Source organism: Cytobacillus sp. (genome assembly GCF_964223445.1).
Lineage (GTDB): Bacteria > Bacillota > Bacilli > Bacillales > Cytobacillaceae > Cytobacillus.
Window position 1 is genome coordinate 1 of record NZ_CAXQGS010000091.1, and the last position, 47039, is coordinate 47039.

Genomic DNA, 47039 nt, shown 5'->3' on the forward strand with positions numbered 1-47039 from the left:
ATACGCATATCTTACCTGCACATTCTCGTCTATACTTCCACGTAATCTGGAAGCTGCCTGAATCGCTTTTTGATAATGCGCTCCTTCCATTTCCAGACCACATACATTCCAGGTAGAATCATGGAAACTAAGCCTGTCTTGATTCCAGGACCCACGACAAGGGGCTTAACATGGAAGTATTTCTGACACATTCTTTCAAGCGAAAACATGATTGGCGGCACTACAGAGGAAATGATAATGCCATCTATATCTGAAAAGGAAAGATTAACATGCTCAAACAGAGACTTCACAATCATTCCGTATTCATCTTCTGTTTTATTCCGGTTAGTTTCAATTCGCCAATGATGCTTTAATTCATCTTGGTCATAGACACCCAGAACGATATTCGTATTTCCCACGTCGAAAACAAAAATCAACATTCTCACCACTTTATGATTATTTAAAAAAGCTCAATAGCTTTATTTTTTCACTGAAAACATCATATCACAACTGTTATTGTTTCGTGTAATCGAAAATTCCAGCCGGTTTGGCAATTGATATTCTTTCCGCAAAAAAAGCGCCCATAAAGGCGCTTTTTGGTTATTTGTCTTTGCGTTCTTCATCGATGGCAGGAGGCACATCCGCTTCTGCAGGGCTTGAGCCTTCCCTGGTTTCAGGAATTTCGCCTGTTTCAGCAGGATCCTCTTTCTTGATGCTGATGTTCACTTTCACATCTTCATCAGTTGAAATGGAAGTCACTGAACGGTCAGGCAGTCTGCCATGTTCTGATAGATGCTTGATTTGCTCCGCATCAAGCGTTTCGACTTCAAGTAATGTATTGGCGATCAGATTCAGCTTATCGCGGTTTTCCGTTAAGAGCTTTCTTGCTCTTTCATAAGATTCTTTGATAATGCGCTGGATTTCAAGATCGATTTCATAAGCGATTGCATCCGAATAGTTCTGTTCATTATGGAAGTCACGTCCAAGGAAGACCTGGCCGCCCTGAGACTGTCCGAACTGCAATGGTCCAAGCTTGTCGCTCATTCCAAATTCAGTTACCATGCGGCGGGCAATACCTGTCGCACGCTGGAAGTCATTATGGGCACCTGTACTCACTTCGCCGAACACGATTTCCTCCGCAACACGGCCGCCAAGCAAGCCGACAATTTTGTCGAGAAGCTCAGGCTTCGTCTGGAAGTAGCGGTCTTCTTTCGGAAGCATGACTGCATATCCGCCAGCCTGGCCGCGCGGCACAATTGTCACTTTATGAACCATTTCAGCTTCATCGAGCACTAAACCGATGACTGTATGACCCGCTTCGTGGAAAGCAACAATGTTTCTTTCCTTTTGGGAAATAACACGGCTTTTCTTAGCTGGTCCTGCAATAACGCGGTCTGTTGCTTCATCGATATCTTCCATATCGACTTTTTTCTTATTTCGGCGTGCTGCTACAAGCGCTGCTTCATTCAATAGATTTTCAAGGTCTGCACCTGAAAATCCAGGTGTACGCATCGCAATGCTCTTTAAGTTAACCGACTCATCTAAAGGCTTATTGCGGGCATGTACTTTAAGCACTGCTTCACGGCCTTTGACATCTGGGCGGTCAACCGTAATCTGTCTGTCAAAACGTCCCGGACGCAATAATGCCGGGTCAAGAATATCCGGACGGTTTGTGGCAGCAATGATGATAATTCCTTCATTTGCTCCAAATCCATCCATTTCAACTAATAGCTGGTTAAGGGTCTGCTCGCGTTCATCGTGTCCGCCGCCAAGGCCGGCACCACGCTGGCGTCCTACAGCATCAATTTCATCGATAAAAATAATACATGGCGCGTTCTTTTTCGCATTTTCGAATAAGTCACGGACACGGGAAGCACCCACACCTACGAACATTTCGACGAAATCAGAACCGCTTATAGAGAAGAACGGAACGCCTGCTTCACCGGCTGCTGCCCGTGCAAGCAAGGTTTTACCTGTTCCCGGAGGTCCTACAAGAAGAACCCCTTTAGGAATTCTTGCTCCCAATTCAGCAAACTTGCGCGGATCTTTAAGGAACTCAACGACCTCTACAAGCTCCTGCTTTTCTTCATCGGCGCCTGCAACATCTTTAAAGCGCACTTTCTTTTTGCTTTCATCATATAGCTTGGCTTTGCTTTTGCCGAAGTTCATCACACGGCTTCCTCCGCCCTGCGCCTGATTCAGCAGGAAGAAGAATAGTATGAAGATGATGATGAAAGGAATGATTGACGTAAAGAATGTCACCCATCCGCTTGTTTCCTTAGCCGGCATGACTTCAACATCTGAAGACTGGGCTAATTGATCCACACGGTCAAGGATATTATCATTGTTCATGATATAAGTCAGGAAGTATTTTCCTTCTTCATATCCTTCTAGCTGACCCCTTACTTCAAATACACCTCTCTCAGGCTGAAGGGAAATGGACGTAATATCGCCGCTTTCCAAGTGATCAACAAATTTATTATAAGAGATGTGCTCCGTTGGTTCATTGTTGCCGTTAAAGAAGCTGACAACTCCAATAATGACTAAAAATATTAATAAATAAAAGATGGTATTCCGGAAGATCCGATTCATCCCTTACCTCCTCCCACGGTAAACAAACTATAGTGTATAGTATCATAGAAAATCGTGCCAATACAAGGAATTAGACTTCTTAAAACCGGGTGATTCATGTTGCAGTAAAGGGCTTTAATACAAGATCATTGCTTAGGATTTCCTTAATCTTTATTGCTGTATACTTCCGGCTTCAGGACCCCAATATATGGAAGATTACGGTATTTTTCCGCGTAATCCAGACCGTAGCCGACTACGAATTCATCAGGAACAATAAATCCTACATAATCAGCTTTGATATCAGCCTTTCTTCCTGTTGGCTTGTCAAGCAGTGTTACAATCTTAATGCTTTTCGCTTTTCTGTAACGGAACAGCTCAACAAGGTAGCTGAGTGTCAAGCCGCTGTCTATGATATCCTCGATGATTAGAATATCTCTGCCTTCCACAGAAGTATCAAGGTCTTTCAGAATTTTCACTTCTCCTGAAGAAACCATTGCATTTCCATAGCTTGATACATCCATGAAGTCCATCTCAAGATATGTATCCACGCGCTTTAGAAGGTCGCTCATGAAAGGCATGGCTCCTTTTAAAACCCCAATGGCAAGCGGGAATCGGTCCTGGTATTCTTCAGTAAGTTCAGCAGCAAGGGATTTAATCTTATCCTGCAGCTCCTCTTCCGAAATCAGTACTTTTTCAATATCATTTTTCATCATTTATTGTGCCCCCTAGAAGATCATTGCTTTATGTATTTTAAAATAATATAACTGGTACAAGATTGCTGCTGCCTATCATCATGTGATTTCTTCAAACCAGGCACCCACAGGATCCTGCCTTGTGCATCTGTCACAATCGGCCAGGTTTTCCGATCATGCAGCGATACTTTATGATCGATGAAAATGTCCTTAATCTTTCGGGACCCCTGCATTCCTTTTAGCGTCATGCGGTCTCCCTTTTCTCTTGTCCTGATAATGATTGGAAGAGAAGCATCCTCCCTGCCTAATACCAGGGTATCATTGTTTAGAATTCCTTCAGGACAGTCAGCATATTCAAGGATAATCGATCCGCCGTTTGGGAGTATAATGCTTGCAGGTTCGAAGACTTCATAACGATAGGATTGTACAGGTTCCTTCGGGAATAAGAAGTGGCATTGCCGGTAGGAGCGTACAATGTGTAAACCGCCTGGAAAATCTAAATTTCCCGATGGATGAGGACTTTTCATTAAGGAAAAAATGCTCTCTATATGAGATGCCGATAACGATGCCGGCCTTTCCTTATAAAGATAGTTTAATATTAGTTGAATCCCTCTCCTTTGTAAAGGCATTGGCATTGCCTCGAAAGCATCGATATCCATACTAATTTCCTCATTGGCATTCTTTTTCATTACTGTATTCATTTTATGGACAGTTAATTCCTGCAGATATGCTTCATCACTTTGCAAATCTTCACTGAATCTTTGAAAATGCTCATGCACCTGAGGATTTTCTTTTCTCAGGAATGGGAGCACTTCCTGCCTGAATCGGTTGCGGCTGTATACGCCTTTTTCATTGCTTGGATCCCGCCGGGGGTTCAGGCGTTCTTTCAGGCAGTAGCCTTCGATTTCTGCTCTATTCAAGCATAGGAAAGGTCGGATGATAAAATAATCGCCAAATGGGCGCATGAAGGGAATTCCTGCCCGTGCGCTGCCGGCGCTTCCCCTTGTAAGCCGCATTAATATGGTTTCAACCTGATCATCGCCATGATGTCCAAGCGCTATAAAGTCTGCCTCATACTTCGTGGCGGTTCTTTGATAGAAGCTGTAGCGGCAATCCCTTGCAGCTGTCTGGGAACTCTTCCCGGATTTCTCCATATATTCAGGTACATTCACTCTTTCCATTTCAAATGGAATGGCTTTCTCTTTGCAGTAACCCTTCACAAACAAGGCGTCCTGAAAGGATTCTTCGCCTCTGAACATATGATCAACATGTGCGGCGATTAGTTCGATTTGAAGCTGCTGTTTCCGGCTCCAAAAATAATGGAGCAGGGCGATTGAATCCGGACCTCCTGATACACCGACTACTATTTTCTTATTGTTTAAATCCAGTCCCTTTTTCTTAAGGAAAGCACTCACTTTCTCTTGGAGCATAGGCTTCTTCCTTATCCGTTTGAAATGTATTTATTGCTGACAATCAGAAAAAGATTATCCTCTAATTGAAGTTTCACTTTATCACTACCCCTGCAAAGGGCAGCATAATCCTTCATATAGAAAAGCATATCATTTTTAAAGGGTAAATATCAAAAGGGATTAAGCTTACTATACGGATCAGGGAGAAGAAAGTTTCATTTTTCACTAATTTAAAGCAGCTGCCCATAAATATAGAAGAAATAAAGAAGCGTCACGATAAGGGTAATCAGCAGGGTTTCAAAGATACTCCCTTTCTGCTTTTTTTGCCTGTACATTTGCCTGCTGGCGGGCAGAGGACCAGCTGATTGTCCGGCATTCCTGTTTCCCGTGCTCCTTTGCGGCGGGTTGGAACGGGTGAGCTGGAGCATATCATTTCTCATTTCACCTGCCGAGCTATAGTTTCCTTGCAGGGCATTTAGAATAACATCTTCGTATTTCAGCAGTTCTTTCTTTTGGCGGACCATCATTTTGAGCTGTTTGAGGTCACCTGTTGTCTTAGCAAATCTTTTCGGGTATGCTGTATTGATTAAAATCATGGCTGCAGCAAAAAGATCGTAGGCAGGGTCAGCCTTTCTGGTCCCCAATCCCCAATAGCCGCGATCATAAAACTCGGTAAATTCTTTTATCGCCCTGCCTTGAATAGTGGTTCCACCCACATCAATCGTACGTATTTTTGAGGGTGGGCCTGTTACGATCAAATTATCCGGCTTTAAATCACCGAAAACCCAGCCCGCTTTATGCAAGGAATCAAGATCATTCAGCATCTGTACGATTAAGACACCGGTCCAGGAGGATCCTTTTTGCTGGATAAAGGTCAGCAAATCAGGGCCCTGTATATATTCCATTGCATAGAACGAAACCTTTCCACTCCTTCTTTCCCAATCATCCACATCAAGCAAAGAAGGCCCGAGGGCAGAGCCTTGGACCTTTGCAAAGGATTTAAGGACGTTCACTTCAGACGTGATGGACATCCCGTTATCACTCATTTTCAAAGCAACCTGCTGATTTTGGTTTTTGGCGAGATACACAATCCCATTAGCACCATACCCCAATTCCTTAATAATGGTATATCGGTTTCGGTGCCACTTTCCTTCAATTACAGTACCAGGGTTTACTTTACACTGACTCTTCAAAGAATGATTCATCATCACGGGAAAGCAGACTCCTTAATGAACGTTTTTTCTTAAAATGGTTTAGTGCCTCATGAATGGCCGGACCTGTAGGCGTAATCCCGCCTGTTGTCAATTTCGAGAAAATACTGGTCAGAGATTCAAGATTCGGTGTCCAATCCAGCAGTTTTTCGACATCTTTCTTTTTCCCGGGAAATACGAATACGGAAAAACGGTTATCACCAGATCGGGCATTAAGACTTAGGGAGAGATCCAGCAAGGCTTCTTTTACGGTAGGAAGCTTATGCTTCATGCTTGCACTGGTATCCACGAGAATCAGCACTTCAAGTTCAACCGTTTCACCGAGTTCATCCACGACCTCCATCACTTCCCCCCGCTGATCAGGCGGAAGGTCTTCCATTGTTTTTGAGCCGCCCAGGATCTGCTGGAGCTCTTTATTCACAACTCCCTGAAGTGTCTGGGTCATGGCTTTTCTCGTCACCATCTGTACCGTCTGGGACAGCTGCTGAGAGTAGACAACCTGACTGACTCCGCCTCCTGACATTGCGATTCCTTCAATTTCATTCATTCCCTGTTCATCAATGACATCCTGCTCCATGACTCCGATTACATTCACAGTTATACCCTGCTCCTTGGCCAGTGCCGCCATGGCAACAGGATCTTCACCCTGATTTGAACAGCCATCCGTTATCAGTAAAATTTGTTTCAGTGTTCCTGTTTTCATTTGAAACTCCCCTCCACATTCTGAGTTGTTAGCATTTTCGACTGAAAGGAGGGGAAATATACCTAAGAAATGCGGAAGCACCTTGTTCACCCCAGACAAGCACAAGACTAGCCTCACGGGAAGGCGTACTTTGCCTTTCTGGGAAGCTTGGCTTGTGACCTCGAGGGGGTAGGTGCTGGAGCTGGACAATTACCTAACTTCAGAGACCTATTGAGTTATTTAACTATGAGCAAATTAATCAGTTGGCCTTTTGGCGGATGGCATGTACGGGGATGCTGGTCCATTTAGGAGTATTGTGTTTGACCTTTGACACCACCACCGTCATATCATCTTCAATATTTCCGGATCGTGACCTGATCACCTCTTCCATAATTAAATCGGCCACTTCTTGAGGATCGTCCGTCTTTAACTCGGATACCTTGCGCTTCATCCACAAATCAAAATTCTCAACATGTTTTGGCCCTTCAAAAACGCCATCACTCATCATAATCAGCAAATCTCCCGCTTTAAGCTGCTCACTGACAACATCTACATCAAATTCCTGGATAATGCCCATAGGGAGATTGCTGGCCTGAATTTTCATCACTTTATGGCCTCTCTTTACAAAGCTTGGAGTTGATCCAATTTTCAAAAATTTCGCGTCGGCATTCTGCAGATCAATCATTGCTAAATCCAAGGTGGAGAATATTTCGTCTGTGGTCCTTAATGAAAGAACGGAATTGACTGATTTAATGGCAACCTGCTCTTCAATGCCCGATTGAAGAATTTTTTGCAGTAGCTGAAGTGTTTCCTGGCTTTCCGCGTGAGCCCTTTCCCCATTGCCCATTCCATCACTGATGGCAATCGCATACTTTCCGCAGCCCAGCTCGATAGTGGAATAGCTGTCGCCTGATACTAAACCGCCGTCCTTCGCAGCATGTGCAACGCCTGTTTCCACCACGAATGCCTTGGCTGACCGGAATGTGACATGGCAGTATCCATTCGGGAACGCGGCGCATTCCTCTGAATTTACTAATATTGTTTCTCCCAAAATATCAGATAGCATCGGTGCAATTAGCTTTTCGCATTCTCCATGCCCCTGGCAATATGGGATGGTCATATCAATGTCGACATTTCCCTGCTCCAGGCTGTAGATTTCCACCTGCTCGATATGAATGCCAAACTCTTGAAGCGCTTCAAGTATCTGTTCTTCCTGTTTATGATGATTTTCCCGCTCCCGCTGGATTTCTTTAGCGAAATCACCCATCACCTCCGAAACACCCATCAGCTGATCAGCTACCAGCCTTCTGCTTTCCTGAACCTGCTTCTTGAGCTTTTGGTTCGCCTTAAAATATGTAAGCTCCTGCTGTACAGCTTCAGTCACTTTTTTCGATCTTGTGCAGTACTTTTCCCAATCTCTCGCAAGCTTTGGAGAAAGGGAACCTTCATTGTTATCCACATCATGCATAATATCCATCATATAGTCATAGGTTGTATTAAAGTTCTTTGACCAGCAATGATCTTTCTTAAAGCAGGTCTGGCATGTTTTTTCAGTTACATTGCTTAAGAAATAATCCACTTCCCTGTCACCGTCTTCTTCCCATTCAGAAGGCTCATCATGAGAGGAGAAGCTTTTAGAAAGGGCCTGGAAGACGCTTGAGAACTGGGCAACACGCTGTGCTGTCACATCGCGCATTTTTCTCATATATTGCTGCTGCTCAGCGGCATATTCAGGTGTTCCCGGGACTTGCTTGGCCAATTTCATCGTTAAAGCCTGCGGAGTTAATAAAAATAAGAGAATCGCTGCGCCTGTTTCGGACAGAGTTTTCATGAGGTTTCCGCTTCCTTCTCCATACATGCCCATCAGGAGTGTCGCAATCAGAAGGCCGAATGCCACACCGAACTTCCTGCCTTCTTTTAAAAGACCGCCTAATAGACCCGCGAAGGCTAGCAGACTCATATGATAAAAGCTCGATATATTCGCAAGGGAGAAGATCAGGCCGGTTACCACCCCTACTGTAGAACCGACTGTTGCTCCTGCCACAAAGGCAAAGAGAAGGACAAGATAGCGTGACATAATATGCTCGACTGAAAGATCATAGACAGTCCAGCCTATTGTTCCCGTCATAACAGAAGCCAGCATAATGATCAGACAGACGATTTCTTCGGTTTTCAGTGATTGTCTGCGTTTATTAATCGAAAGCAGCGGCAGCCCCTGCAGAAAAATTAGCGTTAGAATGAAGCCAAGACCTGACTCAACACCGGTCATCATTCCATCATATAAAGTCAGCTGGCCCTTCATAATGAATGCCTCCAGGAGCTTGCCTCCTAAAAGAGTGAAGAATACAAAAAAAGGCAGGGCCCTGATTTCATTATGCAGCCATTTTTTCGAGACCCGGAAGGCAAATAAAAAGATGAAAGTTATTCCAAAAGCGGATACAGCATTGGAGATGGACAATGTGGCAGCACCGGCCATTAATCCCACTAGTGCCAGGGGCGCCTTATCCCTACGTATGAAATAAACTGCGGCAAAAAACGGAAGGCTAAATGGGGTAAGCTTCGCCAATATCAAGGCTCTTCCAAGCAAAAAGCCAATGATCAGCAGAACATAGCCTTTTTTCAGAAAGAAATTCTCCAACCCTGAGTGGAGTTTTTTTAAGCCTTTGGCAAAATCCAGTTTCGGTTTGTTGAAGGGCACTTCCCCGATCGGCTCCATTACATTCCTTTCTACCTTTTCCATTAAACTACACTCCCCATATTTTTATCGTTGCTGACAATTATAAAATCCAGCGCTCCAGAAGTTTGTCAAAATAGCAGACAAGCCCAGGCTTTTCGTTCGACGGTTTTCCACTATATATGGGGATAGGTAACAAGATTTAAAATTGGACCTGCTGAAGTTGGACTGGATTCTTACAAAAAAAGTAAACAAACCCTTGGAATGATAGCTTTCATCGGAAAGAGAAGCATGGAAGAAATTGACGAAGAGGCAAGGGAGATTTACGACATATTTCTTTAAATATCTTATTGACTTCCTTTTTAAAAATTTGTATTATAAATCTTGTGCTTCAGAGCGCAGCTATAAATCTATTAAAACATGGCGGTGTAGCTCAGCTGGCTAGAGCGTACGGTTCATACCCGTGAGGTCGGGGGTTCGATCCCCTCCGCCGCTATCATGAAATGCGGAAGCGCGTTGCCCAGGGGCGACAAGCATAAGACAAAATGGCAGAAAGGTTGCATTTTACCTTTTTAACAGATTGGCTTATGACCTCGAGCCCCTACGCTCTTAAGCTGGACTATTGAAATGCGGAAGCGCCTCGGTCACCCCGACAAGCACAAGACGATCCGCACAGAAAGGTGTTCTTTACCTTTTTGGGAGGAGCGGCTTGTGACCTCGAGGGGGTAGGCGCTGAAGCTGGACAACTTAGAATGTTATCTTCCACGGCCCGTTGGTCAAGCGGTTAAGACACCGCCCTTTCACGGCGGTAACACGGGTTCGAATCCCGTACGGGTCATTTCAAAAGAGCGTCAGCCTTAGGCTGGCGTTTTTTTGATGGATTTTGAGGATTTTTTCTTCTTTCAGAACATAATTTTAGATTTTACCAAGCAATTGATTAAACTGTTTAATTCCCTTCCAGTTTATCGGTCGCTTTTTCAGGTTTATCGGCCAGATTTTCAATATATTGGCTACTTTTACCATATATCGGTCACTTCGCACTGTATCAAGGTTTCACTATTAATAAGCTGCCTGCAGAATTTACAGCGTTAAACAACACAAAAAAACAAGCCCCATCGGACTTGTTTTCCATCCTGCTATATAGATAGATCGATCAGCAGCAAGTTATCCCCGTTTAGCGCCTCTTCCTCCTCGTTTGGATTCAGTATGGCGCTTTAGCGACGACAGACGATCTTCGCTGTCCTTTAGGAAACGAGCCATTTTGGCTTCAAAGTTTTCTTTAGGGCGATGGTCGTTTGATCTGTTATGGCGAGGTCGGCCAGAGTTTGTATTAGGTCTGAATTCTTTTCTGTCGCCTCTTTCAGGTCTTTCAGAACGCTCAGGCCGGTCTTTTGCCTTTTTGATGGATAATCCAATCTTGCCGTCCTTTTCGACATTAATGACTTTCACTTCAACCATGTCACCCACTTTGAGGTGCTCATTAATATCTTTTACATACTTGTCAGCGACTTCACTTATGTGTACCAGACCCGTTGAGCCTTCCGGCAGCTCCACAAATGCTCCGAATTTTGTAATGCCTGTGACCTTTCCTTTTAACTTGCTGCCTACTTCGATTGACATTAAAAAAATTGCCTCCTTGAAATATTTAAATCAAACTTATTATATATTATACAGAAACCAAAAAAAGAGTGTCAATAAAGCGTCAGTCAGCCTTTTTTTCCTTTTTCTTTTCTTTTTCCGTCTCTTCTTCAGGGAGGTTAAAAATGATTTCGTTATTGTCAGATAGGAAGTAATCTTTGCGGGCAAGCTTCGCGATATACTCATCATCATTCAGCTTAACAATTTCTTCTTCGAGCATAACTTCCTTCTTCTCCAGGTCAGAAAGCTCCTGGTCCAGCCTGGTTTTCACTTCTACTTTTTCTTCCAGAGCAGCAGACTGCGAAACGAGTGTAGAGATCATAAAAAATGAAACGACGGCTGCCAGTGTGAAAAATGCCGCTAATCTGCGAAATAATAGCTTTTTCTTACGGCCCGCACTGATCTCTGCTGCTTCCTGCTGTTTGACATAGCTGGTTTCCATTTTGGCTACATTTTTCTTCTTGGTGACACTCATTTCCGCACTCCCTCCTTACTCTTTAGGTTTCTTCCACTTTGCAATCCATTTTAAAACATAATTCTTTATCAGCTGTAAATATCCTGCCAATTTATTATATAACTTCTCGACTGTTTTTTTAATCTTTTTCGGCAATAATTTCCACAAAAGTGACAAAATCCATTTGACAGGCAGAAAAATCATTTTTAAGATGAACCAAAAGACTCGAAGTATGACTTTTAAAAGGGAATAAAGTCCTTTTCCAAGCATAACGGCTATCGCAATTAACGCCATAATAAGACCCTGGATGGGCTTATAGATGAGCAAAGTAATGGTCTTCACGAAAAAGCGGTATATGGAGATCGCCATCCGGATGGATATCTCCAATACCCGCAGATACATTTTTTTAAATAGGCTTTGATAAGCGGCAAAACCGCACAGCAAAGCAATGAAAATATAAAACCTTAACTCGCCTTTATTCACCAGAAATAAAATATAGAAGATTGCCAGTCCCTGGACAAGCCAAAAAAGAATGTCATTAATAAATACAAGCCAGCTTTTCCGCTTGGTTCTTTGCAGGAAACGATTATACGTATCAAGGGCAGCCCCAAATACACTTCCCATGCCGACCATCGCCAGCATGGTCACAAATTGAGTGGTCAGCGTCATCGGAACAACTTGCTAAAGAATCCTTTAGCTTTATCTCCATTCTGATCGTCAATATAAACGAGGTCAAATACCTTCCCCTTGATGGAAACAATTCCCTTGTCCACATCCAGATTCTTCATCTGCAGGTTCTGCCCTCTAATCGCAAGAAATCCCATCACTGTCTCCAGCAAAAACTCTTCATTATCAAAGCTTTCGACCTGTTTAACGCCTGTAATATCGAGCAGTCTTCTGCCTCTCATAACGACATCATGTTCCTGAGTATTGGTTTTGTTTGAATTTGACTCATAATATTGACTCATTATTTATCCCCCGCAATCTGCATAGTACAACCTTTTTGTACATGTTTATGAAAAGCGGGATTAAAATAGAACAAGCCAATAGGAAAAGCGGAGGTCCTGCTGAATTTGGAACTATGAAACCGGACGAAATTCCGTTAAATTAAGATTTAACGGCCAATATGAAGATTCTATCGGCCTAAAACGGTAATTTAACGGCCAACTTTGCTCTTTTATCGGCCAATCTCCATAAGCACAGGCCTTATGCCTCCGATTCTACTTTCTCTTCCTTAACAATCGAGTACATTTCCGCTGCTTCCTCCTTGCGGGTCGTTTCCTGCAGGCGCTCTACTTTGACCGTTACCAGCTTCTGCCCGAAGCGGATTTGAAGTTCATCTCCCACTTTAACGGTTGAGCTTGCTTTGGCCTGCTGTCCATTTATTGAGATCCTTCCCTGATCAGAGACTTCTTTTGCCAGTGTTCTTCTCTTTATAAGCCTGGATACTTTTAAAAATTTATCTAATCTCATCTTTTTCCCACTCCCTCTATTAATAACCTTTGGCTTTTGCCTCATTCCAGAATTCATCGAGCTGTTCAAGCGTAAAGTCTTCAAATTTTCTGCCGCTCATTATTACCCGTCCTTCCACATATGTAAAACGTCGGATGAATTTTTCATTGGTTTTTCTCGCAGCTTCTTCGGCATCAATTTTATAGAAACGTGAAATATTCACAAGCGCAAACAGGATATCGCCAAATTCCGACTCCATTTCAGAGCTGAATTTTACCGCTTCCTTCTCGAATTCGGCAATCTCTTCTTTTACCTTCTCCCAGGCAGGCTCGACTTCCTTCCAGTCAAAGCCGACTTTTGCTGCTTTTTTCTGAATTTCAGCCGCTCTCATTAAGTTCGGGAATGATTTCGGGATAGAATCCATCATGGATTCCTGCTTTTCACCCTTTTCTTCCTGCTTAATGCTCTGCCAATTCTTCAGCACATCCTCTTCATCTTCAGCCTCGACATCACCAAAGACATGAGGGTGGCGGCGGACCATTTTTTCAGAAAGGCCCTCAATTACATCATCGATGGTAAAATAGCCCTCATCCTCGCCAATCTGTGCATGAAGCATCACCTGGAGAAGGACATCTCCCAATTCTTCTGTCATATGCCCGCTATCTTCATTATCAATTGCTTCAATCAGCTCATAGGCTTCTTCAATTAAATATTTCTTCAATGATTCATGAGTTTGCTTCTTATCCCATGGGCATCCGTTTGGCCCCCGCAGTTCTGCAATAATGCTCCGCAGTTTTGAAAAATCTTTATAGAGAACTGCATCATCTTTCACAGGAGGCACATATACAGAAGTTAAGTTATTCAGCTCCATATTATGATCCAGTTCATGCAGCTGCACTTGTTTAATAACCTCATCCTTGCTGCCGGCTGCTGTTACAATATAAACCTCGTAATCGTAAGGCAGTTTTTCCATCAGTGTCAGCTTGACGTCGCTCGCAGCAAACTGATCATAAACCTGTCCAATGATGACGTGGTGGGTCACCTGGATCTCATCTCTGTTTAAATCGGTTCCATCCAGAAGCTGAAATCCTTCGATCGGATCAATTTTCAAAGCCTGAAATAAAGGATCAAGGAAGCTTTGTCCTCCTTCAATCATAATCTCAATGCCTTTTTGCGGGGCACGCTCTATGAGAAGCTGCACCGTACGTTCCGCAACAAGCGGATGGCCTGGAACTCCATAAGTAACCTCTTTGGCAATGGCTTCTTCCAAGAGAAACTCACAAATTTCCTCATACACTTCTTCAAATTGCTCATGCTTTTCGTAGATATGATCAAAAGACTGATAAGTCAGCCCTTCTTGTTCGAGATCGCGCAGAACCGGATGCTCCTTTGTCCGCAGGTATAAGACCTTTGCCTGTTTAAGTTTTCGATATACACCAAAAGGAAGCTGATCCAAGTCTCCTGCTCCAAGCCCGAGAATGGTTATTTTTTTCATAAAGTGATTCATCTCCTAGTCTTTTTGGGAAGCAAGAACATGAGTTTGCTTCCAAGCGGAAGCAGAGCAAGCTCTTCCTCTTTAAAAGTATTGCCTTTAAACACGATATACAAATACGTAAAGCCTCCCAGCGCTACGCCGCTTAATGCCTGGAATCCGGCAAACATTCTGCCCGGTTCAGATATTGGCAGCATGGCTGTGGCCTGAAGGTACAGCTGCAAAACAATCGACATCATTAAAACAGCAAAACCGGCCACCACTAAAAAGCGAAGAGAAAGCAATGATATTTTCAAATATACCCGCAGCTTTACGATAAGAAGAATTAAGACGGCAGCAAGTGCCAGGCATGATGCGGCCGCTGCGCCAGCTGTGCCGTAATTAGGCACCAATAGGATGTTCAGGCTAAGTTTTGCCGCAAATCCCATCAGAATGGCCGCTGCCGGAAAAAAGATAAATCCCAGTCCTTGCAGGATTCCTGTGATTGTGATGATCAGGCTGCTCAGCAATATCAGCAGACTAAGAATCGCCAGGACATCTGATCCTGATGGGTTTTCGAACAGCATAATATTTGCAGGCCTTATGATATTCCAGAGGCCCACCGTTGCTGCAGCCCCAACGAGAATGCCGATTTGAAGGGCAAGTCTGATTTTATTATGAAGGAATGCAGGCTGATTTCTCATTTTTTCTTTGGAAATGAGCGGCACCAGCGACAGGGACATGGATGTTGCCACAACAATGCCCAGCTGAACAATCGGCTGACCGCGGTCATACACACCTTTCAGCGCTTTCGCTTCCTCCCCTTCAATTCCGGATGTTAATAAAAGCGAGTATAAATTGAACGAATCTGCCAGCTGAATAAAAATAAGCACGAGGCTGCTGATGCAGATGGCAAATCCCTGTATGATAATTGTTTTGGCCAGCTTGCCGCTTTTTTTTAAATCGATGGCAATGGCGGACGGCAGGTTTTTTCTTTCTTTTATATAAAAGAAGGTGATTAAAATCAGGATGGCAATAAGTCCGCCGGTTATGGCCCCAAAAAGGGCCCCGCCCCCCACCATGTATAAAGAATTTCCACCCTTAACAAGCAAATATGCGGCCATCAGGATGGTAATGACTCTGACAAGCTGTTCACCCACCTGGGAAACTGCGGTCGGAACCATGTCTCCTTTGCCTTGAAAATAGCCCCGGAAAAGGGACAGAATAGGAAAAAGAAGAAACATGGCCGCCACCACTCTGAGTAAAATCGCCAGCTGCGGATCGCCCATCCTGACAGCAAGCCAGTCCGAACCCCAATACAGAATGGAGAACCCGATAAAACCTATTATGGACAGTACAAAAGCAGAAACGGCAAATAAGTTCTGAATATCCTTCTCTTTCTTTAGAGCGGCATGCTCGGCATAAAGCTTTGAAATAATGACAGGAAATCCATATGTAGATAACACGATAATAATTCCATAGAACGGATAGACCTGCTGATATATATAAAAACCTACATCCCCGACAATATTTTGAAAGGGGACCCGGTAAACAGCACTTAAAATTTTGGTAATCAGGGCAGCGATCGTCAGAATAAACGCACCTCTAAACAAATCGCCAGATGTCTGAACGGGCTTCAATTGCCCATCTCCTTCCAATTGAATTCGAAAGTATTATAGCATATTGAAGCTTTATGCGCGGGAACGCTTGGGTTGGATGCGGATAATTTTGATTGTGCACGGATTTAACGGGATTGCGCACGTTGTTTTTTGGGTACACGCGGCTTTCGTGTTTTTACGCGGGAATATCCTTCGATTGTGTACGCTCATTAACCATTTGCGCTGGAAATCTTTGTTTTCGCACGTTATATTTTCTTTTACGAGCGGGTCGGGGTTTTGCGCGCGGATATCCTTGGGTTGAGTGCTCACTAACCTTGCGCGCGTTAAATTTTTGTTTACGCGCCAGTCCGGGACTTTTGTGCGCGAATTTCCTTCAATTGCGGGCGCTCTCTTACTTTGTGCACGGAATTCCTTTGTTTACGCGCGCTCCTTTTACGATTACGCGCTGATTCGAGACTTTGACGCGCACTTCAACCCAGTTTACGCGCGGCACCTCCTACCCCAAAGAAAAAAGGCAGCATTCCGCTACCCCTTTCATTAAGTATCCATTTTTATGATTCCATTTGTCTGGCCAGGAAGCCTGCTGCAGTTTCAACTGCCTTTTGTTCTACGTCGCCAAGTGAATCTTCTTTTGCAAAAATGATAACTGCTCCAATTGGGTCGCCGTTTGCAATGATTGGGCCAATTGTATAAGCGGAGGAAGATTCTGTGTTCCCGTCAACAAGCGAGATGTCGCCTGACTGGTTAACCAGGACTGAACTGCGCTCTTCCATTGTTTTTTCAACAAGATCGCTTATGTTTTTGTTTAAGTAATCCTTTTTAGAACCTCCTGCAACAGCAATGTAAGTATCTCTGTCACAGATTAACACTGGATTTCCCAGGCTGTCATATAATGCTTCTGCATATTCTTTTGCAAAATCGCTCAGTTCACTGATTGGTGAATATTTCTTTAAGATGACTTCTCCATCACGATCTACGAAAATCTCCAGCGGGTCCCCCTCACGAATACGCAGTGTTCTGCGGATTTCTTTAGGAATGACTACACGACCCAAATCATCGATTCGACGAACTATACCTGTTGCTTTCATCCAACGTTGCCTCACTTTCATCTGATGATTTAATAGAAAAGCGGAAGCGCCTTGCTCAGCCCTGGCAAGCATAAGACCAATCACACAGGAAGATCCCGATTTCTGGAGTGATTTGTCTTATGGCTCGAAGGGCTAAGCGCTGGAGCTAGACAACTCTTTCTCCAGCACAGCACTTACTCTTTCCTCTTTTGGCTATGATCCATAATTGGGAGAAAATGAATGCATCGCCATGTTTGAACTTAGTATCTTTCATATGGAAAGTTATATACGTGCACAAAAACTTTTTCTCATAGATGTTATTCATTCCAAAAACGGATAAACATTCCAAATGATCCTTCAACTTAAAATTACCCTCGTCAGAAAGAGATAAACATTTCTATTGTTTCATTTTATTGACAGTGGTGTTTCCATAAATTTACGCAGTTGGATGTTCCTGCTCCTTTTTCGCTTCCTGCATTCCTTTGATCACTTCGTATGCAATGTTGAGCCATTCATTTGTTTTGACGCCTTTAATATGGAGGACAGCTTTCAGTTTCTTTCCTTCCATGCCCAGGCCGATCATTCTGCCGTATTTGCTTGTGATCTGGAAAATCTTCTGGCCATCTATATGCTCGCTGGCCTTTTCTGATAAAAGAATCAGTACTTCCTGTTTGGATTGTTTAACTGTCTCGACTCCGGCAAATTCACCGTAGGCCTTCATTTCGGCAATCTGGAATAAATAACCCACCTCATCCGGATACTCGCCAAAACGGTCGATCATCTCATCCTGGAGCTCTTCCACATCTTCAAGCGAAGAAATGCCGCGGAAGCGCTTATACATTTCTATTTTCTGATGGCCATCAGACAGGTAGAAATCAGGAATATAAGCATCAACATCCAGGTCAATCTCAATTTTAGCCTGTTTTGCCTCGACGCCATCGAGCTTATCTTTCCGTTCTTCAATCGCTTCTTTAAGCATTTGCGAATACAGATCAAAACCGACAGAGTCGATGAATCCATGCTGTTCGGCTCCAAGCAGATTGCCGGCGCCTCTGATTGATAAATCCCGCATGGCAATTTTGAAACCTGAACCGAGCTCTGTAAATTCCTTTATGGCCTGAAGCCGCTTTTCAGCTACTTCTGTTAATACTTTATCTTTTCGATATGTGAAATACGCGTAGGCAACCCGGTTGGAACGGCCAACCCGGCCCCTAAGCTGATAAAGCTGGGACAGACCCATTTTGTCTGCATCATGGACAATCAGCGTGTTGACATTTGGAATATCTACGCCTGTTTCAATGATCGTTGTGCTGACGAGAACATCGGACTCGCCTTCCAGGAAGCTTAACATAACAGATTCTAACTCATTTTCCGTCATTTTCCCATGGGCATATGTTACCCTTGCATCTGGAACCAGCATGGATATTTCCTCGGCTTTTCGTTCTATATCCTCCACCCTGTTATATAGAAAATAGACCTGTCCATCCCTCGCCAGTTCCCTTTCAATTGCTTCACGAACCAATGCACCATTATACTCCATCACATACGTCTGGACCGGGAATCGGTTCTCAGGCGGTGTTTCTATGACCGATAGGTCCCTGACGCCAAGCATTGACATATGAAGGGTTCTAGGGATTGGCGTTGCTGTCAGTGTAAGGACATCCACATTGGTCTTAAGCTGCTTGATCTTTTCTTTATGTGTCACACCAAAGCGCTGCTCCTCATCAATAATGAGCAGGCCTAAATCTCTATACTGAATATCCTTTGATAAAATCCGGTGTGTGCCGACAACTACGTCAATAGTCCCTGCCTTTAAGCCTTTAAGGGTTTCGGTCTGCTGCTTTTTTGTTCTAAATCGGCTTAAAAGCCCAATTTCAATCGGGTAATCCTGGAATCGTTCTCTCATTGTTTCATAGTGCTGCTGAGCCAAAATGGTCGTCGGAACGAGGATGGCAACCTGTTTTCCATCCGCAATCGCCTTAAAGGCAGCACGGATAGCCACTTCTGTTTTCCCATAGCCCACATCTCCGCATAATAAGCGGTCCATCGGGCGCTCCCTCTCCATATCTATTTTAATTTCATGGATGGAGCGGATCTGGTCCTCTGTTTCCTGGTAAGGGAAGGCCGCTTCAAACTCCCTTTGCATATCCCCATCCGGACTGAAGGCATAGCCTTTTGATGCCTCACGCTCTGCATATAGCTTGATCAGATCATCCGCAATATCCTGAACAGAGGATTGAACCTTCTTCTTAACCCGCTTCCAATCGTTTCCGCCCAGCTTATAAATTTTTGGCTCTTTTGCTTCGGAGCCGACATACTTCTGGACAAGATCAATCTGTTCCACTGGCACATACAGTTTGTCGCTGCCCTGGTAGCGGATATGCAGATAATCTTTGTGGACCCCGTTAATCTCCAGAGTTTCAATCCCCAAATATTTTCCGATCCCGTGATTAACATGAACGACATAATCTCCAACCTTCAGTTCGGAATAGCTTTTAATTCTTTCTGCATTCGAAAGCTTTTGCCTGCGTGCTTTCTTTTTCGTGCGTTTGTTAAAAAGCTCTTCTTCGGTAATAACAGCCAGCTTTTGGCTTGGAAGCTCAAAGCCGGTCTGCAGACTGCCCTCTGTAATTTGGATTTTCCCTGTTAAAATCGGGTCATCCTCACTCACAAATGCCGCTTCTATCTCATAATCCTCAAGCACTCTTTGCAGCTTTTTGATCCTCTCTTGGTCTGGACCCAGGAATACGACCGAATATCTGCCCTTTTTCCATCTGTCCAGCTCGCTTTTCAGCACATGCATCTGTCCATGGAAATTCTGCATCTGTTTGCAGGTGACGTTAATGATGTTTTGCGGATTTGTATTCGGTACATGTCTCAGGAACAGTGACATATACGTAATCGGATGCTTTGAACGGTGCAGAAACTCTTTTAGGGTGTGGGAAACCTTCACATCATGAATAATCTGGCCTTCACCTAAAAGACTTGTATACCATTCGGCCTCTTCCTTATCAAGGGAGTCGTTCATTTCCTGCACACGTCTGATTTCGTCAATGAAAATTAAGCCATTGACGGGGAGATAGTCTACTAAACTACTTCCTTCCTCAAAGGCAAACGATAGGTATTTGAAAAGCTGTTCAGGCTTGTTCCCCATTCGCAGCTGTTCTAATTCATAGCCAACATTTTGGGCCAGCTGTGTTTTCGCTTTATCGTCTTTCAGTTTTTTCAGGCTTGATCCCAAACCCTTTTCCAGTTTTTCAATTATTGTCTGGAAGTGCTCTGAATCAAGAGGGATTTCGGTTGCAGGCCCAATCGAAATCTCGTTTAATTTTTCTTTTGACCTTTGGTCCTCCAAAGAAAAAGTCCGGATTGAATCAACTTCTGTATCAAATAACTCAATCCTGACTGGATCAGCCTCAGTCAGTGGATAGATATCAATAATTCCGCCCCTGACACTGAATTCTCCCGGGGAAGAAACCATTTCCGAACGGACATATCCCATCTGGACAAATCTTTTTAATTGATCATCAGTCAATTCATCGCCAATTTTTAAAGACAGCTGGTATTTCTGCCAGTGGCCTGGAGGCGGGAGAGTCTTTCTTAACCCGGCCATCGGGACGATCATGATTCCTGTCTTATGTTTGCTCCAATAATTTAAAGCCTCAATCCGCTGGGCCTTTAATTCCGGGCTGGCAATCCCCATTTCCGCTGCAATCAACTCATTTGCAGGATACAAAAACACTTCCGATTCTCCTGCAAGATTGACGATATCATCATATAGCTTCTGTGCCTGCAGAAGGTTGTGTGTTACACCCAGCATCGGCCTTCCCGAATGCTCATATATCGAAGACAAAAACAAGGTGCGTGCCGATCCTGATAATCCGGCAAGCATCTGCTCCCTTAGTCCTTCCTCTATGCCAGACAAGATGGAACTTACATCATCCTGCCGGCTAATAATCTCTTTAAGACCTAACATGAAAGCCCCTCCTATAACGAAAAGCGCAAGCGCCTCGATCACCCCCGACAAGCATAAGACGAGCCTCTCAGAAAGGCGTTCTTTGCCTTTTTGGAGGATTGGCTTATGACCTCGAGGGGGTAGGCGCTGGAGCTAGACAGTTCTCAACGTTCAAAGTTTCCCTTTATCTTTTAATAGCGCAAGCGCCTCGACTCCTCAATGGTACTGGCGCTGGAGCTAAATAGGTTCAAAGTTACAAGGATTTTTATCTTAAAAAGCGCACAGGGCGCTCTGGCAGTTCAACCGCCAAAAAGCAGATGCCATTCCAGGCCCATCGAGCCAGATAACTGACAGTCTGCAAAATCATTTTAACTATTATTAATCTTACTAAATAAATTATGGATGCAACAAGAATCTATAGAACGGTTTCTATCAAAAACAATGATTGCCTCAAAGGAGAAATAGAAAAATGCTTTGGATCGTCTCCAAAGCTTGTTAATGAATAATGAAGTCCTGCTGATGATAATCCGGATTGCGCTCCAGTGATTCCTGGCAATCCTCACAGATTGCTTTCACATGCATATCTCCTGTTTGATCATAGGAGATCATTTCCTGGCGTTCCTGATCGTTGAGCTTATGGAAGCCAAGCTGCTCTGAATGAACAGAGCTGTTCTCTAAAGAACCAATCTTTGTTCCGCAATGACGGCAATGATAGTGGATAGCCATGCCTGTCCCTCCCGTTAAACTGTCCATAATTCTAGTATGGACTTCGGGCAGGGAAATTATTCATGCATCCGGCAGCTGTCGGCAAAGTAGAGATACATTATTCTATGATAAGATTGATAAAAAATGAAGATTATTGATTAAAATCGTTCATTACCTGTAAAAATGGTCTTCTGAACCATTCCTCACAGGCATCTGCGCACTTTTTAGCCGTTTCGTCCATAATGTCCTGTTCTTCTTTAGAAAAGCGGCCCAGCACATAGTCAGGCACCTTCATGCCGCTTGGCGGACGGTCGATGCCAACTCGTATTCTGTTAAATTCCTGTGATCCCAGATGAGCGATTGTAGATTTGATCCCATTATGGCCACCTGCGCTCCCTTTCTGACGGAGCCGTATCTTGCCTACAGGAAGATCCAGATCATCATAAATGACCACAAGTTCGTCATCATTTATTTCGAAATAATCCATAACGGCCCGAATGGACTCTCCGGATAAATTCATATATGTAAGAGGTTTAAGCAGAAATACTTTCTCTCCGTTCACATAACCTGTGCCAAATACGCCTTTCAGCTTTGCCTGATTCAAAGGAATATTCAGCCGGTCCGATAAAACATCAATCACATCAAAGCCAATATTGTGCCTCGTCTTATCATATTGCTTGCCGGGATTCCCCAGCCCTACAATTAATTTCATTTTCTCACCCCATATTCGAAAAGCGCAGACGTCCAGTAATAACCTGGCGCTTGCGCTGAACTTATTCCATTCTCTTTTTCATTATAGTAGAAAGTGTGTTATTCGGTAAGAAGAATCTGCCGGAAGGTGTGCCGGGTTCAGACTCGGCTGCATCTGCGGCATCTGATCCTGTCCGAATGTGAGCCTTATTCGGACTCGGTCGCTCTTTTTTCTTCTCTTTCTGTCCGAATGTGTCCCCTATTCGGACTCGGTTGCTCCTTTTTCTTCTCTTTCTGTCCGAATATGCCCTTTATTCGGACTCGGTTGCTCTTTTTTCTTCTCTTTCTGTCCGAATGTGCCCCTTATTTCGGACTCGGTTGCTCCTTTTTCTTCTCTTTCTGTCCGAATGTGTCCCTTATTTCGGACTCAGTTGCTCTTTTTTCTTCTCTTTCTGTCCGAATGTGTCCCTTATTCGGACTCGGTTGCTCCTTTTTCTTCTCTTTCTGTCCGAATGTGCCCCTTATTCGGACTCATCGAATCCCTTTTACACTGCTTTTTTTTCTAATACCAAGCAAACAGGGGCTGGACATAATTGCCAAGCCCCTGCAAGAATAGCTTCCCTCGAGCTTATTCTTCACCTGTCTTATCTTCATCTGCTGTTGTTTTTCTGCCTTCTTCATTTTCAGGAGTGCCTGCTTCCTGTTCTTCACCGCTGTTAATTTCTTCTTCCTGTCTTGGAGGAAGTATGGATGCGATAACCTCGTCTTCTTCATTATTGATTTCATAGCCTCGATTGGCCTTGATATCAGCAACTGTTAAGGTCTCATTCACCTGCAGATTCGTTACATCCACTTCAACGGAAGATGGAATATTATTTGGTGTCGCTGTCACAGAGACTTCATGCATGGATTGCTGCATAACGCCTCCATCTTTTACTCCTGCTGCATCTCCAGTCAAGACGACGCGTACATCTGCAGTCATTTCCTTATTCATATCCACCGCAAGAAAATCTGCATGTACAATTGCATTTTTAATCGGATTGGACTGGTAGTCACCAAGCACCACTTCATGTTTGCTGCCATCTACATCTAATGAAAATACGCCGTTTCTGCCTACTTCCTTGATCGTCTTTAGAAAATCGGCTTCGCTTAAGTAGATGGATTGGCTTTGCAGCTTTGAACCATACACAACTGCCGGAATATTACCTTCTTTTCGCAGTGAAGTTAAGTTGGAGTTGCGTGAACCTTTTCTTTCTTTTGCTTGCAATACAGCTGTCATAAATACGTCCCCTTCCTCATTTAGAAAAATTCATGTCTATATAAAAAAATGCCCTAAAATGAGGAAGTCTAAACGTTTTTGTTTTTTCAGGTTTATTGTTTTTAGAAAGAACGCAGACCAGGCTTGCTTTACAGCAAGCCTGGATAGATTATTAAATTGCCGATCAATCAAAAAGAGTGCTGACAGATTGCTCTTCATGAACTCGGATGATTGCTTCACCGATTAGCGGTGCTACGGAAAGTTCGACAATCTTGTCTGTTTTCTTCTCTTCTGAAAGTGTGATTGAGTTTGTTACAACCAATTCTTTAATTGTTGAGTTTTCAATTCTTTCGATGGCAGGTCCAGATAGAACCGGGTGTGTACAGCATGCATAGACTTCTGATGCACCGTTCTCGATCAGGGCATTTGCTGCTAATGTAATCGTTCCGGCAGTATCAATGATATCGTCGATTAAGATGGCAGTTTTTCCATCAATGTTACCTACAATGTTCATGACTTCAGCCACATTTGGCCTTGGACGGCGCTTGTCAATGATGGCAATCGGCGCTTTTAAGCGATCAGCCATTTTACGCGCACGTGTTACACCGCCGTGGTCTGGAGATACAATTACGATGTCGCTATCCATCATTTTGTTCTTAAAGTAATCAGAAAGGATTGGCACACCCATTAAATGATCAATAGGAATATCGAAGAATCCTTGAATTTGCGGCGCATGCAGGTCAAGTGTAATCACACGGGTTGCACCAGCAGTTTCCAAAAGGTTTGCTGCAAGCTTAGCTGTAATCGGCTCACGTGCTCTTGCTTTGCGGTCCTGGCGGGCATAGCCATAATAAGGCATTACGATGTTAATGGTCTTGGCAGATGCACGCTTAAGAGCATCGATCATGATCAAAAGCTCCATTAAATGCTCATTAACAGGAGAGCTAGTTGACTGGATCACATATACATCGCATCCGCGGATACTTTCTTCAATGTTAATTTGGATTTCGCCGTCGCTGAAGCGCGTTACGGAACATTTACCAAGCTCCACACCAATCACATTGGCGATTTCTGCAGCTAGCTTGCGATTTGAATTTAAACTGAACACCTTTAAGTTTGGATCTAAATACTGGTTTGACATTTTGGGCCTCCATCGAATTATTTCGGTTTATTTCTTAATGTTTAATTTTTGCGTGTAGTTTTCCTTGTTCACCTGGCGTGCACGGGCAATGGAAAGGGCTTCTCCCGGCACATCTTCAGTAATTGTCGAGCCTGCTGCCACATATGCACCTTCCCCGATCGTTACCGGTGCCACGAGATTGGAGTTGCATCCAATGAATACACCGTCTTCGATTTTGGTCAGGTACTTATTTTTGCCGTCATAATTGACAGTGATTGAGCCGCAGCCCAGGTTAACATCCTTGCCTACTTCTGCGTCGCCAATATAGCTCAGGTGAGAGGCTTTGCTTCCTTTTCCGAAAACAGACTTCTTCACTTCAACAAAGTTGCCGATTTTCACTTCATCATGAATATCTGATTGCGGACGAATGTGAGCAAACGGCCCAATATTCACTTGTGAACCGATATGGCTGTCATGCGCTGCAGACTGGCGGATCACTGTGCCTTCTCCAATATGGCAATCAGAAATTTCCGTATTTGGTCCGATCACACACTCAGAACCAATGATGGTATTGCCGGAAATGATGGTTCCAGGATAAAGAACTGTATCAGAGCCAATTTTCACATCCGCTCCAATATATGTGTTTGACGGATCGATAATGGTCACGCCATTACGCATATGTTCTTCATTAATCCGCTGTTTCATGAAGGATTCTGCCTGCGATAAGGCTACCCGGTCATTGACACCCAGGGTTTCGCCAAAATCAGCCGTCTGGTAAGCTGTAACGACTTCCCCTTCATTTTTCAAGATCTCAATCACATCCGGCAGGTAGTATTCACCCTGCACATTATCATTTGTAACTTTGTTTAAGGCTTCAAACAGAGCCTTATTATCAAAACAATAGGTTCCAGTATTGATTTCTTTTATCTTTCGTTCTTCCTCGGAAGCATCTTTCTGTTCAACGATTTTTTCAACCATTCCCATGTCATTTCGGATCACGCGTCCATATCCGAATGGATTTTCCGCATGGGCTGTTAAAATAGTCGCTTTGGCAGAAAGCTCTTCATGATGCTTGAAAAGCGCTTCCATTGTTTCATGTTTGATGAGCGGTGTATCTCCGCATACTACAAGCGTCACGCCCTCTTTGCCTTCAAGCATATCGCGGGCCTGCATAACGGCATGAGCTGTGCCCAGCTGCTCCTCCTGAAGAGCATATTTGCTGCTTGAGCCAAGCTGCTGCTCTACCATTTCCGCTCCATGTCCAGTAATGGTGACAATTTCTTTTATGTTAAGCTTTGTAACTTGATCAACAACATGTTGAACCATCGGTTTGCCGCAAACAGGGTGAAGGACTTTGTAAAGCTTTGACTTCATTCTTGTCCCCTGGCCTGCGGCTAAAATGACCGCGTATCGATTAGACATTTACAGGCCTCCAATTTAACCTTTTTATCCATAACGAATATATCTTAAATGGGCTCTTATTTCAAGAAATGATGACAAAGTACATATATTTGTCATTACCATTAACGGTATTTTCTGAAGAAATGGTTTAATATTTTTACAGGAGGGGTAATAAACAAGAAAGAAAAAAGCCCTAAGCACCGCCAATAACAGGGGGTCTCAGAGCTTGAATTTTCACAGCTAAAATAAAAAAGAGCCTTACTTATGTAGCAGGCCCTTGTTGATATATTTTCTTAGGAAGCACCGGCTTCTTCAAATTCCACTTCTAATTCACCTAAACGGTGGTACTCGGCTAATACAGCCTCCTGGATTTTACCGCGCGTTCCTGAATTGATCGGGTGCGCGATATCTCTAAACTCCCCATCCGGAGTACGTTTGCTCGGCATAGCTACAAATAAGCCATTATTCCCATCGATCACACGAATATCATGAACAACAAATTCATGATCCAGCGTAATAGATGCGATTGCCCTCATTCGTCCATCCGTGTTAACGCGGCGTAATCTAACGTCTGTCACTTCCATTCTGTTCACCACCTTTTCGAGAAGATATAATCCTAATTGTATAAATTCAACATATTTCCTGAATCTCCTTCTTAGATAAAAAATATTTTTTGAATATTTTGTTCAAAATAAAATATTGACTGCTAAAGCACTTTTCTGTATTAAAAAACGCCCGTTCACATGAACGAGCGAAAATAAACGCGGTTATTTATTTTACGAGGGCTACCACTTCAATTTCAACCAATGCATCCTTTGGCAGGCGTGCCACTTCCACACAGGAGCGCGCAGGCTTGTGTGTGCTGAAATATTCCCCATACACTTCATTGATGGCTGCAAACTCGTTCATGTCCTTGATAAATACCGTTGCCTTTACAACGGTATCTAATGACGCGCCCGCTTCTTCAAGCACTGCCTGCAGGTTTTTAAATACCTGATGCGTCTGTTCTTTTACATCACCATCAACCATAACACCTTCTGCCGTAAGCGGAATTTGCCCTGAGCTATAGAATAGGTTATTTACTGTAATTCCCTGAGAATATGGCCCAATTGCTGCCGGCGCGTGATTCGTTTGAATGACTTTCATGAATTCTCCCCCTAAAAAATATGATTATTTTTTAAAATAGTTGCCTTCACTTACATTGATTTTCTTTTCCCTCACGTCAACATCGGATAGACGCACAAGAGAAAGGTACTCGTCAACCAGCCGTTCTTCTGCTTTTTCTGCCTCGACCAGGACAGCAATGCCAGCGAGGTTTGCTTTGAATTCTTCCAGCATGCTGACCATGCCATTAACCGTTCCGCCTGCTTTCATAAAATCGTCAATGATTAAGACATTGGATCCCTCTGCCAGGCTTCTTTTTGAAAGAACCATGGTCTGAATCCTTTTGGCGGAACCTGACACATAGTTAATGCTTACCGTAGATCCTTCTGTCACCTTGCTGTCCCGTCTGACGATGACAACGGGCACATTGAGATAATTAGCGGCAGCATAAGCAAGGGGAATCCCTTTTGTAGCTACCGTCATGACCACATCAACAGGTTTATCTGCAAAGGCTGAGGCAAAGAGCCTTCCTGCACGCTGTACAATTAAAGGGTCTCCAAGAATGTCTGTCATATAAAGATAGCCGCCGGGAAGAAGCCTTTCCGGACTGGCAATTAAGCTGCAGAGCTCATCTACAAATGGCCGGGCTTCATCATCGGTTACTTTAACATGAAACTTTACGCCGCCTGCTGCTCCGGAAACGGTTTGCAGCGTGCCGATTCCTCTTTGCTCAAATGTTTCTTTGATGATTGTGAGATCTTCACTGATCGAAGACTTGGCAGAACCATACCTTTCTGAAAAGAAAGTTAAGGATACCAGCTGACGCGGATGGTTCAATAAATAATTGGTCATATCTATTAACCGTTCGCTTCTGCGAAATTTCATTGTGGAACCCCCATTTAAATCCGAATATTTTAACGATAATATACCATTAATATACGGATTTAATCAAGCTTATGTCTTTCTCCGAGCATTCTGACCGCAAAAACCTGGTCGCAAAAACCTCTAAGGCCATTATAAATCCGATGCATTCTTGAATCATGATGCACAAGCCCAAAGACGGTCGGTCCGCTGCCGCTCATCAGAACAGCATCCGCACCAAATCGTTTCATCTGTTCTTTTATCTGCAGCACCTCGGGATGCATATTTAGTGTTACATCCTCCAGAACATTCCCCATGTTCCGGCAGACATCATTGTAGCTGCCGGCATTAATCGCTTCGATCATTCCTGCAGTATTCGGATGCTGTACCTGCTCTACATCCAGTCTTCTATAAACGTCAGCAGTCGATACGCCGATGAACGGCTTAGCCAGTATGACCCAGCAGGTTGGAGGAGCAGGAAGCTCCTGAATCTTTTCTCCTCTTCCTGTAGCTAAAGCAGTTCCTCCGTATACACAAAAGGACACATCAGAACCGATTTCCGTCCCGATTTCGGCAAGCTCATCCAATGAAAGCCCCAAATCCCACAGCTTGTTAAGGCCTCTTAGAGCTGCGGCTGCATCACTGCTGCCTCCAGCAAGTCCCGCAGCAACCGGGATTGCTTTTTCTATTGTAATGGATACACCTTTTTTCACTTGAAACCGTTCCTTAAGAAGGTGTGCAGCCTGATATGCCAAATTTCGCTGATCATCCGGAACAAATCGGTTATGAGAGATTATCCTTATCTCGTCCTTATCTAAAAGTGTTAATTCCAGGCGGTCTGCCAAATCAATCGTTGTCATTATCATTTCCACTTCATGATAGCCATCTTCCCGTTTATGTAAAACATCTAATGACAAGTTGATCTTAGCAGGCGCCTTCACCATGACCTTCAACATTTCCACCTACTTCTTTCCTCTAAATCGGACTCCTGTCCAGCTCCATTAAGCGAAGCTCTTTGGCCTGCCGGCTCATTCTAAAGGGAATGCCATACATTCATTCAGTATTGACTTTATTTTAACCGGCAATAAGCGGCAGTATTGTGCTTTTCTTCTAGAGCGTCTCCATTTTTTGTCCTATTTTACCACAAATTAAACAGAAAAGCGCAATGGCTTGGAATATAAGGGTTAACACTATTTAATAAAAGGAAAAGCCGAAGCATAAGCTTCGGCTGACGCAGTGCATATTAATGCTTAAACATAATCTGTGCGAATGCTATTTGTTAAGAAGGTTCTGCTGTGCGATTTCAATAGCCCGCTTAACCATATTGCCGGCATCTTTGGCACGGATGCCGCCCCATCCTTCCTTTTGGACCACATCATAAAAGCCAAGCTCTTTCGCAATTTCTTCTTTTAAACCGTCTGACATAACGCCCCGTCTTCTGCCCAACATTAACATCTCCTTTCGCACTGCGGTATGTATAGTATGTGAAAGGGGCCTTTCATTCATGAAAAAAGGCAAACAAAAAGCAGTAAACAATTTGTTCACCGCCCGCTGTCATATATATTAGCTTAAAGCAACCTGTCCTGATGTGTCTTCATAGAATGTAATTTGAACCGTTTCTGTTAAAACATCTGCATAGCTGTAAGATACCCGTTCAAATGCATTTTCATCCTGATCTAACTCAATCACAAATACTGAAGGATACGTTTCTGCCAGAACCCCTGAGCGTTCAATGGTCTTTCTGCGCCCGCCATTTGCTTTTAGCAGGAGCCTTTTCCCAAGATTTGAATCAAGAGCTTTTTTAATATCTGATAATGTTTTTGCCATTCGGTCCACCTCACTATGTTAAGTATATCACACTGACACAATACTGTCAAACAAAAATATAAATTATAACAGTGTTTAAAAATAAATGTCAATATGTTTTGTTCTACTTTTTCTTCTAATTTTCAACAATTTTAGGATTACCTTAAATGGCAAAGATTATGTATGGTTTTTGAAAGCCTTATAAGACTGCACTTCATTACCTGGGAAATAGTCGAATAACATTGCGCGAAATTCCTCGAAAAAACTTAATAAATTCTTGTTTTCCAGGGGAAAAGCATAAAAAAACAAGCCGCTATATAACGCAAACGGCCTGCTGATTAGGATTCGTTTAAATCATCGTCATTGTAAGGCATTCCTGTTCTCAGTACTCCCCGGGTTTCTATTCCTCCGAGCCCCTTTTCACCTGTTAATGTATTTCTTAAAATATCCCATAAATTGATTCTTTCCATAAATGGAGTAAGGCTGACTTTCGCAACAATGTATACAGGGTCAAGGGCATGGATATTCACCCTGGAAGGAGAGCTGGCAAAGTTGGCACCCGCATGGATCAGCGACTCGAAATGGGACTGGCATGCTCCGGCAAAAATGACAAGCTGATCAAGGTGCGGTATTTTTTTGCGTGCTTCCCTCACTGTCTGTACAAACTCCCTGGAGTGCCTGTATGCATTGATATCCGATTTTTTCCCCTTTGCCTTCGAATATGCATCATGACCTGTTACAACCAGAATATCAGGCCTGTAATGATCGATGAGCTGTCCGATTTTCATCGGCATTTCCTTTTCATTGCAATGGATTCCTGTTACGGGTATGCCTATTTTTTCATAGACACTTAAACATTTCTTTAAATAAGAAGGATCACCATCCAGGTGAAGCACCCTGCCTGGTATCTGAAAATAGTTAAGCGTCTTGCTGTAGCCGTCAGTCACCTCATACTCCTGCTTCTCCCTCAATAGAGCGAGGTCCTGCCTGAAAAGCTGGAAGGACTGTTCCTCAAGCGACCTATACTCCTGCTCAACCTTCATCCTCTGCGCCTGGTTAATGACGATTAAATCCTCACAGGGAGCATCCGCAACTAGACGAATATCCTCTCCGAATAATACGGCCATTTTTTTGCCGCCCTGTTCTTTAATATCAATCACGCGGAATAAAATATCACAGTGATAAGAAATTCTTCCGACGATATCCATCGTATTTATAGTCAATGTCGTCACTCCAATTGCCCGAGGGTAAACACGGGCTGCTTCTGATCTATTGTTTGTGATTTATTATTTATGTCATAAATTATGCATTCGTCTATAAACATGTGCGTAGAATTAGAAAAGTGGAAGCGCCTTGCCGGCTCCCGGCTTCACGAGGGGGAAGGTGCTCGTCCTAAAAGCTATGCTTTTATTCGTATGATGATAAAGCTGACGAGGCGTTCCATATAGTGCTATCCAGTTATTGGCGTTCAAAATTTGAGGCAAAAAAAAGCCCGCTGTTTTCAGCAGGGCTTCATTTTTTACGAAAAATGCGGCAGCAGGGCATCGCTCAATCGGGCAAATTCTTCGATGGATAGAGTTTCCCCTCTTCTGCCAGGCTCGACATTGGCTTGTTCGAGAGCGGAGAGAATCTGTTCCTTCTTTTGTTTTCCTCCAGGAAGCTGGCTTGTTAAATTATTCAGCAGAGTCTTGCGTCTTTGTGCAAAGCTTGCTTTTGTCACCTGGAAAAAGAAGGATTCGCTTTTCACCGTCACTGCAGGCTCTTTGCGCTTCGTCAGTTTAATGACGGCTGAATCCACATTCGGCTGTGGAACAAAGACCGTCTTCGGCACGATCATGGCCGTTTCAGCCTCTGTATAGTACTGGACAGCAATGGAGAGTGAGCCGTACTCTTTCGTCCCAGGACGGGCTGAAATTCTGTCTGCTACCTCTTTCTGGAGCATACAGACGATTCCCCTGATCGGAAGCTTGTCCTCGAGCAGTTTCATGATAATCGGTGTTGTAACATAATACGGAAGGTTGGCGACAACCATAATATCATCAAAGCCCTCAAACTCCCGTTCAATCGCTGTCTTAACATCTGCCTTCAATACATCTTCATTGATGATGGATACATGGGAATATGGCGATAAAGTTTCCTCTAAAATAGGGAGCAGCCGCTGGTCAATTTCAAAAGCAAGCACCTTTTTGCTTCTCCGGGCCAGCTGTTCAGTCAATGCCCCAATTCCAGGTCCTATTTCAATGGCGCCCGACTCTTCCTTTAAATCTGCATGATCGACAATTCTTCGGAGAATATTCGTATCGATCAAGAAGTTCTGTCCCAGGCTTTTCTTAAAAGAAAATCCGTATTTATCCAAAATCGCCCGTGTTCTGGCTGGCGTTGCAATATCTTTATGCATTTTGTTCCTCCTTGCGAATAGCTTCGATTGCCTCAGCAAAATCTTTCTGGCTGATCTGAAACATCATTAAGCGCTTATGAAGCTGCTTGCCGTTTGTGTAGCCGATTTTGAGAAGTCTGCCAAGCTTTTCTCTTCTTTCCTTGGCGCCTTCTCCGCCAATCAGGCCTGCGGTTACCAGGTCTTCCTGGGTAATGGTTTCTTCATATGTTTCCTGCATAACCTGGGCATCCTTTAATGCCTGGCGGATCATTTCAGGCGATGCGTGCTCAACGCCCACTCCTCTGCCATGCTTTTGGAGGGCATCCGCTTTTTCTATAAAGGCATGCTTGCATCCGGGTACATCATTGTTGATCGTATTCCGGATTTTTTGGCCAGGAAAATCCGGGTCTGTGAATACGATTACCCCTCTAGTTTTCTGGGCAAGCTTTATTTTTTCAATGGTTTCCTGATTTATGGCAGATCCATTGGTTTCAATTGTATCGGCATCAAGGGCTCTTTTGATCGCCGCTGTATCATCCTTGCCTTCAACAACGATAATTTCTTTGATTTTCATACTTCCTCCATGAAAAATAAAATATAAAAAAAATGAAAAAAAATTGAAACATTTCTGTAATGTAATTCGTCTAAATAGATGTAAGAAGAATATAGTAATAAAGAATAGTTCTTATTATATATGATGCAGCTGAGAAATGAAAAATGTTAATTATTAACCTTCTCTGCAAGGAAATAAAAAATGCAGGGAAAGCCCCTGCATCAACAAAAATTAATTCAATATTTTAATCTTTACGGTCTTTCTTCCCCATTTGTAAGCTTCTGATTTGGAGGAGAAGAATACATCGATTTTGTTGCCTTTGATAGCACCGCCCGTATCTGCTGCAACGGCATAGCCATAACCTTCAACATAGACCTTCGTTCCAAGTGGAATGACACTTGGATCAACAGCTATTACCTTTGCACCCGGATTGGCACGCAGATCCAAGCCAGTAGCGGTTCTGCCTGAGCATCCGCTGCAATTGGCCGTATAGGCTGTTGATGATACATATATTTCTTTTCCGCTTGCCTTGCTGCTTGTTCCGCGGGAAACCACCTGTGTTGCTGCAGCCACCTTTGTTCCGACAGCTACTACCTTATCCTGCTTTTCTTTCACTTGCTTTTCACTGATCAGCTTTCTGGAAACTTCTTTGCCATTCTCCAGGACGACTTCAAATTCTTTCGTCTTAAGGCCTTCTTTTCCAGCATTCATCACCTTTTCAGTGCCTTTAGCCAAGCTATTATCCTTCTTTGTCACAACTGCGAAATTAATTGGTTCTTCCACTACATCGGTGACTTTTTCAACTCGAATGACTTTTATGATGTCATTGGCTTTGACTGTCTCTTCCAACTTTGGTTCAACACGGTCTAAATCATTAATCTTGATTCCCTGCTGTGATAAAAAGTCAGCGACCGTAGTCGAAGTTGACCAAACCTGCTTCTCTTTGCCGCCATGATTAAGCGTTAAAGCGAATGCTTTCTCTACTTGAATTTCAAGGTTGCTTTTAATTTTATCCTCTGGCTTTGGCTGAACCTTATCATGTTCAGTCAGAGTAATATTCTGTTCTTTTAAAACGTCTCCGACCGTCTTTGCAGCCGTCCAAATCGTTTTCTTCTCGTTATCTGTTACAACGTTCACCTGTTTAGCCGGTTCATAGACAATTTCTGTATTGTCCTTAACCTCTGTGTTTACCGAGGGAAACACATAATCTTCTGAGCGGAGTGAAATATCTAGATCATCGAATATATCTTGAATCGTTGATGCATGCGTTTTGATGACTTTCTCTTGGCCATCTATCGTCAGTGCTACTGTTTTCTTTGTCGTTTCATATGCAATGAAACCGCAGGCAGCAGCAAAGACTACTAAACTAGCAGAAAAAATGGCCAATTTCTTTTTACTCAAAGACTTGGATAACAGGTTTTTCATGTTTTGAATCACGATGAAAAACGCCTCCTTTTCTCTCGGAGTGATTATATAGAGTATCTTGCCGACTGTCAACTCTTTCAATTTTCCAGCTTCCGAAAGGCTGGTGAATGCAGGCATTGGGCTATGATTGCCTGAATCCATAGAACTGCACTCTATCTCTATGTATGAAAGACAGCTCCTCTCTATGCATGCCTTCTTGCAACTGCCCCGTTTTCGATGATGCTTGCCTTGGATTTATACTTTTCCACACTCATCTGAAAAATCCTTCTTTTTTTGATTTAGGGATTTTTACGTCTTTTTGGTAATCCCTTATTTTCTGCCGATCAGGCGTTCAGCAAGCGGGAGCACTTCCGGAAGTACCTCAAGTTTTCAGACTGCCGGTTCTCTATCTGTCACGCTCCTCAACTTGCAGCAAACGCCTTCCGCTCGATCGGCAGGGGTGCTGGAACAGCACTTTTTCGAACTTTCTAGCTTCCGCTTTTCTAGTAAATGGCAAGCCCTCTCGTAAACGTATTTCCTATTATGCAAAAAAAACAGGATAAAGGAAAGAGAGACTTATCGACATGGTTATCCTATGAGAAGAAAGAGACATGTAGAACTTTTTAGAATCAGAAAAAATTTGGACAAGCTCCCACAGGTTTCGACAAAAAGAGATATCAGTTTATGCCGAATAATTTTTTTGCATTTTCTGTGGTTGCTTGTGCAACTTCTTCTACCGAAAGTCCTTTTATTTCTGCAATCTGTTCTGCAACTAGTTTGACATAACTAGGTTCATTCCGTTTTCCTCTGAATGGATGAGGAGTAAGATAGGGACAGTCTGTTTCAATCAATAGCTTTTCAAGCGGAATAACATCGGCTACTTCTTTTGGCTTTTTTGCATTTTTGAATGTCACCGGACCTCCAAGTGAAATAAAAAAGTTCATATCCACACACTCTTTGGCAATTTCAGGGCTGCCGCTAAAGCAATGCATGATGCCTCCTACTTCTCCCGCTCCTTCTTCCTTAAGGATTTCGACTATATCGGCTGTCGCATCACGGTTATGGATAACGATGGGAAGCTTAACTTTTTTCGCAAGACGAATCTGCTTTCGGAAGACTTCTTGCTGAATATCCTTTGGAGACTTGTCCCAATAATAATCCAGGCCCATTTCTCCCAGTGCAACCACTTTTGGATGGCTGGAAAGCTCTTCAATCCACTGAAGATCATCCTCTGTCATATCAATGGCATCAACCGGATGCCATCCTACACTTGCGTAGATGAAATCGTATTTCTCAGTCAGCTCCATCGCTTTCTCAATAGTTGGACGGTCAAACCCAACGACCACAATGTTGGAAATTCCTTCATCAAGGGCCCTGTCAATCACCTCTTGTAAATCCTCGTTATATTGTTCGGCATTAAGGTGTGCGTGTGTGTCGAAAAACATCAAAAAACTCCTTTTTCTCCATATTATTTTTCTATTACTATTATGTCAGTCATGTAACAAAAATAATGTGATAACAAAATGGTTCGAATTAAATAAAATCACCTAAAATTACTTTTTAAGAATATTTTTTTCCAAAAATAAAAAACATAGAAATGCCCACGGTATACGCTTAACACTTCTATGTTTTTATTTTAAACAGGAGAAATAAATAATATTATTTTACCCTTGCACCCAATGGAAGGGATTCAGCGATTGTGGCAAGTGAAAGTTCTCCGTCTTTTCCTCCTGCTAAAATCATTCCTTCTGAAAGCTCACCGCGAAGTTTAACAGGCTTTAAATTTGTGACGCAGATGACTTTTCTGCCGACCAGGTCTTCCGGTTTATAGTATTTGGCAATCCCGGAAACGACCTGGCGCTTTTCATAGCCAAGATCAAGCTGTAACTTTAAGAGCTTATCAGCTTTTTTCACCGGTTCAGCCTGAATGACCTGAGCCACTCTTAAATCGACCTTCATAAAGTCACCGATTGTGATTTCCTCACTATCCGGCTTTTCCTCTGCTTTTGCTTCCACTTTAGGAGCAGATCCCTGCATTTTGGTTTTAATGAACTCGACTTCTTCATTAATATCCAGGCGAGGGAAAATCGGTTCTCCCTTTAATACCTTTGTGCCTTCAGGAATCAGGCCGAATGTTTCAAGGCTTTCCCAGGATGTTAATGCTTCTTCGTTTATATTCAGCTGTGAGAATACTTCTTTTGGCGTACGTGTCAGGAATGGCTGCAGAAGCACTGCGATTCTGCGCAGGGATTCCGCCAGATGAGCCATTACACTCGCAAGTTCTTCTCTTTTCTCTTCCTCTTTGGCAAGAGCCCAAGGCTGCGTTTCATCTATATATTTATTCGTTCTGCTGACAAGCTGCCAAACTGCAGATAGGGCAACAGAGAACTCCATTTTTTCCATAGCTTCCTCATATTTGGAAACCGTCTCACGGTTCATTTGCAGCAGCTGCTGGTCAAACTCTCCGTCTGAATCTTTATATGCCGGAATGACACCGTCAAAATATTTATTAACCATCGCAATCGTCCGGTTTAAAAGGTTTCCTAAATCATTGGCAAGATCAAAGTTGATTCTTTCCACAAAACCTTCTGGCGTAAACACTCCGTCTGCGCCGAATGGCACTTCGCGAAGCAGGTAATAGCGAAGAGCATCAAGACCATATCGGTCAATAAGGGTAACAGGATCCACTACATTTCCTTTTGATTTGGACATTTTGCCGTCCTTCATCAAAAGCCAGCCATGAGCAAACACTTTTTTAGGAAGGGGCAGATCCAATGCCATCAGCATGATTGGCCAGTAAATTGTATGGAAGCGCACAATTTCCTTCCCTACCAGGTGTACATCGGCAGGCCAATAGTTCAGATACTTGGAATCATCATCTGTTCCATAGCCAAGCGCTGTGATGTAATTTGATAGTGCGTCGATCCATACATAAACAACATGCTTTGGATTATTCGGCACTTTCACTCCCCAGTCAAAAGTGGTCCTGGATACCGCCAAATCCTCGAGACCCGGTTTAATGAAGTTATTGATCATCTCATTCTTACGGGATTCAGGCTGTATGAAAGATGGGTTTTCTTCATAATACTGCAGAAGCCTGTCAGCGTACTTGCTTACCTTAAAGAAATAGGATTCTTCTTTTACTTTATGAACGGGACGTCCGCAGTCAGGGCAGTTTCCATCTACAAGCTGCCGTTCTGTGTAATAAGACTCACATGGTGTACAGTACCAGCCTTCATATTCGCCAAGATAAATGTCACCCTGTTCTACAAGCTGAGCGAAGATTTTTTCTACGATCTGCTTATGTCTGTCCTGAGTAGTACGGATAAAGTCATCATAGGAAATATCGAGCTTCTTCCAGAGATCCTGGATGCCGGCGACAATTTCATCTACGTACTGCTGCGGTGTTACCCCTTTTTCTTCTGCCTTCTCCTGAATCTTCTGTCCATGTTCATCCGTACCTGTCAGGTACATAACGTCAAAGCCGCGCATGCGCTTGTAGCGTGCCATTGCATCTCCGGCAACAGTTGTATAGGCATGCCCTATATGTAAATTTCCGCTAGGATAATAAATTGGAGTGGTTAAATAAAACGTCTTTAATTTGTCCTCCACAAGATTCCCTCCCTCATTTTTTAAGAAAGCATGGGGTGCATATATATATATGCAGCTATGCTTTTGTCTGACTCATAATGGATACTAAGAAAAGCGCAAGCGCCTTGGTCACGATGGAACGCAGACTAAAAACTCCACGTCCTGTGGCAACGTCTGCATGACCCCCATCCTGGGGGCCTCAAGCACAAGACGAGCCTCACGGAAAGGTGTTCTTTACCTTTTTGGGAGGCTTGGCTTGTGACCTCGAGGGGGTAGGCGCTGGAGCTAGACAGTTATCGAAGTTCAAAGTTATACTTTCTTATCTCTGTAAAAAAATCCCGCCCAATTTGGACGAGAGTATTAATCAGAAAATCGTGCCGTTTTGGGCCTGCTATATCAATATTTTACAAGAAGTTATATTCGTCAGCATAACCTCTTATACCATCAAAATATACCTAAAAACTTGAAATTGTGCAACCAATAGGCAGAAAGGGATGGCAGGATTTTTCTTAAATTAAATTTTTTTATTTACTAACCCTAAAAAAGGAAATTAACTTTCGAATATTATTATAGTAAAAGTATAAATATTGTAGAATTTTGTCGAAATGTCGAAAAGAGTCATATTACTAATTTTTGTTTGGTTCTTCCTCCTTTCTATATTAAACCTTCTTAATTTCTTAAAAAACGTTGTTATATCAACCCTTCAACTTATATCCTAAAATTTTCTATTTTAATTCAAAATAAAGTAATTGACGTATATGGGAATGGCTGGTATTATAAATGTAATAAAGATTTTGTCGAATAATGACGAAACAACATAGATAGAGAAAAATATTATTGGAGATTTGAGAGGAGACTTTTATTATGAAATCCACAGGTATTGTTCGTAAAGTTGATGAGCTTGGCCGCGTAGTTATCCCTATTGAATTAAGACGTACACTTGGAATTGCTGAAAAGGACGCTTTGGAAATCTACGTTGATGACGAAAGAATCATCCTTAAAAAGTACAAGCCAAACATGACTTGCCAAGTTACTGGGGAAGTATCTGATGAAAATATCTCATTAGCAAACGGCAAATTAATTCTAAGCCGTGACGGTGCAGAACAGCTGTTAAAAGAAATTCAAAACACTTTTGAATTAGCAAAATAATAATGAAGAAAAGCTTCTCACGCGTGTGAGAAGCTTTTTTACTAGCTGCCTTATTCCTCAATATGATAAGCATGATAAACATCCCGCTTATTTATTCCCCGGTCTTTTGCCGTTTGCTTAATGGCTTCTTTGCTCGATAGTCCAGTTTCTTCTATATAATGTCTAACATGATCTTCAACCGAAAGATTCTCCCACCAAGCTGTTTCTTCATCCTGCACAGCCTCGGAAGTTCCTTCAATAATAATCACAAATTCTCCTCGTACCTCTCCATTTGAGGCCCATTCCATTGCTTCTGCTACAGTTCCCCGGATAAATTCTTCATATTTCTTCGTCAGTTCGCGGCATAACACGATATTCCTGTTCCCCATAATATCCGACATCAGCGAGAGGGTTTCCTTCAGGCGGTGGGGAGCTTCATATAAGATGATGGTTGCATTCAGCTTCGAGAGATTTTCCAGCTCCTGTTTCTTCAGTTTCTTCTGCCTGTTCAGGAAACCGTAGAAATAAAAGGGCTGTGTATCAATGCCGGAAGCAATCAGGCCGGTCAGGGCAGCATTCGCACCAGGAAGGGGCACCACTGTCAGCTTTTCTTCAGCAGCCGCCACTACAAGATCAAAGCCCGGGTCTGAAATCGCAGGCATTCCTGCATCACTGACAAGGGCAATCTTTGCGCCATTGGCCACTTTGTCAAGCAGCTTCTGCCCGCTTGCCTCCTTATTATGTTCGTGATAGCTGATAATGGGTGTTGCAATATCAAAATGATTACAGAGCTTCTTCGTATTGCGCGTATCCTCCGCCGCAATAAAGTCAGCTTCCTTCAGAATCCTAACTGCTCTGAAACTCATGTCTTCCAGATTGCCGATCGGAGTCGGGACTAAATAAAGGATTCCTTTTGTTTCTTCGTGTTCAAAGCTTTTTTGCTGCCACATATGTACCACCAGTCTCTTTCATTAAAAACTCTTCTTTCTTTTTCCGGGGCCATTGCTTAAATTCATATTCGGCTCTCATCGCTTCGCCTTTTTCAGAAAAGGATCGAAAGAAGACCAGGTCCACCGGCCCTCTGCCTCTTGTATACTTCGCCCCTTTTCCTTCATTATGGGCCTTCACCCGTTTTTCAAGATCATTGGTATAGCCCGCGTACAAGCTGCCATCACGGCAATGGAGAACGTAAAAATAATGGCTATTCTCCATATAAAATCTCTCTCATTTCAGATGTGTATTCATTTTCTTCATTATATACAAATAAAGGAGGCAGGATTTTCAGGTCCGGATTTCCGTTTTTGACCGCCTCAATCAGCAGGGTATTCGCTTCTTTTCCGGCCTTCGGATAGACGAATTGCACCCTTTTCGGCTCAAGCTTATACTTGCGCATCAGTGTGACAATATCCAGGAACCTGCCCGGCCTGTGCACAAATGCCACCTTGCCTCCCTGTCTCGCCAGCCCGCTTGACGCTTTAATCGCGTCCTCCAGTGTACAGAGAATTTCATGGCGGGCAATCGCCAAATGTTCATTCTCATTGATTTCCTCCCGGGAAGGTGTAGGAAAATAGGGCGGGTTGCAGGTCACAACATCAAATTTTCCATAACCTAAAACCTGATGTATTTCTTTAATATCTCCGTGAATCATCTTAATCCGCTCTTGAAGCTTATTGTATTCAATGCTTCTGACCGCCATATCATGCAAACGTTCCTGAATTTCTACGCCTGTAATGGCCCCCTTTGTTCTTGTGCTTAAAAAAAGCGGTATCACGCCATTTCCGCTGCACAAATCAATGAGATTGCCTTTTTGAATCGGCACATATACAAACCGGGCCAGCAGGACAGCATCCAGTGAAAAAGAAAAAACGGCCGGGCTTTGAATAATTCTCATATCTTCAGCCAGCAAATAGTCCAGACGTTCCCCTTCTTTTAAAAAATCCATTCTTGATCCTCCATGCTTCTCTGATTCTTTGCTTCTATGGAAAAATAGCCTTCCCATCATCAGGAAGGCTAAAATTTACTTCTTATTCAGGAAAGACAAGCAAAACAGACAGTCTCCCTCTTTTCGAGGGCTGCCGAAATGGAGATTGCAAATATGAAACCCTTCCTGATAAAGGCGGGCAAGGTTATCATAGCCCTCTCCAATATCAATTACCTTATCATCATCGGCAGCATCGGCAGACTGCTCTGATTTGCCTTTTTTCGCCGATGTGCTTTCCTTTTCCGCAGATATGTCTAAATGGCGTCTTAAATGTTCATTTTCCAGCTTCAAAGAGTTATTCTCTTCAAGTATTTCTGCCAAATGCTGCTTTAACTCACCAAGCTGCTGATATAACTCTCCAATTTGGGTTTCCATATTACTCACTGAGTCAAAGATTTCTTTTTTATCCACGACTTCCACCTCTTAATCTGTGGACTGAACTGATACAGCACCTTGTTTTAAAATTTCATCCAGTGTATATTCGAGGACGCGCTCCGCTTCTTTCACATCAACCTGCAGAACACGCTCCAATATATTCAAGCCTACCACTTTTCCAGCTCCATCAGGGGTCTGAATCCATTCCCCAAGGTCCGGAAGCTGTTCCTTTGCTGCTTCGTACTCATCATTTTCATACTTCAGGCAGCACATTAAGCGTCCGCACAATCCTGATATTTTCGTTGGGTTCAACGATAGATTCTGGTCCTTTGCCATTTTGATGGATACAGGATCAAAATCACCAAGGAAAGTGGAGCAGCAGAGCATTCTTCCGCATGGGCCAATTCCGCCCAGCATTTTTGCTTCATCCCTCACACCAATCTGGCGAAGTTCTATCCTTGTCCGGAAGATGGCTGCGAGGTCTTTGACAAGCTCGCGGAAATCAACCCGGCCATCAGCCGTAAAGTAGAAAATGACCTTATTTCGGTCAAATGTATATTCAACATCGACCAGCTTCATATCAAGCTGATGTGTATGGACCTTTTCACAGCAGACCTCATATGCTTCCTTGGCCGCCTGCTTGTTCTCCTCGACAATCATGCGATCCTTTTGATCTGCAATACGAAGAACCTTTTTTAATGGGAGGACAACATCATGTTCATCGACCTGCTTCGGGGCAATTACCACTTTTCCGTATTCTACGCCTCGGACAGTTTCGACAATGACAAAGTCATCCTTTTGTATTGAGAGATCTCCGGGATCAAAATAATAAATCTTGCCCGCTTTTTTAAAGCGCACTCCTACTACATCATACAAAGGAAGATCCCTCCTGCAATTTTAACACAAGCTGTTCCATCAACAGCTGCGGATTCATATTTGCCTGTAATTTTCTTTTGGCTTCCAAAACAGCCGTCATCTGTTCCGTCAGACGCTTTGTAGAAGATTGCAGTGCAAACTGCTCTAAACGATTTCGTTCGTTCAGATGGACAACCTGGTCTTGTTTCCCAAGCTGAATATATAGTAAATCTTTAAAAATAAGAAGTAATAGATCCAAGCCGCGATCAATCTGCTCTTTTTCTTTAAAGTGCAAGAACCAATCCTCCTGCAGGGCAACCATCGCCTCAAGCGGATTCTTCTTCACCACTTCATATAATTTTAACACTATTTTTTGTGCTTGTACAAACCAATCATCAGAACTATATTGCAAAGCCTCATCCAAATTATTGGTAATTTGTGCAAGTAATGGTGCCTGGGCAGGATCCACTCCATTATTTTTTAATTGCTGAATCATTTCTGCAGGAGATAATGGTTTAAAAGAAATGGTCTGGCAGCGGGATAGAATAGTAGGAAGCATCTGCTGCGACTGCTCGGTAATAAGCACAGCGGTCGTCTCTGCATGGGGTTCCTCCAGGAATTTAAGCAAACTGTTGGCAGCGTTAACTGTCATTCTATCAGCATGTACAATCACATAAAGCTTGCGTTTAGATTCCACCCCGGTCTTTGAAAACTCTTCCTGCAGGCTTTGAATTTGACTTTTTTTGATAGAAAGCCCGTCCGGCTCAAGAATATGAACATCAGGGTGATTGCCGCTGTTGATCCTCTTACAGTTTGAACATGTTTCACATGGAACATACCCATCAAGCGGCTCAAGACAGAATCGGCTTTTCGCCAAAAGCATACTTGCTTCCCGCTTTCCCGTTCCTTTCATCCCTTCAAATAAGTAGGCGTGGGCCAGCCGATCCTTCTCTATGCTATTTTTAAACATTTTCAATACAACTGGCTGTATGACCTCCAGCTGTTCCCACGTTTTTCCCACAATGATCACTCACTTACATATATATATTTATTAAAAGTCCCTTAATCTCGCCGACTTTCCCCAGTATATCGATAGATGATTCTTCTTTTTTCATTAGTTCATCCGTCAGCTCTGACAGCTTTTCATCAACCGTTTCTACTACTTTCAGAGACCGGCCCTGTCCATGCTGGTTCCAGCTGTGCGATTGCTTCAGCTCCATCCCAAAGTCAACGGCTTCCTTCACAAACCGCTTCACAAGCGTTTTAAATTTGGCTAAATCCTTAAAGGTTCTGGAGCGCGCCAGCCGTTCTCCAGCGGCATCTATATCCTTCAACAGACCCTGAAGCTGAGAAGCCTGCATTTTCTGGTCCTGCTTCTGTACCATTTCAGAAAATTTAACGCCGCTTCCGGCCGCCTGCTTCTGCTCATTGCGGACATTTTCCATCTTGAGCCGAAGTTCCTGATTAATTTTCATACCTAATCCTCCGCAAAGGGTATTAAGCTCCCTTTGTATTTATTAAAAATGGTGGAATTGTTCAACCGGCAGGACAAATACCGTCGCACCGCCAACTTCGACTTCTACAGGGTAAGGCACATAAGAATCCGCATTTCCGCCCATTGGCGATACAGGTGCTACCAGCTGATCTCTAGCTCTGCAATTTTCTTTAATTATCTGCAGGGCTCTCTCCACACGGATATCCTCTGTCCCAATCATGAACGTTGTATTGCCTGATTTCAAGAATCCGCCCGTGCTGGCCAATTTTGTCGCACGAAAATTATTGTCAACCAACGCATTCATTAACTTATTGCTGTCCTGATCCTGAATGACTGCCAGAATTAATTTCATAAGCCCATCCCCTTTACAAGTTTTTGATCCGTTTTATCTTACTTTTATTATATCAATTATTTTATCTTCAAGCAGAAATTAAGGGAATACCGGAAAAATTATTTTGAAAACTGGCCAGCAAGTTTATTAAAAAAGCCTTAAAGAGATATAATCTTTAAGGCGAATTTTTATATTAGTTCTTTCAGCTTGCGCTCCGCCTGCTGATATACTTCCTCCACTGGCCTCGATGCATCGATTTTAGTGATGCGCTCCGGGTAAAGCTCCATTAGCTTCAAATAGCCTTCCCGCACTTTGTGGTGAAAGTCGAGCTTTTCCAGGTCCAGGCGGTTCACTTCCCGGCCTTTATGCTGATTGATTCGGTCCAGCCCATCCTCCGGTTCAATATCAAAATACAGCGTCAGTTCAGGCATCATGCCTTCAATGGCAAAGCTGTTTATAGAGTATACTTCATCAATGCCGAGGCCCCTTGCATAGCCCTGATAAGCAAGTGAACTATCAATAAACCGATCACATAATATGATGAATCCCTTATCCATCGCTGGCTTTACTTTTTCAGCCAGGTGCTGCCTTCTGGCTGCAGCATATAGCAGTGCCTCTGTTCTTGGATCCATCTTTGTATTATTTTTATCAAGTATGACACTTCTGATCTGCTCTGCAATCTCAATTCCGCCAGGCTCTCTTGTCTGAAGAACCTGATAGCCTTCCTTTGTCAGATTGCTTGCCAGCATATCAATAATCGTTGTTTTTCCGGCACCCTCAGGTCCTTCGACCGTAATAAACTTACCTTTTTTCATTTTACTTCCTCCAGCTGCTGTTATACATCCTGATAAACGTGAATGCTGCCTCTTTTTATATTTTCCCCACTTTGGAACCGTGCTCCGGCCATAATTTGAAATCTTATGTTTGCTATGTCTTCCCCTTCTATGATTTCACCAGGGAATAATAGCGGAATGCCTGGCGGATAAGGAGTTACCTGCTGTGCACATATTTTGCCGGCGGCCTCTTCCAGAGCCACCGTTTTAATGGCGCGACGTTCTTGTTCCTTTTGCTCCAGGGCAAGGCCAGAGACAGGCCTTTTACTGAAAGGGATTTTATCATGGCGGTCTGCAGGTCCATATGATTTCAACTCTTCTTCCAAGCAGTGAATAACCCGTTCTAATGGATAATCCATATCTTTTTTTAAAAGAGGCAAAACAAATAGGACATTATCTGGATCTGCCATTTCTGTAAAAATCCCGTGCTTCTCCAGAAGAATCTGCAGTTCAAACCCGCTAAGAACGGTTTCCGACTGGATGGTCACTTTTAAAGGGTCACCGTTTTGATGTTCAAAATTCAAAACTTTAATTCCTGTTACCTTACTTAGTTTCTTCCTGAACTGCCTGATTTTTTCAAGCAGTACTTCCTCATCCTTTGCCGAAAAGGAACCTAAATAGGCTCTTGCCAAATCAAGAGATGCCATAATGAGATAGGAAGGGCTGCTTGATTGGAGAACCCCCAGAAATTTGGACACTCTTTCTTCCTTTATTAAATGGCTATTAAAATGCAGATAAGCCCCCATCGTCATAGCAGGCAGAGTCTTATGTGCGGATTGTACAACCAGATCTGCCTGAAGCTGAACGGCCGAAGCAGGAAAATCTTTTCCCCCGATCAAATGTGCTCCATGTGCTTCATCCACCAGTACGGGGATTCCATGATTATGAGCGTACTCAATAATGCTTTCAAGGTCAAACACCATTCCGTAATAATTAGGATAGGTTAAGACAAGGGCTTTTGCTTCCGGATTTTGTCTGATTGCCTCTTTAACGGTCTCTAAAGCTACTCCCCCGGCAACGCCCCACTCTTCATTAAATTCAGGCGCTAAAAAGACAGGCTTAGCCTTAGCCAATGTAATGCCATTAAGAATGGACTTATGACAATTCCGCTGGACAAGTACAGTCTCATTTTCCTTTGCGGCTGACATGACCATGGCGAGATTTCCTGAGGTCGATCCGTTAACAAGGAAAAAGCTTTTTGGAACACCATACAAATCGGCAAGCAGCTTTTGCGCCTCCAAAATGACTCCTTCAGGAGAATGCAAATCATCCAGTCCGCTGAGCTCAGTAGCATCGAGCTTTAAAATATCTTTAAAATATTCTGCTCCCTCACCGCCTGAAAGATGACCGTTCTTATGTCCCGGCACATGAAAAGATACCGGCTGATGTGAAGCATGTTTTTTTAATTGATCCCAAAATGGAGTCTGTTCGTGATTCATATCTTCATCACTTTCCTAAGATTCTTCTCTTATTTTAACAAATCAAGTATACGCTTGCTATAAAAGAAACATGAGGGCGATATCTGCGCCAGTCCCTGAATCATCAAGCAAATTTATGAAAGAAATCCTTTATAGACATACACCCAAATTAGATTTCCATCATACAATATTAATCAAGTAACCTCAAAAAACCCGCCAATGAATATTCGAAAAATTGTATACAATACCATTGATCTGGGCAGAATAAGTGTATGGAGGTGGAGTGATTGGGTTCGCTATTAGCAAAAAAACATGCAGGGGAAGAATGTGTCATATGCGAGCAGGAAAAAACCAGGGGAATACATCTATACACTTCTTTTATCTGCACAGATTGTGAAAAAGATTTAATCACCACGGATACAAGCAATCCAAAATATAATTATTACTTAAAGAAACTGCGGAAAATAACCATGCCGGAGATATTTTCTTAAAATGTAAGCCCTTTGATAGGGGCTTTTTATTTTATGCGGGTTTCTTGGGCCTACCCAGCCAGCATGGCGGGCAGTTTATCTAATATGTTTTTGTTTTTATCTAGCAGGAATTCGATTTTATCTCGCATATATTGAAGTTTATCACACCTTTTGGCACAATCCATCTTTGGTGAGAACGGATTTGACTTTTAAAAAGATGATGCAATAAGGAGTGGCGCATATCATGAAAAAGTGGCGCATTTGTTGACCGATGTGACGCAAATATCTATTTTCCATTAAAAAGAAGAGTCCCAATAAAATATTGGGTACCGTAACTCATCCAAGCACACAAAAAAGAGCACCCATCAGGTGCTCTTTCATATGCCCGGCAGCGTCCTACTCTCACAGG

44 protein-coding genes, 2 tRNA genes and 1 pseudogene are annotated in these 47039 nt (G+C 43.1%); 4 read left to right on the plus strand and 43 right to left on the minus strand.

Features of this window, described 5'->3' with window-relative positions:
- Window positions 1-128: 128 nt before the first annotated feature.
- From ACEQ1T_RS16660 to spoIIE, 7 genes and pseudogenes are all read right to left on the minus strand, one after another.
- Window positions 129-416, minus strand: a pseudogene (locus ACEQ1T_RS16660) (type III pantothenate kinase); the annotation flags it as partial.
- A gap of 163 nt (window positions 417-579) precedes the next feature.
- Complete coding sequence (ftsH, locus tag ACEQ1T_RS16665) at window positions 580-2571, minus strand: ATP-dependent zinc metalloprotease FtsH (protein WP_206845845.1); 1992 nt, start codon at window positions 2569-2571, stop codon at window positions 580-582.
- A 143-nt stretch (window positions 2572-2714) separates the two neighbouring features.
- Window positions 2715-3260 (minus strand): hypoxanthine phosphoribosyltransferase, encoded by a 546-nt coding sequence (hpt, locus tag ACEQ1T_RS16670; protein WP_370223862.1) that lies wholly within the window; start codon window positions 3258-3260, stop codon window positions 2715-2717.
- A 23-nt stretch (window positions 3261-3283) separates the two neighbouring features.
- A complete protein-coding gene (gene tilS / locus ACEQ1T_RS16675; RefSeq protein WP_370223837.1) occupies window positions 3284-4672 on the minus strand; it encodes a tRNA lysidine(34) synthetase TilS in 1389 nt (462 codons plus the stop codon).
- Between the two features lie 209 nt (window positions 4673-4881).
- On the minus strand, window positions 4882-5859 hold the full coding sequence (locus tag ACEQ1T_RS16680) for a serine/threonine protein kinase (RefSeq protein WP_370223863.1): 978 nt from the start codon (window positions 5857-5859) through the stop codon (window positions 4882-4884).
- The gene (locus tag ACEQ1T_RS16685) at window positions 5828-6565 is read right to left on the minus strand and encodes a VWA domain-containing protein (protein WP_370223839.1); all 738 of its coding nucleotides are present in this window, start codon (window positions 6563-6565) and stop codon (window positions 5828-5830) included. The genes ACEQ1T_RS16680 and ACEQ1T_RS16685 overlap by 32 nt, the downstream gene beginning before the upstream one ends.
- A gap of 238 nt (window positions 6566-6803) precedes the next feature.
- Window positions 6804-9284, minus strand: a complete 2481-nt coding sequence (gene spoIIE / locus ACEQ1T_RS16690; RefSeq protein ID WP_370223841.1) for a stage II sporulation protein E — start codon at window positions 9282-9284, stop codon at window positions 6804-6806.
- Window positions 9285-9640: 356 nt separating this feature from the next.
- On the opposite strand from spoIIE, the gene ACEQ1T_RS16695 reads away from it, so the two are divergent.
- Together ACEQ1T_RS16695 and ACEQ1T_RS16700 are read left to right on the plus strand one after the other, a co-directional pair.
- Window positions 9641-9714 (plus strand) — tRNA-Met (locus ACEQ1T_RS16695).
- A gap of 270 nt (window positions 9715-9984) precedes the next feature.
- Window positions 9985-10056: transfer RNA gene (locus ACEQ1T_RS16700), tRNA-Glu, on the plus strand.
- Between the two features lie 326 nt (window positions 10057-10382).
- Here the strand turns inward: ACEQ1T_RS16700 and ACEQ1T_RS16705 are convergent.
- The 26 genes from ACEQ1T_RS16705 to metG all read right to left on the minus strand — a co-directional run bounded on the left by ACEQ1T_RS16705 (window position 10383) and on the right by metG (window position 37765).
- Complete coding sequence (locus tag ACEQ1T_RS16705; RefSeq protein WP_206845855.1) at window positions 10383-10838, minus strand: S1 domain-containing RNA-binding protein; 456 nt, start codon at window positions 10836-10838, stop codon at window positions 10383-10385.
- Between the two features lie 82 nt (window positions 10839-10920).
- The gene (locus ACEQ1T_RS16710) at window positions 10921-11331 is read right to left on the minus strand and encodes a septum formation initiator family protein (RefSeq protein WP_206845856.1); all 411 of its coding nucleotides are present in this window, start codon (window positions 11329-11331) and stop codon (window positions 10921-10923) included.
- A 15-nt stretch (window positions 11332-11346) separates the two neighbouring features.
- Window positions 11347-11979 (minus strand): spore cortex biosynthesis protein YabQ, encoded by a 633-nt coding sequence (yabQ, locus tag ACEQ1T_RS16715; protein WP_206845857.1) that lies wholly within the window; start codon window positions 11977-11979, stop codon window positions 11347-11349.
- Entirely contained in the window at window positions 11976-12278 is a 303-nt protein-coding gene (gene yabP, locus ACEQ1T_RS16720; RefSeq protein WP_370223842.1) for a sporulation protein YabP, read from the minus strand. The genes yabQ and yabP overlap by 4 nt, the downstream gene beginning before the upstream one ends.
- Before the next feature lie 238 nt (window positions 12279-12516).
- On the minus strand, window positions 12517-12783 hold the full coding sequence (locus tag ACEQ1T_RS16725) for an RNA-binding S4 domain-containing protein (RefSeq protein ID WP_009336652.1): 267 nt from the start codon (window positions 12781-12783) through the stop codon (window positions 12517-12519).
- A gap of 19 nt (window positions 12784-12802) precedes the next feature.
- On the minus strand, window positions 12803-14257 hold the full coding sequence (gene mazG / locus ACEQ1T_RS16730) for a nucleoside triphosphate pyrophosphohydrolase (RefSeq protein ID WP_370223844.1): 1455 nt from the start codon (window positions 14255-14257) through the stop codon (window positions 12803-12805).
- Window positions 14258-14265: 8 nt separating this feature from the next.
- Entirely contained in the window at window positions 14266-15873 is a 1608-nt protein-coding gene (locus tag ACEQ1T_RS16735; RefSeq protein WP_370223845.1) for an oligosaccharide flippase family protein, read from the minus strand.
- Window positions 15874-16403: 530 nt separating this feature from the next.
- Window positions 16404-16940, minus strand: coding sequence for a stage V sporulation protein T (gene spoVT, locus ACEQ1T_RS16740; RefSeq protein WP_009336655.1), 537 nt, complete (start codon window positions 16938-16940; stop codon window positions 16404-16406).
- Between the two features lie 415 nt (window positions 16941-17355).
- The gene (gene mfd, locus ACEQ1T_RS16745; RefSeq protein WP_370223847.1) at window positions 17356-20895 is read right to left on the minus strand and encodes a transcription-repair coupling factor; all 3540 of its coding nucleotides are present in this window, start codon (window positions 20893-20895) and stop codon (window positions 17356-17358) included.
- A 474-nt stretch (window positions 20896-21369) separates the two neighbouring features.
- Entirely contained in the window at window positions 21370-21600 is a 231-nt protein-coding gene (locus ACEQ1T_RS16750; protein WP_206845867.1) for an anti-sigma-F factor Fin family protein, read from the minus strand.
- A 130-nt stretch (window positions 21601-21730) separates the two neighbouring features.
- Window positions 21731-22291, minus strand: coding sequence for an aminoacyl-tRNA hydrolase (pth, locus tag ACEQ1T_RS16755; protein WP_206845870.1), 561 nt, complete (start codon window positions 22289-22291; stop codon window positions 21731-21733).
- 606 nt (window positions 22292-22897) lie between these two features.
- A complete protein-coding gene (locus ACEQ1T_RS16760) occupies window positions 22898-23548 on the minus strand; it encodes a 50S ribosomal protein L25/general stress protein Ctc (RefSeq protein WP_370223849.1) in 651 nt (216 codons plus the stop codon).
- A gap of 163 nt (window positions 23549-23711) precedes the next feature.
- On the minus strand, window positions 23712-24668 hold the full coding sequence (locus ACEQ1T_RS16765) for a ribose-phosphate diphosphokinase (protein ID WP_206845873.1): 957 nt from the start codon (window positions 24666-24668) through the stop codon (window positions 23712-23714).
- A 27-nt stretch (window positions 24669-24695) separates the two neighbouring features.
- On the minus strand, window positions 24696-26069 hold the full coding sequence (glmU, locus tag ACEQ1T_RS16770) for a bifunctional UDP-N-acetylglucosamine diphosphorylase/glucosamine-1-phosphate N-acetyltransferase GlmU (RefSeq protein ID WP_206845874.1): 1374 nt from the start codon (window positions 26067-26069) through the stop codon (window positions 24696-24698).
- 272 nt (window positions 26070-26341) lie between these two features.
- Window positions 26342-26632 carry a septation regulator SpoVG gene (gene spoVG / locus ACEQ1T_RS16775; protein WP_009336662.1) on the minus strand — a complete coding sequence of 97 codons (291 nt, stop codon included), beginning with the start codon at window positions 26630-26632 and terminating at the stop codon, window positions 26342-26344.
- A 187-nt stretch (window positions 26633-26819) separates the two neighbouring features.
- Window positions 26820-27194 (minus strand): 2-iminobutanoate/2-iminopropanoate deaminase, encoded by a 375-nt coding sequence (ridA, locus tag ACEQ1T_RS16780; RefSeq protein WP_206845875.1) that lies wholly within the window; start codon window positions 27192-27194, stop codon window positions 26820-26822.
- A 24-nt stretch (window positions 27195-27218) separates the two neighbouring features.
- Window positions 27219-28037 (minus strand): pur operon repressor, encoded by an 819-nt coding sequence (gene purR / locus ACEQ1T_RS16785; RefSeq protein ID WP_009336664.1) that lies wholly within the window; start codon window positions 28035-28037, stop codon window positions 27219-27221.
- Between the two features lie 59 nt (window positions 28038-28096).
- Window positions 28097-28966, minus strand: coding sequence for a 4-(cytidine 5'-diphospho)-2-C-methyl-D-erythritol kinase (gene ispE, locus ACEQ1T_RS16790; RefSeq protein ID WP_206845903.1), 870 nt, complete (start codon window positions 28964-28966; stop codon window positions 28097-28099).
- Between the two features lie 319 nt (window positions 28967-29285).
- Window positions 29286-29459 carry a small, acid-soluble spore protein, alpha/beta type gene (locus ACEQ1T_RS16795; protein WP_026041722.1) on the minus strand — a complete coding sequence of 58 codons (174 nt, stop codon included), beginning with the start codon at window positions 29457-29459 and terminating at the stop codon, window positions 29286-29288.
- A 117-nt stretch (window positions 29460-29576) separates the two neighbouring features.
- Window positions 29577-29840 carry a biofilm formation stimulator Veg gene (veg, locus tag ACEQ1T_RS16800; RefSeq protein WP_009336667.1) on the minus strand — a complete coding sequence of 88 codons (264 nt, stop codon included), beginning with the start codon at window positions 29838-29840 and terminating at the stop codon, window positions 29577-29579.
- 317 nt (window positions 29841-30157) lie between these two features.
- Window positions 30158-31042: a sporulation peptidase YabG gene (gene yabG / locus ACEQ1T_RS16805; protein ID WP_370223850.1), complete on the minus strand. Its 885-nt coding sequence runs from the start codon at window positions 31040-31042 to the stop codon at window positions 30158-30160.
- Between the two features lie 296 nt (window positions 31043-31338).
- Window positions 31339-32217 carry a 16S rRNA (adenine(1518)-N(6)/adenine(1519)-N(6))-dimethyltransferase RsmA gene (rsmA, locus tag ACEQ1T_RS16810; RefSeq protein ID WP_370223852.1) on the minus strand — a complete coding sequence of 293 codons (879 nt, stop codon included), beginning with the start codon at window positions 32215-32217 and terminating at the stop codon, window positions 31339-31341.
- Window positions 32210-32770, minus strand: coding sequence for a ribonuclease M5 (gene rnmV / locus ACEQ1T_RS16815; protein WP_370223853.1), 561 nt, complete (start codon window positions 32768-32770; stop codon window positions 32210-32212). The genes rsmA and rnmV overlap by 8 nt, the downstream gene beginning before the upstream one ends.
- Window positions 32771-32980: 210 nt before the next feature.
- Window positions 32981-34174 (minus strand): ubiquitin-like domain-containing protein, encoded by a 1194-nt coding sequence (locus ACEQ1T_RS16820; RefSeq protein WP_370223864.1) that lies wholly within the window; start codon window positions 34172-34174, stop codon window positions 32981-32983.
- Between the two features lie 656 nt (window positions 34175-34830).
- Complete coding sequence (locus ACEQ1T_RS16825) at window positions 34831-35598, minus strand: TatD family hydrolase (RefSeq protein WP_206845878.1); 768 nt, start codon at window positions 35596-35598, stop codon at window positions 34831-34833.
- A gap of 214 nt (window positions 35599-35812) precedes the next feature.
- Entirely contained in the window at window positions 35813-37765 is a 1953-nt protein-coding gene (metG, locus tag ACEQ1T_RS16830; protein ID WP_370223854.1) for a methionine--tRNA ligase, read from the minus strand.
- Window positions 37766-38608: 843 nt separating this feature from the next.
- Here metG and ACEQ1T_RS16835 point away from each other — a divergent pair.
- Window positions 38609-38893 carry an AbrB/MazE/SpoVT family DNA-binding domain-containing protein gene (locus ACEQ1T_RS16835; RefSeq protein ID WP_009336674.1) on the plus strand — a complete coding sequence of 95 codons (285 nt, stop codon included), beginning with the start codon at window positions 38609-38611 and terminating at the stop codon, window positions 38891-38893.
- 50 nt (window positions 38894-38943) lie between these two features.
- Here ACEQ1T_RS16835 and rsmI read toward each other — a convergent pair whose 3' ends face one another.
- The 10 genes from rsmI to ACEQ1T_RS16885 form a co-directional block, all read right to left on the minus strand.
- Entirely contained in the window at window positions 38944-39822 is an 879-nt protein-coding gene (rsmI, locus tag ACEQ1T_RS16840; protein WP_206845882.1) for a 16S rRNA (cytidine(1402)-2'-O)-methyltransferase, read from the minus strand.
- On the minus strand, window positions 39800-40084 hold the full coding sequence (locus ACEQ1T_RS16845; RefSeq protein ID WP_370223856.1) for a GIY-YIG nuclease family protein: 285 nt from the start codon (window positions 40082-40084) through the stop codon (window positions 39800-39802). The genes rsmI and ACEQ1T_RS16845 overlap by 23 nt, the downstream gene beginning before the upstream one ends.
- Window positions 40074-40814 (minus strand): tRNA1(Val) (adenine(37)-N6)-methyltransferase, encoded by a 741-nt coding sequence (locus ACEQ1T_RS16850; RefSeq protein WP_370223857.1) that lies wholly within the window; start codon window positions 40812-40814, stop codon window positions 40074-40076. Before ACEQ1T_RS16850 ends, ACEQ1T_RS16845 begins: the two co-directional genes overlap by 11 nt.
- Before the next feature lie 75 nt (window positions 40815-40889).
- Entirely contained in the window at window positions 40890-41264 is a 375-nt protein-coding gene (gene yabA / locus ACEQ1T_RS16855) for a DNA replication initiation control protein YabA (RefSeq protein ID WP_061794161.1), read from the minus strand.
- Window positions 41265-41276: 12 nt separating this feature from the next.
- A complete protein-coding gene (locus ACEQ1T_RS16860; protein ID WP_009336679.1) occupies window positions 41277-42104 on the minus strand; it encodes a stage 0 sporulation family protein in 828 nt (275 codons plus the stop codon).
- Complete coding sequence (holB, locus tag ACEQ1T_RS16865) at window positions 42097-43104, minus strand: DNA polymerase III subunit delta' (RefSeq protein WP_009336680.1); 1008 nt, start codon at window positions 43102-43104, stop codon at window positions 42097-42099. The genes ACEQ1T_RS16860 and holB overlap by 8 nt, the downstream gene beginning before the upstream one ends.
- A 13-nt stretch (window positions 43105-43117) precedes the next feature.
- Window positions 43118-43558 carry a YaaR family protein gene (locus ACEQ1T_RS16870; RefSeq protein WP_206845886.1) on the minus strand — a complete coding sequence of 147 codons (441 nt, stop codon included), beginning with the start codon at window positions 43556-43558 and terminating at the stop codon, window positions 43118-43120.
- 42 nt (window positions 43559-43600) lie between these two features.
- The gene (locus tag ACEQ1T_RS16875; protein WP_009336682.1) at window positions 43601-43930 is read right to left on the minus strand and encodes a cyclic-di-AMP receptor; all 330 of its coding nucleotides are present in this window, start codon (window positions 43928-43930) and stop codon (window positions 43601-43603) included.
- A 167-nt stretch (window positions 43931-44097) separates the two neighbouring features.
- Complete coding sequence (gene tmk / locus ACEQ1T_RS16880) at window positions 44098-44724, minus strand: dTMP kinase (RefSeq protein WP_370223859.1); 627 nt, start codon at window positions 44722-44724, stop codon at window positions 44098-44100.
- Window positions 44725-44744: 20 nt separating this feature from the next.
- Entirely contained in the window at window positions 44745-46181 is a 1437-nt protein-coding gene (locus ACEQ1T_RS16885; RefSeq protein WP_370223860.1) for an aminotransferase class I/II-fold pyridoxal phosphate-dependent enzyme, read from the minus strand.
- 266 nt (window positions 46182-46447) lie between these two features.
- Between ACEQ1T_RS16885 and ACEQ1T_RS16890 the strand changes: the two genes are divergently transcribed.
- Window positions 46448-46651, plus strand: a complete 204-nt coding sequence (locus ACEQ1T_RS16890) for a sigma factor G inhibitor Gin (RefSeq protein ID WP_206845890.1) — start codon at window positions 46448-46450, stop codon at window positions 46649-46651.
- Window positions 46652-47039 lie beyond the last annotated feature (388 nt).

Bases quoted from the DNA above. Each gene is read 5' to 3' on its own strand.
- ACEQ1T_RS16725 (WP_009336652.1), bottom strand. From the start codon at position 12,783: ATGAGATTAGATAAATTTTTAAAAGTATCCAGGCTTATAAAGAGAAGA.
- pth (WP_206845870.1), bottom strand. From the start codon at position 22,291: ATGAAATTAATTGTAGGGCTGGGGAATCCCGGCAAGCAATATGATAAG.
- veg (WP_009336667.1), bottom strand. From the start codon at position 29,840: ATGGCAAAAACATTATCAGATATTAAAAAAGCTCTTGATTCAAATCTT.
- hpt (WP_370223862.1), bottom strand. From the start codon at position 3,260: ATGAAAAATGATATTGAAAAAGTACTGATTTCGGAAGAGGAGCTGCAG.
- glmU (WP_206845874.1), bottom strand. From the start codon at position 26,069: ATGTCTAATCGATACGCGGTCATTTTAGCCGCAGGCCAGGGGACAAGA.
- spoVG (WP_009336662.1), bottom strand. From the start codon at position 26,632: ATGGAAGTGACAGACGTTAGATTACGCCGCGTTAACACGGATGGACGA.
- purR (WP_009336664.1), bottom strand. From the start codon at position 28,037: ATGAAATTTCGCAGAAGCGAACGGTTAATAGATATGACCAATTATTTA.
- tilS (WP_370223837.1), bottom strand. From the start codon at position 4,672: ATGCTCCAAGAGAAAGTGAGTGCTTTCCTTAAGAAAAAGGGACTGGAT.
- ACEQ1T_RS16825 (WP_206845878.1), bottom strand. From the start codon at position 35,598: ATGTTTTTCGACACACACGCACACCTTAATGCCGAACAATATAACGAG.
- ACEQ1T_RS16765 (WP_206845873.1), bottom strand. From the start codon at position 24,668: ATGTCAAACCAGTATTTAGATCCAAACTTAAAGGTGTTCAGTTTAAAT.
- ACEQ1T_RS16875 (WP_009336682.1), bottom strand. From the start codon at position 43,930: ATGAAATTAATTCTGGCAGTCATTCAGGATCAGGACAGCAATAAGTTA.
- ridA (WP_206845875.1), bottom strand. From the start codon at position 27,194: ATGAAAGTCATTCAAACGAATCACGCGCCGGCAGCAATTGGGCCATAT.
- spoIIE (WP_370223841.1), bottom strand. From the start codon at position 9,284: ATGGAAAAGGTAGAAAGGAATGTAATGGAGCCGATCGGGGAAGTGCCC.
- ACEQ1T_RS16750 (WP_206845867.1), bottom strand. From the start codon at position 21,600: ATGGCTATCCACTATCATTGCCGTCATTGCGGAACAAAGATTGGTTCT.
- mfd (WP_370223847.1), bottom strand. From the start codon at position 20,895: ATGTTAGGTCTTAAAGAGATTATTAGCCGGCAGGATGATGTAAGTTCC.
- ACEQ1T_RS16885 (WP_370223860.1), bottom strand. From the start codon at position 46,181: ATGAATCACGAACAGACTCCATTTTGGGATCAATTAAAAAAACATGCT.
- ACEQ1T_RS16870 (WP_206845886.1), bottom strand. From the start codon at position 43,558: ATGAAAATTAATCAGGAACTTCGGCTCAAGATGGAAAATGTCCGCAAT.
- ACEQ1T_RS16705 (WP_206845855.1), bottom strand. From the start codon at position 10,838: ATGTCAATCGAAGTAGGCAGCAAGTTAAAAGGAAAGGTCACAGGCATT.
- spoVT (WP_009336655.1), bottom strand. From the start codon at position 16,940: ATGAAAGCAACAGGTATAGTTCGTCGAATCGATGATTTGGGTCGTGTA.
- yabQ (WP_206845857.1), bottom strand. From the start codon at position 11,979: ATGACGCTGACCACTCAATTTGTGACCATGCTGGCGATGGTCGGCATG.
- ACEQ1T_RS16760 (WP_370223849.1), bottom strand. From the start codon at position 23,548: ATGACAGCTGTATTGCAAGCAAAAGAAAGAAAAGGTTCACGCAACTCC.
- ACEQ1T_RS16850 (WP_370223857.1), bottom strand. From the start codon at position 40,814: ATGGATTTTTTAAAAGAAGGGGAACGTCTGGACTATTTGCTGGCTGAA.
- ACEQ1T_RS16680 (WP_370223863.1), bottom strand. From the start codon at position 5,859: ATGATGAATCATTCTTTGAAGAGTCAGTGTAAAGTAAACCCTGGTACT.
- rsmI (WP_206845882.1), bottom strand. From the start codon at position 39,822: ATGTGGCAGCAAAAAAGCTTTGAACACGAAGAAACAAAAGGAATCCTT.
- rsmA (WP_370223852.1), bottom strand. From the start codon at position 32,217: ATGCATAAAGATATTGCAACGCCAGCCAGAACACGGGCGATTTTGGAT.
- ACEQ1T_RS16835 (WP_009336674.1), top strand. From the start codon at position 38,609: ATGAAATCCACAGGTATTGTTCGTAAAGTTGATGAGCTTGGCCGCGTA.
- ACEQ1T_RS16685 (WP_370223839.1), bottom strand. From the start codon at position 6,565: ATGAAAACAGGAACACTGAAACAAATTTTACTGATAACGGATGGCTGT.
- ACEQ1T_RS16710 (WP_206845856.1), bottom strand. From the start codon at position 11,331: ATGAGTGTCACCAAGAAGAAAAATGTAGCCAAAATGGAAACCAGCTAT.
- ACEQ1T_RS16845 (WP_370223856.1), bottom strand. From the start codon at position 40,084: ATGGAGAATAGCCATTATTTTTACGTTCTCCATTGCCGTGATGGCAGC.
- tmk (WP_370223859.1), bottom strand. From the start codon at position 44,724: ATGAAAAAAGGTAAGTTTATTACGGTCGAAGGACCTGAGGGTGCCGGA.
- yabP (WP_370223842.1), bottom strand. From the start codon at position 12,278: ATGAGTCAATATTATGAGTCAAATTCAAACAAAACCAATACTCAGGAA.
- rnmV (WP_370223853.1), bottom strand. From the start codon at position 32,770: ATGAAAATCAAAGAAATTATCGTTGTTGAAGGCAAGGATGATACAGCG.
- ftsH (WP_206845845.1), bottom strand. From the start codon at position 2,571: ATGAATCGGATCTTCCGGAATACCATCTTTTATTTATTAATATTTTTA.
- mazG (WP_370223844.1), bottom strand. From the start codon at position 14,257: ATGAAAAAAATAACCATTCTCGGGCTTGGAGCAGGAGACTTGGATCAG.
- ACEQ1T_RS16820 (WP_370223864.1), bottom strand. From the start codon at position 34,174: ATGAAAAACCTGTTATCCAAGTCTTTGAGTAAAAAGAAATTGGCCATT.